Below are 50,766 nucleotides of genomic sequence, written 5' to 3'. Positions count from 1 at the left end.
CTATATATGTTAAAGGGATGGTTGCTCCCTTTGTCAATTATGAGGAAACAAGGGTATTTCGAATAGATTATTTTTGAGGAATGTCGTTTGCTTGACATTTAAAAGATTTTTGCTATATTAAAATAACATTAGAAATTTATTAGAAATTGTGCCCTAAATGAATTAGGGAAGATTTACCTTAAATAATTAAATTTAGTATTAAAGCCATGAAGGCTTTTAGTCTTCATGGCTTATTTTTTTAAAGGGAGGTAGATGATATTTGTTTATTGTAGTGGCTTTTTTGTTTTTTATGTTTTTTTATTCAGATCTGGCTGAAATTGGATTTTGCAATGACAGCTCTCAGTTTCAAGAAATTGTAGTATACGCTAACAAGGAGAAAGAGAAAAATGCTGATGTGGTGAACGTATTCAAGGTAAATCCGGCTATGAGCTTCTCTATTACTGACTATCTTAAAGATATGGCAGGAGTTGAGATCTCAGAAAAATCTCTCTTGGGGGATACTGGCGATGTGGTTAAAATCAGGGGATTTGGTAATAGTAGAATGAAGGTTTTCGAGAATGGAAGGGACATTAATGCTACAGGGGTATATGGAGGCTTTTATGTAGACTGGAGTACTATACCTCCCATAAACGTTGACTCTATAAAGGTCATAAAGAGCGGCGTGGATGCAAAGCTGGGGGTTCTAGGCGGTGCAGTGGAAATCAAGAATAGAGTCCCAACAGGCACACCTATAACAGAATTTTTTGGTTCATATGGCACAAGAGACACTCAAAACTACAGATTTTATTATGAGAACAAGATAAAAAATATCCCATTTAATATATCTATAGATCATCTCTCTTCCGATCCATTTTTAAGAAATAACGATTTTCTTTCAAACTCATTTAACCTTTCCACGGTAATTCCAAACGTATTCGAGGGCAAAATTGGGGCTTCAGTTTATTATACAAAGCTAAAAAGAGGACTCATAGTGAACAACAGAAAATCAAATGACCCTCAAAATCCAGGGTGGAACGTGCCAATAGATCCATTATATCCTACTTCGCTTGGAGAATTTATGGCTCCTGGTGGAGGACCTACACACACGCCTGTAATGGGCGCCTACTGGCAAAAGGAGAAGGCTCTTCTGGATCTGTCGTATGAGCGAGAGATATTTGGCTGGCAAGCTAAAGTAGCAGGCTTTACAAATAGAGAAGATAGATACGAGGTAAACCCCGGGCTTCTAGTAAGGGATCTAAAGCCAGACAAGACCGATGGTTTTTATATGGACTTTAGTAGGGATATTTTTAAGCATCACGTAAGATTTGGATATTATTTTAAAAATCAGGGTTCTGGCGATACCTTTATAATCTATGAAAAGACAAATCCTGTGACCGTTGACCAAAATAGTCCATCGAGTCAGAAGATAATTTACAATTCAGCGTATCTTGATGATAGATTTAAGATATCAAAGAAATCATCGCTTTATATGGGTATAAGGTATGATAGCTTTCATGCAGAGGGTGCACCTATATTGCAGGATGGAAGAGGGATCAACGTCCAGGGCATATCGCTAACTGGTGATGCAATTACGCCAAGGGTGAGCCTAGATTATGAATTGGACAAAGATACGACTGCAACTTTATCAGTTTTCAAATCTGCGAGGATGCCCACCAATCCTGAATACTACTGGTGGCTTACGGGTTATAGTGGAGCAAAGCTCGCCAACGGTAGCCCTGCTCCCGGATATAGGCCAGTAAATTATCTTTTAAAGCCAGAAAAGGAAGATGCAATTGAAGCTAATCTTAAAGGAAAAAGATTTGGTATAGATTATTCGCTTAACGCTTATTATTATTCTATTCACGACTATATTATGTTTAGAATCGATCCAAATCCTACAAATAGGGTAGCCTACAACGTGGATGAGGTAAATATGTATGGGCTTGAATCAACCTTCAAGAAGAGAATAAAGGGAATAGACACTGTACTTACATATACTTACCAAAAAAGCACAAAGGTCAATGACGCGCTTGATACTATGCACCTCTTGAACGGGCTTGATTACTTTCCAAGAAATATGGCAAATCTAACTTTTGAGAAAAAGTTTGACAACGGACTTGTTTTAAATTTTGACAATCACTACGTATCAAAGCAAAATTTGCTGTATGCACCAAATAGCAGTAAGTTAGAACTTGTTTCCATAAAGCCACATTACACGGCAGATCTGGGTGTATCGTATCTTTTGCCAAAGCACGACCTAAGAATGGATCTAATGTTTTATAACATCTTTAACAAAAAGTATCAAGAGGTATTTGGATATCCTATGCCTGGAAGAAGTGTATTTGGATCTCTTACTTTAACTTTTTAATATTTAGTAACTTAGCCCCCTGTACTTTTTAAGTTCGGGGGCTAAAAATTATGTGAATTAAAATTCTTTATATTCTACATATGGCTTTATATCCAGAATAGGAGTGCCATCTAACATATCGAGTCTTCTAACCTTTATTACATTTTCTGATTTTTCTAAGACTTCAAGAACAGAAAGCCCTATTGGGTTTGGCCTATACGGTGAACATATACTAAACACACCTTTTTCTGCATCTATATGAGGTGGTTTTTGTGTGAGTTTTTCTTGAGAAAATGGTGGTGATTTGTGAAAACAAAAGATTACGCATATCTTTTCTTTTGCTTTTATATCCTTTATTCCATCCTTATATTGCGAATCGATGACCAATTCGCCCTCGATATCTGAAACGCTCCAGTGTCTAGGTACGCTTACAGACTTATTTCTTACGTATCCAATTGGTTTAAATATAAATTCAGTTTTGTTTTCCATTTTTTTCTCCCTTATATATTTTTTTAAAATTGTACGCCTCTTTTTAAAAATAAAGATTAATCTTCTAACACGAATCTAATTGGAAGTATTGCCCTTGACTTAACAAATACTCCGTTTTCCACTGCAGCCCTAAAGGTTGATTCTCTTACAGCCTTTATCGCAGCCTGAGCAAAATTCTCATTTGTGCTACTTAAAACCCTGACGCTTATAAGATGACCATCTTCATCGATTACCAGTTCTAATACTACCTTGCCCTCAATGCCCAACCTTTTCTCGCGGGCAGGATATTCTGGTATTATCCTTTTTATAAATTTTGGACCATCTGATGAACCGAAAGATTTAGAATATATGCTATTATTGTTGATTCTTTGAACGGCTCCATCTTTGCCATTATCTTTCCTCTCACTATTTAAAGAATCATTTGTGTTAACTTGATTTGAGATATTTACAGGCGTAGCCTGAGTAAGGGATAAATTAGTTGTGCTTATTGTTTGTGTTTGAATGGGGCTACTATCAGGAGTTTGTTCTTGAATATTTTTCTCTGAAGTTTTGCTACTGTTGTCGTCATTCATCTTTTTGTCTAATTTCTGATTTTCTTGAAGGGAATTTAGGCTCATTATAAATATTGGTTCGCTCTTTATAACATTGGTCGCCCCTAAAAGAAAAACAGCGCCAAAGAGAATTGAGTGAAACACGATAGATACTAGAAAGCTTAGTGAAAACCTTCTACTCAAATCCTGTCATCCTTTAGCGTTTCTATGTTGTATCTTTCTATGCCGGCAGCTCTACACGCATCGATAGCCCTTACAACGAAGTCAAATTGGGTATTCTTATCTGCGCGAATTTTTATTATTATATTTGGGTTGTCTGATTTGAGAGTCTTAAGCGTTTCTGTAATAAGCTTCGGATCAGTTTTATTCTCATTGATAAACATTGTGCCATCACTTTTTATGGTAAGCGGGATGTCTTTTATTTCTTGTTTTATGACAGCAGTTTTGGCATTTGGCAAATCAATTGGAATAGCCCCCTGAGCAATCAACGTAGCAGTAACTAAGAATATTATAAGTATAACTAAAACTACGTCTACTAATGGAACAATGTTTATTTCTGCTATTTCGTCATCATGGTTTGGATTGTGCATCGAGGTGCTCCTCGTATATATAGTTTAAATCTCTTGCTTTTCTGACAAAGTAGTTGTATGCAATCACGCACGGGACAGCCACAAAAAGTCCAAGTGCAGTGGAGCTAAGTGCTTCTGCAATGCCGTTCATAACCACTCTTACTCCAAAATCCGAAGAAATAGCCAGATCGTGGAATGCCTTCATAATCCCGAGCACTGTGCCAAATAGACCGATAAATGGCGCATTGCTGCCAACAGTCGCAAAAAAGCCAAGTCTTTTGTTAAGAGTTGACCTTAAATCTGAAGGGGAGTAATTGAAGAGATCTTCCTCAATTTTTCTCATAAGAAAAATTTTTTCAACAATAAATGCAACAGATATTACGCTTAGCACTATTAAAAGTGCCAAAACAGGATCTCCCCCAACCATTGCAAGATTTAATATTAACTTTGCCAATTTATCCCTCCTACTAATAATTTCCTCCTAAAAAAATAAGCCATAAAAACATGTGCAATCTTTGCACAAGCCTTCATGGCTTTATCCTAAAACTCTAATTCTAGTATTCTATCAAATCAGATCTAAAAGTCAAATAATTTATAGTATGTAACACCACTGCTAGAGTAGCTTTCCCTTATAGTAAGCCAAGCACCCTGCTTGGTAGCTGTAAAAGCAAAAAAATGCACGAGCAAGATGCTCGTGTTACTATATTCCGCGAGCAAGGATGCTCGCGGTACTATAAGAGCTCAAAGAATTATAAATTATAAATTATATTGTCAAAATTAAAAATTTATTGTATATTAATAAAAAAATTAAAGAGTTGAACTCTTTTTGCAAGGCCATGAAGGCTACTATAAGCGCAACTTTCGCGTACTAAGCTTTCGTGGCCTATTTTTATTGAGGGAGGTTTAATATGCCAAAAATTTTAATTTGCGGGAGAGGTGGATGTGGAAAGAGCACTCTCACAACAATAGCTGCAAATACGCTTTCAAAAAGGGGTGAGGTTTTTGTTCTGGATGCTGATGAGTCAAACCTTTGTCTTACTAATATGCTTGGTTTAAACTCTGAAAAAACATTGATGGAATATCTTGGAGGAAAGGCTGAGATAAAAAAGGCTCTTTTATCTTTTTTAAAATCAGAGGGCAAAGAAAAGACTCCTATGTTTACATCGAACCTCACCTTTGAAGAACTGAAAGGTTTCTCTTCATGGAGGGACAACATAGGTTTTATCCGAACTGGTAAGATTGAACATGGAATGGAGGGCTGTGCGTGTCCAATGGGGGCAGTAACGAGAGAATTTTTGAAAAGATTAGAAGTTAAAGACAATCAATACGTTTTGGTGGATACAGAGGCTGGAATAGAACACTTTGGCAGAGGAGTGCACGAGGCTATAGATTTAGTATGGCTTGTGATAGAGCCATCCTTTGAGTCAGTCTCTCTTTGTGAGAAAACTATAGGCTTGATTTCAGAGGGAAAACATACCAAGCCATATAAAGTTATATTGAACAAGGTTAGTGAAGATAGCAAATTAGAACTTGAGAGGCTACTTGCTGAAAAGAAAATCAAAGTAGATGGATTCTTGCCATTTAAGAGTGAGATCTCAAAGGCAAATCTCATAGGAGAAAGGCTAACTATTGAAGATTCAAATCTTATAAATTCAATCTTGTAATGAAGTTTCTAAAGATATTTTTTTAATAACTGTGCTATCTTTTCTTTCAGGTTGTGACAGGTTAGCCCAGAAAGATAATTCTAATTTAACCGTAACTGATGCTCTTGGAAGAAAGGTTGTTTTGAAAGAAAAGCCAGTAAAAAAGGTTGTGGCAATAGGTCCTGGTGCCCTAAGACTTGTATGCTATATGGGGCTTGCAAACTCAGTTGTAGGGGTAGAGGATTCTGAAAAGGAATGGGATGTTATTTCAAGGCCATATATCCTTGCATATCCCCAGTTAAAGGATTTGCCTGGGATAGGTCAAGGTGGCCCTCGACCAAGTCCCAATCTTGAAAGCATCATAGCTCTTAAACCAGATGTAATATTTGCTGCATATCTAACTAAAGATCAAGCTGATGCAATTCAGTCAAAGACAAATATACCAGTAATATTGCTTAGCTATGGTCAATTCGCCAGTTTTGATATGAACGAGATATTTAATTCTTTAAGGGTTATAGGTGAGGTTTCAGGGAGGTCTGATAGAGCAAATCAACTAATTTCGTACATACAAGGTATAGAAGAAGACCTAAACAATAGAACTAAGGATATTTTGCCCGATAAGAAGCCGAGCGTTTATGTTGGGGCACTTGGTATGGCTGGCGTTCACGGAATTGAGAGCACTCAGGCAAAATATTTGCCCTTTACTCTAATTAACGCAAAAAACGTCGCTGATGAAATAAAGAGTTCGGGCAGCCTGATGCTGGACAAAGAATATCTAATAAAGTTAAACCCTGACATTATATTCCTTGATGAAGGGGGGTTAGCCCTAGTAAAAGAAGACTATAAAAAGAACAGGGCTTTTTACGATAAATTAAGGGCATTCAAGGACAATGAAGTTTATGGACAGTTACCTTTTAACTACTATACTACAAATATAGAGATAGCCTTAATAGATACCTACTTTGCTGGAAAGGTTATCTATCCTGAAAGATTTTCTGATATCGATATTAGTAATAAGGCAGATGAAATATTTAAAGAATTTTTGGGAAAACCGATGTTTAACGTGATTACAAAAAGTTATCCTGGATTTACAAGGGTAGTTTTTTAAATTTTATGGATAAAAGTGATATTTTAAAGAATTACAGAAGTTATTATAAGAAAAAACTCTTCATTGTAGTGTTGCTTTTTTTTATATCTTTGCTTTTTATAATATTTTCTGCAAAAATTGGCACGTTTAGCTTGAGTTTTTCAGATATAATATTATCTTTATTTAATCCAAGCTCAAGGGAAGGCACAGTATTGTTTAATGTGCGATTTCCCAGAATAGCCTCATCTTTTATAGCGGGATTTGGTCTTGCTATAGCAGGCTGCATTATGCAAAACGTTTTGAGAAATCCGCTTGCATCCCCCTTTACATTGGGCGTTTCTCAGGGGGCAGCATTTGGAGCTTGTGTGGGAATAGTACTGTTAGGGCAGGGTTCTCTTGGATCAAACATTATTATTAACAACCCGTATTTCGTTACTGCTTGTGCTTTCTTTGGGTCGCTCATATCTACATTTACAATAATTTTTCTTGCAAGGTTCAAGGGTTTTAGTCCTGAGTCTATAGTTCTTTCGGGTGTAGCTCTTGGGGCGCTCTTTTCTGCCATGATCATAATGCTTCAATACTTTTCAAATGAAGTTGCCGTTACCAGTATGGTGTTTTGGACATTTGGCGATGTTGGCCGCGCTTACTGGAATGAAATCCTGATAATGGCTATTGTAGTAGCCCTTTCTTTTGTATACTTTCTTCTCAACAGTCTAAACTATAATGCTATGCAAATAGGCGATGAGAGCGCCAGGAGTTTGGGTATAAATGTTGATAGAATAAGATTCGTGTCAATGATAGTTTCTTCTCTTATAGCCGCAGTAATAGTTTCGTTCTTGGGTATAATAGGTTTTGTTGGATTAGTAGCACCTCAAGCAATGAGGAAGATAATTGACTTTGATCACAAATTTATCTTACCAGCCAGTGCTTTGTCGGGGGCAATTTTACTAATAATAGCTGATGTTGTCAGCAGAACAATTTTTTCTCCTGTAATCTTGCCAATTGGGGCTGTAACTTCTTTTTTGGGAGCTCCCTTTTTTATCTACATTCTATATTTAAGAGGAAAAATGAAATAGTGTTTATTCAGATTAATGGCATAAGCTTTTCGTATAATAGCGTTGACGTATTAAAGGACGTAAATTTTCATATAGATAAGGGCGATCTTATAGCTATTCTTGGTAACAACGGAGTGGGTAAGTCTACTTTGTTAAAGTGTATTAATAGGATTCTTAAGCCAAAATTCGGAACAATATTGATCGAGGGGCAAGATACTAAAAAATTAGGTTCTGAAATTGCAAAAAAGGTTTCTTATGTTTCCCAGAGAAATCAAGCTACCAGGCTTACAGTTTTTGATGCGGTTTTACTTGGGAGAAAGCCATACGTTAAATGGGACATATCGAAAAGAGATCTCGAAATTACAAAATGTGTCATAGAAATGTTTTCTTTACAAGAGATTGCTATGAGATTCGTAGACGAATTAAGCGGCGGTGAGCTTCAAAAGGTGATAGTTGCAAGGGCACTGGTTCAGGAGCCCTCATTAATTCTTCTGGATGAGCCAACAAACAACCTTGACATAAAAAGTCAGATTGAAGTTATGAATATTGTCAAACAAATTGTTCAAAGTAATGAGATTTCATGTCTTATGGCTATTCATGATATAAACCTTGCACTAAGATTTATAGATAAGTTTATTTTAATGAAAGATGGGAAAATATTTTCATCAGGGGGTTTAGAAATTATAACCGAAGAAAACTTTAGTGAGACCTTTGGGGTTAATATAAAGATTAAGCAAATAGATGGCAGGCCTTTTTTAGTATTCTAAATTTATCTGGAGGGAAGATGAACATAGTAGACTTTTTCGATAGGTTATCTGATGAGTGGGATAGTATATTTTCAAGAGGAGATATAGATGTTTTAGAGGGTGGGCTAAACCTTATTAACTGGAATTCGTTTACCAGGGTGCTTGAAGTTGGATGCGCTACCGGCATAGAAACAGGTTTTATCCTCAAGAGGTTAAAACATAACGCTCAGCTATATGCAATTGATATATCTTCAAAGATGATTGAAAAAGCTATTGAGAGGATAGATGATCCGAGATTCTCAGCTAATATAATAAATTTTTTTGATGTAGATGGCGTTTTTGATCTTATTCTTATGATAAATGTTTTGCCTCATTTGGGAAACCTTGAAGATGTGTTTAAGAAGTCATCAAGTTTATTGGATAGGCAAGGTGAGCTCTTGATATTGCACAATTCTTCAAGAGAGCACATAAATAGAGTTCATTCTAAGAAGGAAGAGGTAAAAGATCACGTGCTACTCAGTGTTGAGATAGTTCAAGCTATAGCAAGCAGTAAAGGATTTTCAATACTGCACACAAAGGACGATGATAAAGGATATATTCTTCATTTACAAAAATTTACTCAAGAAATTTCCTGATAGCTGATGCCACTTCTGATGGTATTTGGTAAATGAGTGCATGACCTGCACCTTTGAATATTATTAGTTTTGAATTTGGCAAAAGTTTGTGAAGTATTACAGCATTTTCGGGTGGGACTACTAGATCTTGATCGGATGAGAGTATAAGAGTTTTAAAATCTTTGCCCTTTAACTCTTCCTGGTTAGTATTGCTAAGATACCAGGAAAATATAATTTGTTTTTCGTAATTAAAAACTCTTGGGGTAATATCTGGCGATGACCTCTGATAGATAAGCGCCATCTTGATTTTGTAATTGTCAATTTCATTTGTAGGGAAAAGCACCTTCATGATCCTTTCTCCTTGTTTTTCTAAGTCTGGTAATGGATTAAAAAGTGCATCTACTACGTAATCTTGAGGCTTTATGGCGCTTGTTCCTCCTGCATCAGTGCTAATCAATATAAGAGAATCAACCATATCAGGGTACATATTTGCAAATTGTTGAGCTACAAATCCACCCATTGAGTAACCAAGAATGTTTGCACTCTTTATTTTCTCATTCTTCAATACATTCTTTACGGCTTTTGCCAATTCGCTTATATCTGGATCCTTGTTTGAGAGAAACTTGGATTGTCCAATGCCCGGATAATCTATAAAAATTAACCTGAAATCTTTTAATAGATCCATAATAAATGAATCGTCCCAACTGTTCATGCTGCTTGAAAAAGGCTCTAACATTACAATGGTCTTTTTATTTTTTTCACCTAAAACCTTGTATGCTATCATCGAAGATTCTGTATTTGTATATCTTGTATATGTATTGTTTAACAGATCGTAAAACTCCTGGTTTGCATAGGCGCTTTTTGATATCAAAATAAATATTATTAGAAAAATTGAAACCATCAATCGCTTCATGTGTTTCCTCCTGAATCGTATAAGATTAAATAATTTACAATATTTGATTCTAGCACTTCTTATATAGCACGATCAAATTTATGCAAATCTGTTAAAATATTAGCATATAAAATTTATAAGGGGTGGATATTTATGAGAGCAAAATTCTTTATTGTAATATGTCTTGCAATAATGTTTTCTTTTTCAAAAGTAAATTCTGCTCTTGCTACTAACTGGCTTTATGTGGGGACTTTGACACTTTCGTCAGGAGAGATTAGGAAAGATTATGTGGATGCTGACAGTGTGGTTTACGACAAAAATGACCATACTATGAAATTCTGGGTACTTAGTGAAATCCACTTTGGCAAAGACATTATTAAGGGTTTGAAAAGATATTCTACTAATATAAATGATGCCTTGCGACCAACCAAGGTGTTGGAATACAAAGCGTTTTCTGATAACAACAATTTGATAATGGAAGACAAAAATCCTTCAACTATTATTGATTATCCAGAGGATGTCTCTCTCCTTGGAAGGGCTATTGACATTGCTGAAGATTATATTAAAAAATAAAGATTAATCTCACTCTTCCTTTATGTTAACGCAGATAGACAGTTCGTCGAGCTGTTTTTTATCCACCTGTGACGGTGCATCGGTAAGTAGACATGTCCCGCTCTGGGTCTTTGGGAAGGCTATTACATCTCTGAGAGACTTTGCGCCAGTAAAGAGCATTGTTATTCTGTCAAGTCCGAGAGCAATTCCTCCGTGTGGTGGGGCGCCGTATTCAAGTGCTTCTAAAAGAAAGCCAAATTTTACTTGAGCCTCTTCTGGCGAAATATTAAGAAGTTTAAATATCTTGCTCTGTAAATTAGTATTGTTTATTCTAATACTTCCGCCACCTAACTCGTTTCCATTTAGGACTATATCGTATGCAAGGGAGCGAACAGAAAGCGGATCTGTGTCTAACTTCTCTAGATCTTCTGGATGCGGAGCGGTAAATGGATGGTGAACAGAGTTGAGTCTTTTTTCTTTCTCATCGTATTCAAATAACGGGAAATCTACTATCCATACATATTTGAATTCATTTTCCTTGACTAGATTGAACTCATTTCCAAGAAATATCCTAAGCGAACCAAGGGATTGTAGGAGACCGTCCTTACCTGCCGCAAGAAGGATAGCATCTTTGTCATCGAGATCGAATACCTTTTTGAAAGAGTTTATCTCGTTTTCAGACAAGAATTTTGCTATTGGAGATTTTATCTCAGAGCCATCAAATAATATCCATGCAATGCCTGGTAATCCAAAGTCTTTTGCCATATTGTTTATCTTTTCAAGTATAGGTCTAGTTGGGTTGCACTGATTGTTCTTTAATGCAAAGCCTTTAATGTATCCTCCCTTTTCTATGACGCTTTTAAAGATCTTTAACTGAGTATTTTTTAAAATTTCAGTAAAATCCAAGATTTCAAGAGGATTTCTAAGATCTGGCCTATCGGTTCCAAATCTATTCATTGCTTCGGCATACTTCATAATTGGTATAGGATAGTCACATTCAATGTTGAATTTGGAATTTAATTTTCTAAAGAGATCTTCAGTAATGCCCATTATGTCAGATGGCTCAATAAATGACATCTCAACATCTACCTGAGTAAATTCTGGCTGCCTGTCAGCTCTTAGGTCCTCATCCCTAAAGCATCGAACTATCTGAAAATATCTATCAAATCCGCTTATCATTAAAATTTGTTTAAAAAGCTGGGGGGATTGTGGTAGTGCATAAAATGAACCCGGTTGAAGTCTTGATGGGACAAGGAAATCCCTAGCTCCCTCAGGAGTACTTTTAGTAAGGTAAGGGGTTTCTATTTCAAGAAAATCATTTTCTATAAAATGGTTTCTAATGATATTAGTTATCAAGTGTCTCTTTATAAGATTATCTTTTTTTTCTGATCTTCTTAGATCAAGATATCTGTACTTTAGCCCCAATTTTTCATCGTAATCTTTTTGTTCGTCTGAGATGGAAAATGGTGGCACTTTTGATTTATTTAATATTTTTATATCGTTTGCTACCAATTCAAATTCACCAGTTGAAATTTTCATATTTTCAGTGCCTGCCGGCCTTCTTCTGAGATTTCCTGTTATTTGTAATACATATTCGGATCTAATTTCTTCTGCTATCTTAAATGTATTAGTATTTTCTGTATCTACTATTACTTGTAGGATAGAATACCTATCTCTGATATCAAGAAATATTAGGTTGCCGTGATCGCGTCTTTTGTTTACCCAACCACATACTGTAATTGTCTTATTTTCAAGAGATCTATTTATTTCTTTTAAAGTATGTGTTCTATAAGCCAAAATTACACCTCTCATTATTTATAATATTTAAAAATTCAACTTTAGAAAAACTCTTCTGTTTACCGTTTTCAAGGTTTTTTATGCTAATTAGATTATCCCTTATCTCATCTGAACCTACCAACACTGCGTAGCTGCAATCTGATTTTACTGCGAGTTTCAAGGCTGATTTCAGATTTTTGTAATCGTATGGGAATAGTACGCTTATATATTTTCTTAACTCTGATGTAAGGTTTAAGGCATAGTCAAATTCTAAGCTTGTTATAGGAATCACCATAAATTTATGCTCTTTTTCAAAAGTTTTATTGGAATTTTCTAAAATAGTAACCAGTCTTTCTATTCCCGAAGCAAACCCTACACCTGGGAGGTTTTTTCCTCCTAGTTCTTCTGCTAGACCATCATATCTTCCACCGCCTAAAACTGCGTTTTGTGATCCGAGAGAAAAATTTAGGGCTTCAAATGCAGTTTTTGTATAATAATCAAGTCCTCTCACAAGGCGTGGATTGAAAATGAATTCAATTTTAGACTTCTTAAGATAATTTAGTAATTTTTCAAAGTGGGTTTTACAATCTTCACACAGGTAATCTGTGATCTTAGGGGCATTCGATGTAACAAGTTTACATTGCTCTTCTTTACAGTCCAAAACTCTCAATGGATTTTTGTACAATCTTGTTTGGCAGTTTTCGCATAGCTCGTCTACATGATCTTTGAGAAATAAAATTAGTACTTCTTTATATGCAGGTCTGCAAACCTTACACCCTACAGAGTTAAGGTGCAATTCGTATTCTATTTCTAATTCTTTTAAGATCTTTGTGGAAGAATCGATAATCTCAAAGTCGGAAATAGGATCCTGCGTGCCGACAATCTCTGCTCCAAATTGATGAAACTGCCTAAATCTGCCTGCCTGAGGCCTTTCATATCTGAACATCTGGCCTGTGTAAAAAAGTTTTACGGAGTTATTTTGGGCAAGGTTGTTTTCTATTATTGACCTTATTACGGGAGCCGTGCCCTCTGGTCTAAGAGCCAGTAGTCTATTTCCCTTGTCTTTAAATATATACATCTCTTTTTGTACTACATCCGATGTTTCACCAAGGCTTCTTGTGAAAAGTCCAGCATCTTCAAAAATTGGGGTTCTTATTTCTGAGAAACCATATAATTTCATAATTTTTTTGCCAATACTTTCTATTTTTTCGTAAATTTTGGCTTTTTTACCGAAAATATCAAAAGTTCCTTTAGGCGCTTTGTAGTTCAATATTCTCTCCTTCAATCTATAAAGAAAAATTAACATTCTATTTTAACATAATATAGAATTTCTATTTGGATAAATTACCGCTTAAAAGAACGTCCACGAGCAAGGATGCTCGTGTTACTATAAAGAACATTCACGAGCAGGATGCTCGTGATACTATAAAGAACGTCCACGAGCAAGGATGCTCGTGATACTATGGGATGCTCGCGGTACTATGAGATGCTTGTGTTACTATGGTTCTAATATATAATAGAATTTTCAAATATTTTGTTTTAGGGGTGTGCATTTGGATTCAAATCTAAACGAGGAGCAGAAAAAGGCTGTCTACTCTGATAGTAAAGCACTTTTGATAATAGCTGGAGCTGGGACAGGCAAAACCAGAGTACTAACGACGAGGGCTGCCAGACTTTTAAAAGAGAACCCAGAAGCAAGATATCTTCTTTTGACTTTTACTAAGAAAGCTGCGAAAGAGATGACCAGTAGAGTTAGGGAGCTGATTGAAGAAGATACTACAAATAGACTTTATTCTGGTACATTTCATTCTTTTTGTGCAAATATAATAAGGAGGATGGCATTAAGAGTTGGGCTGTCTAATAACTTCGTAATTATCGATGAAGCAGATGCTATGGATTTGATGAAGAAGGTTTTTGCCAAAATATACAGTAAAGAGGCGCTTGAAGCGCTTATATTTAAACCAAAGGACATCTTGGCTTTATACTCTTATGCCAGAAACAACAATCAAGATCTAAGTGAGATAATTCAAAAAAGGTATAAATACGTAAATTTTGAGGATATTAAAAAGATAATTAGTATGTATGAGACAAATAAAAAAGAAAGAAATTATTTAGATTTTGACGATTTACTGATGTACGGGCTGCTTGCGATTAAGACTCTTGACAAAAGCCCATTTGACGAGGTTTTGGTAGATGAATTTCAAGATACAAATCAAATTCAAGCCGAAATGCTTTATCAATTTTATAAATTAGGATCAAGAGTCAGTGCTGTGGGAGATGATGCACAAAGCATTTATTCTTTTAGAGGTGCATATTATGAAAATATGTTGAACTTTATTAAAAAACTTGATGCTGAAAAAATAATCCTTTCTTCAAATTATAGGTCTACTCAGTCAATTCTAGACATTGCAAATTCAGTTATTCAGTCTTCATATAGCTCTATAAAGAAAGAACTAGTTGCTAAAGTTAATTTGAAAAATAATGTAAAGCCTAAACTAATAATTGTTCCTGATGATTGGGAAGAGGCAAGATATGTGGCAAGAGAAATACAAAAGTTTAGTGAAGAGGGTTTGAAAGTAGCGGTGTTATATAGGACTGCATATATAGGCAGAAATCTTGAAAGCCAGCTTAACTCGATGGGAATAAACTATTCTTTTTATGGTGGGCAAAAGCTGACTGAGAGTGCACACGCAAAAGATTTTATGTCTTTTTTAAGAATTTTTGTAAATATTAAGGATGAAATAGCATTACTAAGAATCTTAAGAATGTTTCCTGGAATTGGCGAAAAAAAAGCTGAGAAGATTAAGGATGCAATAATAGCAGGAGGAAATCTAAAAGATTTATTGACAAAAGAAAAAAATTTGACTGAATTGTATCATTTTCTAAGTAAAATTTCAGGAATTACTGATTGGCACAATATCCTTGAAGTAATTTTTGATTTTTATAAAGACATTATGAAAAGACTTTATCCTGAAAATTATGAAGAGAGAGAGATAGATCTAGTCAAGTTTATTGATATGAGCTCTAATTATGATAATCTCTTGGAATATCTTGAAGCATTTACCCTTGATCCTGTGGAAAAATCCGAATCTAAAAGCAGCAATATAATTTTGAGTACAATTCATTCAGCAAAGGGACTTGAATTTGATGTTGTATTTATTTTGTCAGTTGTTGAAAATGTATATCCGCATTTTAAAGCTCAATCAAGTGATGAAATAGAAGAAGAAAGAAGGCTATTTTATGTGGCAATTACGCGAGCGAAGCAAAGACTTATATTTACCTTTCCTATGTATTCGAAGAAAAACAAAAGTTATTTTGCAAAAAATATAATTTCTCCCTTTTTACAAGAAAAAAATAACTATTTAGATGTTTCAATTGTGAAGTTAAATCCCAGAGAGTTTTAAACTCTCTGGGAAATTAAGATGTTATTTATTTATATCTTTCTCTCATAATTTTTGCTGCTTCAACCATATTTTTTAGGGAGGGTATAGTTTCTTCCCAACCTCTTGTTTTTAGACCACAATCTGGATTAACCCAGATAAGCCTTTTATCAATAACCCTGATGGATCGCTCTAATATTTCAAGTATTTCTGAAATGGATGGTATTCTTGGACTGTGAATGTCATAAGTGCCAAGTCCTATTCCGTGATCATATTTGAACTTTTCGAAGACTTCCAAGATGTCGCCCTTACTTCTGGAGGCTTCTATTGAAATTACATCAGAGTCCATAGCGTAAATTGCTTCTATCATTTCATTAAATTCGGAATAGCACATATGTGTATGGATTTGGGTATTCTTCTTTACATTGCTGTTGGTTAACCTAAAGGACTTTATAGCCCATTCAATATATTTCTCTCTGTTAGATTTCCTCAAGGGCAGACCTTCTCTAAATGCTGGTTCGTCAATTTGAATTATTTTAATGCCATTCTTTTCAAGATCCAAAATTTCTTCTGCAAGGGCAAGGGCTATCTGGTATGCTACTTCTTCTCTTGGAATATCCTCTCTAACAAAAGACCAGTTAAGTATTGTAACAGGGCCAGTAAGCATGCCCTTTACGGGTTTTGTTGTTAGTGATTGAGCGTATAGAATTTCGTCTAACGTCATTGGGGCATTCCTTTTTATGTCAGCGTATATTATAGGTGGTCTTACACACCTTGAGCCATAAGACTGAACCCAAGCGAATTTTGATGTAGCAAAGCCTTGAAGTTTTTCTCCAAAAAATTCTACCATATCTGTTCTTTCGAATTCCCCGTGAACGAAAACATCTAGACCGAGGTCCTCTTGTTTTTTAATAAGGTCCTGTATGAGACTTTTGATATATGCGGTGTACTCTTCTTTAGAAATTGCACCAGATTTAAACGCTGCTCTCTGGGCTCTTAATTCTTTGGTTTGTGGAAAACTACCAATGGTTGTTGTAGGAAATAAACCGAGTTTAAGCTCATTCATCTGTACCTTATATCTTTCTTCAAATGGTTCCTTCCTTATGAAGTCTTCGCTTTTTAGATTTTTAATTTTATCTCGTATCTCTTTGATAAAAAAGGTTTCCGGTGTTTTTTCCCATATTTTATGTGATTCTTCTATCTTTGAAGAAAATGTATTGTTGCCATTTAAAAATTCTTTCAAAATGTAGAGTTCCTTGAGCCTATCATTTGCAAATGCCAGTCTATTAATTAGGTCTTTAGGAAAGTTTTCTAAATTTTTGTCAGAAGAGGGAATAAACATTAGGGAACAACTTGTAGACAATATAATTCTATCTGCATTTATTTTAGTTTTTATTTTGTCTAAAAGTTTTAGAACTTTGGTTAAATCAGTTTTCCAGATATTTCTTCCATTTATTAAACCTGCCACCAATAATTTGTTTTTTGGGAAATCTGTATTTAGAATTTTGTTTAGGTTTTCATCTGATCTACAAAAATCAAGTCCAAAACCTGTAAATGGCAATTCGTAGAGCATTTCTAAATCTGGTACGCCTTCAAAATAGGTTTGCAAAATAGTTTTACACTTTAAATATGGCAAAATGTTGTAATAAAATTCTCTAAATATTTTTAATTCATCTGCTGTCAAGCCTAAAACCAAATATGGTTCGTCTATTTGAATATATTCTGCTCCTTCTTTTTCGAGTTGTTGAATGAGCTCTACATATAAAGGAGCTAATTTTAACAAAAGGTCTTTAAATCTTTTTGGGGAGTATGATTTTGATAATTTAAGAAATGTAAAACCGCCTAAGATTACGGGTTTTGTAATGATACCCGCTTCTTTAGCCCTCTTGAACGATTCTAAAACAAAGGGATAATTTAAATAAAAATTTTGTTCGTCATCAATTTCTGGCACGAGATAGTGATAGTTTGTATCGAACCACTTTGTCATTTCCATTGCTGGAGCATCTTTTGAGCCTCTTGCCATAGAAAAGTAAACTGACAAATCAAGTCCGCGTGCTTTACCAAATCTTTTTGGAATTATCCCAAACATATAAGCAGTATCTAAGACGTGATCGTACATTGACATATCGCCAACTGGTATTAAATCTATACCAAATTCCAATTGTAACCTGCATCTTGAAAGTTCAAGCTCGTAATAATTTGATAGGAATTCGTTTTCATCAATTTTATTTTGCCAAAAATTTTCTAAAAGAAACTTTAGTTCTCTTTTTTCACCAATTCTAGGGTAACCAATAACATTAGTTTTCAACAAACAACATCACTCCTTCCAAAACGGTTGATAAATATTAACATTTTTATAAGTAATTGTCTAAAATGTAAATTTAGTTTAATATATTATGTATATTTTAAGTAATGTTTTTAAACTTTTAAGGTTGATAATCTTTTAATTAAGGAGTGATAAATTATGAAGGAATTAAATGAATTAAACTTTAAAGATGAGATATCAAGCGGTGTTACTCTAATAGATTTTTGGGCTCCATGGTGTGGTCCATGCAGGATGATAGCACCTATATTAGAAGAACTTGATAAGGAATATGCAGGTAAGTTAAAAATATGTAAAGTTAATGTTGATAATGATAGAGTTCTTGCACAAAACCTTAGAATTGTGAGTATTCCTACATTGATTTTATATAAAAATGGGGAAGAGCAAAAGAGAATTGTTGGTGCAGTGGCAAAAGAAAAAATTGTGAGAGAGATTTCTCCATTTTTAGCATAACATTTTCTTTGTTTTGTGAAAATTGAATAAAAGGATTGTAGTAGGAATAAGTGGCGGTATAGATAGCTTCTATACCGCTTTCTTGTTTAAAAAATTGGGTTTTGATGTAATGTGTTTATATATTAACCTTTTCGATAATTATGAAGCTTACTCTAGGGCAAGGTTTTTAAGTGATTTATTGGGAGTAAAATTTGAATCCTTTAATGCTATAAAAATCTTTAAAGAAGAAGTTATTAATAGATCTCTTGAGATGATTATTTCTGGGTTTACTTCAAACCCCTGTGCTCTTTGTAATATGAAAGTGAAATTTAGAATTTTAGAAAGAGTAAGATCTAAATATAATTATGATTACTTCTCTACTGGTCACTATGTTAGGAGTTCTTTTAATGGTAAATTAAGAATTTTTAGAGGGATAGATGACAAAAAGGATCAAAGTTATTTTTTATCCTTAGTTCCATCAATATATCTTAAAAATGCTATGTTTGTATTAGGCAATTATACGAAAAAATATATAACAAAAATTATGCAAGAAAGATATTCCTTTTGGAAAGATATTCCTTCGAGCCAAGATCTGTGTTTTGTCAAAAAAGGTTATAAAAGTCTAATACAAGATAAATATGGAAAGAAAGCAGGTATATTTCTTTATGGAAATAGAGTAGTTGCAAATCATTGGGGTTCATATTTTTATACGATAGGTGAAAGTAGAGGGCTTGGTCACAAAGAACCCGTAAAGCTTTATGTTCAGGATTTAGATCACGAAAAGAATGTAGTGTATTTGAATACTAAAGAGTTTTGTTATAAAAACTCAATAATCGTTGACAAGCTTAATCTTTTTAATGAGCTTCCAGATAGGTGTTTAATACAAGTTAGATATCAAGCCAAACCTGTTGTATGCAATGTAAAGCTTAAGGATAAAAAGTTGTATGTAAATTTTCAAGAAAAGGTTTTTGCACCTACCAAAGGCCAAATTGCTTCATTTTATTCTTTGGATAATCAAGAATTATTAGGTGGTGGAATTATTATTGGGGTTGATTAAAAGAACTCTAAATAAGATTCTTGAACTTGATTATAAATATTCAATACTTCCAAACGGTGGTACTCTTGCTGTGGGGCTATCTGGTGGTAAAGACAGTTTAATAACTCTTTGGGCTTTAAATGAAGTTTTGAGACATAGGAAGCATAAATATAAACTTTGTGCTGTTTTGGTTGACCAAGGCTTTCCTGGGTTTAGCTACGATAAAATTAAAGAATATTTGTTTTTAAACGATATTCCATATATTGAAAAGAAGTCATTTATTTATAATTCATTGTCTAAAGCAGATTCTCCTTGTGCTATTTGTTCTCATCTTAGAAGAGGAGCTCTCGTGGATGGAGCTAAAATAATGGGAGCTACACATTTAGCTCTTGGCCATCATCTTGACGACCTACTAGAGGGAGTTATTATGACAATTGCTATGAATGGTAGACCAAATGTTCTCTTGCCAATCAAGTATTTGTCAAGAAGGGATATTTACCTAATCAGACCACTTTTGCTGGTTGAAGAAGAACATATAAAAACGCTATCCAAGAAGATTCAGGGGATAAATCCAATAGAGTCAGAATGTCCATATAGTATTAACAGTGAGAGGATAAAGATTAAAAAATGGCTCTATCAAGGCTACAATAATTGGCATGTAATGCATCAACACATGGCTTCTTGGGCAAGACTGCTTCTTGAAAAAGAAATGGAAAATCAAAGAAATATATAAATCATTTATTATTTAATAAGTGATTTTTATAGGAATATAATATTGTTTTATTAATAGTTGTATAAGTTTTGCTTGTTAATTCTAATAAATTTTGTTATAGTTTATGATAATAATGGTAACCCATGGGGTGAAAATTTTAAATAAAGGGGTGAGTGTCTATTGGATTGGTTCTCTTTTTTAGTTGGTAATGTTTTGTCTTATGTAGCAATCGTTGTATTTTTTGTGGGGGTTCCACTTCAGATTTATAGGTGGATGAGGGTGCCTGTGGTGTATCCTTTAACGGATTTCCCAGCGCCAAAGACCGCAGAGGGAGCTTTTATAAAGGTTCTTTTGGACACCTTTTTATTCCGTTCTATCCTTCTAAAAATTTATGATGCAACAGTCTACACTGGTAAGTGGACCGATTTGTGGCTAGGGGGATGGATATTTCATGTTTCTTTAGCTCTTATTATAATTGGTCATATTGTTGGTATTGGGACACTAGGTCATCAGTTCACAATTTTAGGTGTTAGTCCTGAAACAAGTTTGCATATGTCGGAATTTTTAGGGACTGTGTCAGGGATCTTTCTCAGTTTGAGCTTGATTTATCTCTTTTTAAGAAGATTTTTTAACCCCTTAGTAAGAGTTATGTCAGATGGTATTGATTATTTAATCGTTTTATTAATATTAGGAATTTCCTGTATGGGTAACTTCATGAGGTTTAGTTCTACTTATGGGGTTGAATACGATGTTGCTCAGAGATGGATAATTGGTCTTTTTACATTACATCCTGTAGCCCTTCCTGATAATCCAATTTTTACATGGCATTTGTTCCTTGTTGAAATATTGCTTATTTATTTTCCCTTTAGCAAACTTATGCACTCTTGTGGAATATTTTTTGCTCGTTGGATGATTACGAATTATGATCCCAAAAAGGTTATGGTTTTTGACTGGAGAAGCAAAGTTTGCGAGTGGAAGGGAGGTAAGTAGAATATGAATTTTGACAGAAACGTTGAAAAGGGAAGATTTCCTCAGAGATGGTGGGAAGATGAGAGATTAAAAACAGTTCAAACAATGGATAAAGGCGAGAAGCATCTTGTACCTTTTTTGGCTCCAAAAATTTATCCTCTTGAACCGCTGGACAAGCCTTTTGATGAAACCGAACTTGAGCAGCGCTTTGTGAGTGCTTTTGCTAGAGTTCTAGCACAACATAGGCAGTTAAAGGTATATATGGAGAGTTGTGTAAAGTGTGGGGCATGCGTGAATGCTTGTCATACATACCAGGGAACAGGTGAACTTAGAAATGTACCTGTTATGAGAGCAGATCTTTTGAGAAGATATTACAAGAAATACTTTACTACTCAGGGTGCTATATTAGGGCCTATTGTAGGCGCAGAAAGGGTTACCTTAGAGGGTCTTAAGGAGATGTACTATTATTTTTATCAGTGTTCACAGTGCAGAAGATGTTCATATTATTGTCCGATGGGTATTGACACAGCAGAGATTACAAGATATGGAAGGGAAATACTCATTCAGTGTGGCTTCGTTTCCCAGTTTCATTGGAGCGTTTTAACTTCTATGTGGAAGACAGGCAACCATATGGTTATTACAAAACCTGGTCTTATGGACACAGTTGAATTTCTCGAAGAAGAACTCAAAGAGGAAACTGGTGTAGATATAAAAATACCTGTTGATGATTGGGATGCCGAGCTGCTTTATAATCCTTCTTCAGCTGATTTTTTTGCTTACCCTGATACTATGATGGGTGTAGCAAAGGTAATGCATGCTGCTGGGATAAGATGGACGATTTCAAGCGATATAATAGAAACAGGAAATTTCGGGCTCTTTTTGCATGAAAATACGATGAGAATGTTAAACAAGCGTCTTATAGATCAGACTTTTAAGATGAAAAACTGTGCTGAAGTTGTTCTTGGTGAGTGCGCTCATGGATGGAGAACCTGGAAGATGATGACAAAAACTGTAAACGGCGAATGGGTTGACAAGAGATTTCATTATGTACACCTTGTTCACAAATTAATAGAATTAATAGATAATGGTGTTATTAAGGTAGATCCATCTAGATACGAGGGAATGAGGGTGACGCTTCACGACTCTTGTAACAATGCTAGGGCAGGAGGCCTTATAGAAGAGCCAAGATATGTGCTTTCAAAGATATTGCCTGAGGGATCATTTATAGAAATGACTCCAAATAGGGAGATGAACTGGTGCTGTGGCGGTGGAACAGGTATACTTTGGGATGACCCAGAAAGTATTAATTTAAGGGTTAAACTTTCGAGAAATAAAGCAGAACAATACAAAGCGGTTAACCCTGATATAGCTGTGGTAATATGCTCTATTGGTAAGGCGCATAACACCTTTATAGTCCATGATGGGTATAAAGATGAGCTCGATCACGTAAAGATTAAAGGTCTTGTTGATCTTGTGGGCGATGCTATTGTAGATTTTCCATTTCCTAAAAATAAGTATGCCAAATCATAAGTTGCTTTATATATTTTACTTTGAAAATAAATTTTGGAGGTGTTAAATTATGCCATTTATTGAGGTTAATGGTAAGCAGTTAGAAGTTGATGAGGATGGTTTCATCCAAGATCCAGAACAGTGGAATGAAGATGTAGCACGTTACCTTGCGAAGACTGAACAAGTTGAAGAACTAACAGAGGAGCACTGGAAGATAGTAAACTATTTACACGACTATTTTAAAAAATACCAGATTGCTCCAATGGTAAGGAAACTTTGTAAGGATAATGGTGTGGATCTCAAGAGAATTTATGAACTCTTTCCGACCGGCCCTGCAAAGGGTGCATGTAAGATTGCAGGATTGCCTAAACCAACAGGATGTGTTTAATACAGGGGAGGTGATAAGCTTACCCATTTTTTTAAAAAAACAAAATTTATTTCACCTTAAGGGGGTGTACTGATTAATGCCAGAATTAAGAAAAACACCAATGCTAGATCAGCTTCTTGATGGTCCTTTTCCAAGCTTTGTAAAAGAGATCAAAAAAGGTGCTGAGAAAAATGATGCTTGTAACGATCTACTTGGTCAGTTAGAGCTTTCGTATGAGGAAAAAATTACTCACTGGAAACACGGCGGAATAGTCGGTGTTACAGGGTATGGTGGAGGAGTAATCGGTCGTTATTCTGACGTACCTGATAAATTTCCAGGTTTGACCGAGTTTCACACTATGAGAATCAACCAGCCTGCGGGATGGTTTTACAAGACCGATAGGCTAAGAAAACTTCTCGATATATGGGAGAAGCGAGGTAGCGGCTTGACAAACTTCCACGGAGCAACGGGTGATATTATATTGCTCGGTACTCATACAGATCAACTGCAAGCTGTTACAGATGACCTTGCTCGTGAAGGTTGGGACCTTGGAGGTTCTGGATCAGACCTCAGAACGCCAAGCGCATGTGTAGGACCAGGCAGATGTGAGTGGGCATGTATTGATACTCTTGATATCGTGGATACTCTTACAAGGAGATATCAAAACGAGCTTCACAGGCCTATGTGGCCATATAAGTTTAAGATCAAAATTGCTGGCTGTGCAAATGATGGTGTTGCATCAAAGGCTAGAGCTGACTTCTCAATTATTGGTACCTGGAAAGACAATATCCAGATTAATAGAACAGAGGTAGTAAACTATGTAAATGCTGGATTTGACATCATTGGACAGGTAGTTGATAAGTGTCCAACGAAGTGCATTTCCTATAATCCTGTAACAAAGTCTCTTTCAATAGACAACAGCAATTGTGTAAGATGTCATAACTGCATAAATAAGATGCCAAAGGCTCTTAGACAGGGGAAAATAACCGGCGCTACCATATTGATTGGTGGTCATGCTCCAATCTTACAGTCGGCGTTTATGTCATGGGTTATTGTTCCATTTATGGAAATGAAACCTCCTTATGATGAAGTCTCTGAGCTCCTTGAGAAAATATGGGAGTGGTGGGATGAGAATGGAAAGATGAGGGAGAGAGTTGGAGAGCTTATTTACAGATTGGGTATGAGAAGCTTCTTACAGGCAACAGGCCTTCCTGCTGTTCCTCAGATGGTCTTGCATCCACGTACCAATCCATTCTACTTCTGGAGTAAAGAGGAGGTGAACCAATAATGGTTAAGACAGATTTTGGACCACCAAAATACTTGGACATGATGTCCGACCTTTGCAAGAGAAACTACGGCAAATGGAAATATCATGAAGTATTAGATACCGGTACGCTAGTTCATGTAGCAGAAAGTGGCGAAAAGCTTTATACAGTTAGAGCGGCAACACCAAGACTTATGCATGTAGATACTTTAAGAGCCTTTTGTGATCTTGCTGATAAATATTGCGGTGGATTTTTCAGATTTACCAGTAGGCATTCGATAGAATTTTTAGTTGAGGATGAAGCTAATATTGAACCTTTGAAAGCAGAGCTTCACGCAATGGGTTACACCCCAGGAGGAGTGGGCAATACCATTTCAAATATGCTTCACACTCAGGGTTGGATACACTGCCATACTCCTGCAATTGATGCTTCGGGTATAGTTAAGTCCGTTATGGATGAGGTTTTTGAGTATTATAAAGAAGCAAAGCTTCCAGCCAGACTTAGACTTGCTTTGGCATGCTGTTTGAATATGTGCGGTGCGGTCCATTGTTCAGATGTTGCAATTGTCGGAGTGCACAGAGTTCCACCAAAGGTGGATGATGAAAAGATTTCCAAGATGTGTGAGATACCAAACGTTGTAGCTGCATGTCCAACAAGGGCAATCAGACCCGAACCAGCCAAAAAATCAGTCGTTGTAAACGAAGAGAGATGTATGTATTGTGGTAACTGCTATACTATGTGTCCCGCAATGCCAATATTCGATCCCAAAAATGACGGAGCTGCAATATTTGTAGGCGGTAAAGTTTCTGATGCAAGGCATCCTGCTATGTTTTCTAAGTTGGCTGTCCCTTATATTCCTAATGAACCACCAAGATGGCCTACATTAGTTAAAACTGTAAGATTACTTATTGATGTTTACGCAAAGGATGCAAAAGAGGGAGAGCGTTACGGCGAGTGGATCAACAGGATTGGTTGGGAGAAATTCTTCAAAGTTACTGGTTTGCCATTTACAGATAAGCATATTGATGACTATATTTTCTCTGTTCCAACCTTCCGTTCAACAGCTACATTTAAGTGGTAATAAAATTGTTCCTTAATATAAAGGCGGTGAAAACAGATGGCTGCAGATCCATCGATCAAGGTTAAGATATGCGAATATCTTAAAACCGTTAAACAAGCAAAAAATAGGCAAATTGCAGAAAAGATAGGGGAAGATAAAAAGGCAGTAGATGCTGCTATTGCAGAGCTAGCTAACGAAGGAATTGTAGAATATATTTATGTTACAACCTCTTTTGTAGTTCTAAAGGATGAATATCATAACGATCCTAACTGGCATTATACGCCTAAGTAATTAATGTTTAACGTTCATACCTCCCCCTTATTTTTGGGGGAGGTATTTATTTGTTTATTTAAATTTGCTAAAATATTTATTACATAATATACTCGAAGGAGGTAATTTTCATGGTTTATGTGGTAAAAGTTGATCAAGATACCTGTAATGGAGATGGTGCATGCGCAGATAATTGCCCAAATCAGGTTTTTGACATGGTAAACGGTAAGTCTCAACCAACAAGGTCAGATGATTGTGTTGGTTGTATGACGTGTGTATCAGTTTGTCCAACTGGTGCAGTAACTGTAACTGAGCTTTAAAAATTACTATATGCGCGCAACTATATTTTTTGTTTTATAGTTGCGCGCTTTTTTATAATCGATTAAAGTTGTGATATAATACCAACTTAAGTTGTTTTCAAAAGTTTAATTTTTTGTTATAATTTCCATGCTAATGGAGAGATGGCCGAGAGGTCGAAGGCGCTCCCCTGCTAAGGGAGTAAGCGGATAAAACTGCTTCGAGGGTTCGAATCCCTCTCTCTCCGCCATATTTTTTGAGGAGGCATAAAGGTGTTGTACGTTCTAAACATTAAGGGTAAAGAGTTTCTAGTTTCTCCAGGCGATAAAGTAAAAGTACCATATATAAATGGTTTAAACCCAGGAGAGAAATTTGTTGTTGAAAATGCGCTTCTTTTTGATGAAGAGCCTGAAATTAAAACTAAAAATGTAGAAACTATAGTGGAAGGAATCGGTAAAGAGAGAACGGTAATTGCTTTTAAATATAGACCTAAAAAGGGTTATAGAAATAAAAAGGGTAATAGGCAAAGATACACTTTATTAAGAGTTTCTGGTTAAGAATTTTAAAATATAATTAATATCCTTGAATTTAAAAAGAGGTGATTTAATTGGCATCTAAAAAAGGCGGAGGAAGTTCAAGAAATGGAAGAGATAGTAACCCTCAATATCTTGGAATTAAGGTATATGGTGGTGAGATAGTTACTGCGGGTTCAATTATAGTAAGACAACGTGGGACAAAAATACGTCCAGGAAACAACGTGGGACTTGGGAAGGATTATACTATTTTTGCTAAGGTTGATGGAAAGGTTAACTTTATAAAGAAAGCTGGCAGAACAGTAGCTGAGGTTATTCCAAATTAGAATCTTATGTCTTTGAAATCATATATTTTTCCTGATACAGCAAGGGTTAAATTTGTGGGGGGGCATGGAGGAAGAGGGTGTGTAAGTTTTAGAAGAGAAAAATATATTCCAAAAGGGGGACCGGATGGCGGAGACGGCGGTAGGGGCGCTAACATATATCTTGTTGCCTCAAAGGAAGTAAGCGATTTGTCCTTTTTTAAAGCTAATACCAAACTAGTAGGGAAAAACGGTGAACCAGGATCCTCAAAGAAGATGCATGGAAAAGATGCTGATGATTTATACCTTTATGTTCCTATAGGTACACTAGTGAGGGATTCAAATACAAATGAAATTATTTGTGATCTTGATTATAATGGGAAAGTCTTTTTGATAGCAAAAGGTGGTAAAGGGGGATTGGGAAATGCGAATTTTGCTACACCTACAAATAGAATTCCTCATTATGCTCAAGAGGGAGAGCCAGGTGAAGAAAAAGAGGTTTTGCTTGAGCTAAAAATTATTGCAGATGCTTCTTTTATTGGACTTCCAAACGCTGGTAAATCTTCTCTCTTAAATGCTCTAACAAATGCTAAAGCAGTTGTTGGAGAATATTCATTTACTACATTGAAACCTGTTCTTGGTGTTTTATCAGATAAAGATAAATCTGTGGTTTTAGCTGATATTCCAGGTATCATTGAAGGCGCAAGCCGTGGTAGAGGCTTAGGAAATATTTTTTTAAGACATATAGAGCGTTCAAATTCCCTTATATTTGTTCTTGATATAAGTCAGGATCCAATTAACGATTATAATACGATTTTGAAAGAACTTAAGGAATATAATAGGGATTTATTGCAGAAAAAGAGAATACTCCTATTAAACAAACGTGATCTTGTTGATGTAAGCGCACAGGAAAGACTTTTATCTTACTTTAAAAACTTAAATGAAAGAGTTGTTGCTATAAGTGCAAAGAATAGCGAAGATGTTGAGGCTTTAAAATCTATTATTTTAGAATTTGTTACTGAGTCAAAAATACTTGTTTAAAAAAATAAAAAGAACTTTACTAATTCACGAGGACAAATTTTCGAGGAAGTTTAAATGAATAAGAAGATTGTTTTAAAAATTGGCACCTCTTCGCTTATTAAACAAAACTCAACTAATGAAGAGTTTTTAAACATGATTGCAGAGGGTATATCCATAAATATGAAAAAAGGTTTTAAGTTTGTTCTTGTTTCCTCAGGTGCAATAGGTCTAGGAAAGTTCTATACCAATATCAAAAATCCAAAATCGATCCCAGAGAAGCAAGCTGCAGCTTCCGTAGGCCAATTTTACTTAATTAGCGCATATAAGAAAGCCTTTGATAAGGAAAATATTCAGTGCGCCCAACTATTATTTACAGCTTCTGATTTGACTAATCGGGAAAGATTTTTAAATATTCAAAATACACTTAAGGTTTTGTTGAAGTCTAATATCGTGCCTATTATAAATGAGAACGATACAGTCGCTGTTGAAGAAATAAAGATAGGTGATAACGATACCCTTTCAGCTCTTGTTTCATTATTGGTTAGAGCTAATATTCTTACTATTTTTACTGATGTTGAAGGCCTTTATGCAAATAAAGATGATCCAAGTACTTTAATTAGAAGGGTTAAGAAAATAGATGGCTATCTTTATGATATTGCTGGGCAACCTGACTCAAGATTAGGTACTGGTGGTATGTATACAAAGCTAAAGGCTGCTCAAATAGCAACTGATGCTGGTATTTCTGTTTATGTTATTTCTAACAAAAGAGTTAAAGAATTTTTTAAAGATTTGAATAAAGATATAGAAATTGGTACACATTTTGAGCCATCATTAAAATGTTCGCAGAAGATGTCGTGGTTGAAATATAATACTAAAACAAAAGGTAAAGTTATTGTTGATCAGGGTGCAAAGGATGCTCTTTTAAAAAATAAAAGCCTTTTGCCATCAGGCATTGTAGATGTGGAAGGAAATTTTAAAAGGGCAGATGTTATTGAAATTTCTGACCAATTTGGTAATATTGTTGCGAAAGGGTTAACGAATTACTCATCTAATGAAATTTTAAGAATAAAGGGTTCTAATACTAAAGATATTTATAATATTTTGGGCTATAAATTTGGAGATGAAATAGTTCACAAGGATTATATGATAATTATCTAAAAGCTTAGGGGAGGTTATACTTATGGAGACTAATGAAATTAAAGAGTATGTTGAAGGGCTATGTAGAGAAGCAAAGGAATCAACTTATAACGTCGCATCGGTAGATACGAACACTAAGAATAATTTTTTAAATATTTTATCTAAAAAACTAATCGAAAGCGAAAAAAATATTATTGCTGCTAACGCTTCAGATATAGAAATTGCCAGACAAAAAGGGACATCTTCAAGTTTGATTGATAGAATGCTTTTGGATCATAAAAGGATTGTTCAGATGTCAGAGGGTTGTAAAAAGGTATCCTATTTACCAGATCCTATTGGGAGTATTACATTTGGCACCAAAAGGCCAAATGGGCTTGAAATCTACTGTAAAAGGGTGCCCCTGGGATGTATTGGAGTGATATATGAAGCTAGGCCAAATGTAACTATTGAAATTACAACGTTAGCTATCAAATCTGGAAATTCAGTAATTCTCAAAGGCGGAAGTGAGGTTATAAAAACAAACAGGGTGCTTGTAGATCTTATCAAAGAGTCTCTTAAAGAGGCTCAGATAGATGAAAGGGCTGTTCAATTTATAGAGACTACTGATAGAGCTGCAGTTGATATTCTTTTAAAGCAAAGGGGATTTATTGACGTTATTATCCCAAGAGGTTCTGAGGGTTTAATAAAACATGTTGTGGAAAATTCGTATGTACCTGTAATTGAAACTGGAATAGGCAACTGCCATTTATACATAGATGAATCAGCAAATATTGATATGGCATTAAAAATAGCAATTAATGCCAAAACTCAAAGACCAGCAGTTTGTAACTCTATTGAAAAGGTTCTCATACATAAAAATATTGCATCAAATATACTTATACCCTTAGTTATGGAATTTAAAAAGAGAGATGTGCAGATTAGAGGATGTCAGCAAACCTTAAAGTATATAAAGGATGCTGTTCCTGCAACTGAAGAAGACTGGTACAAGGAGTATCACGATCTGATTGTTGCCATTAAAATAGTAAAGGATTTAAGAGAGGCTATTAACCACATTAATAAATATGGATCTAAACATTCTGAGGCAATAATTTCAGAAAATTATTCAAGTATTAGAAGATTTCTTAGGGATGTTGACGCTAGTGCGGTTTACGCTAACGCGTCAACAAGGTTCACAGATGGTGGAGAGTTTGGATTTGGAGCAGAAGTAGGAATAAGCACTCAAAAACTACATGTAAGAGGACCAATGGGACTTGAAGCTCTAACTACGATGAAATATGTTATTTTAGGGAATGGTCAAATTAGAACATAGAATAGCTATTTTAGGAGGTACATTTGATCCAGTTCATATAGGTCACTTACAACTAGGGAATAATGCTCTTAATACCCTGAAGCCGGATATTTTTTTTTGGATTCCTGCGAAGAGATCTCCACTGAAAGATAAAATTTATGCGAGTGATTATCATAGATGGTGTATGCTTTATGAATGCTTAAAAAAAGAGAAGAGATATACTCTAAGTGATTTAGAATTTCTCAGAGAAAGTCCTTCTTACACATACTTTACTCTCATGGATATTAAGAAAGAATATCCTAATTCACAATTATATTTTATTATGGGTTTAGATACTGCTCTCTCATTACCAAATTGGTATAAAATTGAAAATATATTAAAGATTTGTAGATTTGCCGTTTTTAAAAGAAAGGTTGAGTTGAACAATTCACTTGAAAAATTGCCTGATAAGATTCTTTATAATATAGACTTCTTTGAAATTGACATTCCCGATATTTCGTCAAGTCTTATTAGAAAAAAGATTTTGTTGAATGAAGATGATTTATATGACTTTCTCGATCCTTCTACTATAGAATATATTAAAAGATTTAAATTATACAAATAAAAAAGTTTAAAAGTAATTAACTGAGGTTTTTATGGAATATATAAAAATTAGAGGCGCAAAAGAAAATAACTTAAAAAATGTGAACGTAGACATTCCAAGGAATAAATTGGTAGTTTTTACTGGAGTATCGGGTTCTGGTAAGTCGTCTTTAGCTTTCGATACGCTTTATGCTGAAGGGCAGAGAAGATATGTAGAGTCGCTATCGGTCTACGCTAGACAGTTTTTAGGTGAATTGAAAAAACCACAAGTTGAATCTATCGAAGGACTTTCCCCTGCAGTTTCTATAGACCAAAGAGGTATAACTCACAATCCTCGTTCAACTGTGGGCACTTTAACAGAAATATATGATTATTTTAGGTTGCTTTTTGCTAGAATTGGAGTTGCATATTGTCCAAGATGTAATATCCCAATTCAAGCTATGTCTTTAGATGAAATAGTTAATGATTTGTACAAAAAATATCCTGATGAACTAATAATGATTACTTCAGTTTTGATTGAAGGAAGAAAAGGTGAGTTTAAAGACTTAATTAACAGATATAGAAAACAAGGTTTTTTTAAAATGATAATTGATTCGAAAACTTATGATATCTCAGAAGAAGACATTGTTTTAGATAAGAATAAAAAACATACTCTGATTTTAGTTATTGACGAAATAACTCTTACTAAGGATAAAATAAAAAGATTAACTGAAGCAATTAGGTTAGCGTTAGAAGTAGGTAATGGTGTAATCAGAATTCAAAAAAAGGACGGACAATCTGATCTATATAGTGAGAGGCTTTCTTGTCCAAAATGTGGATTTAGCCTTGTGGAATTAAGTCCAAGGCTCTTTTCCTTTAACAGCCCATATGGAGCCTGTCCAGTTTGTAATGGTTTGGGGTTTATAGAGGAGTTAGATCTTGAAAAGGTTTTTGATATGAGCGTTAGTTTGAGAGAAGGCGCCGTGAAAGTTTTCAGGGGTAGATATAATCAGTATTATTTATATAATTTATTGAATTTTGCTAGACTAAAAGGGATAGATATTAATAAACCTGTGAAAATGTTGAGTTCTAAAGAGCTGGATCTTCTTTTATATGGTGATAATGAAGAATTAGACGAAGTTTCGTTTGAGGGTATAGCGAAATACATCGAAAGAAAACGTACAGAATCCTTTAATGAATTTCAGGATGAGTTTAAAGACTTTTTTATTAAAAAAACTTGTAGCTCTTGTAAAGGCACTAGATTGAAAAAGGAGGCTCTAAGCGTATATATAAAAAATACAAATATTGCTGACCTCTTATCCCTTACCCCAAAAAAGATTTTGGAGTTTATTGAAGACTATGAAAAAAATATCTTTAGATATGAGACACGTGCACGCGAAAAGGATAAAATTTCAAAACCAATTTTCAAAGAAATAAAGAGGAGATTGCAATACCTTCTTGATCTAGGTTTGGATTATCTAACTTTAGATAGGGCTACAATGACTCTATCAGGTGGAGAAGTACAAAGGTTAAAGCTTGCTAATCAAATTGGTTCTGGTTTGGTAGGCGTACTTTATGTACTTGATGAGCCAAGTGTTGGCTTACATCCAAGGGATATATCAAGGTTAGTAGATAGCTTGAAAAATCTAGCTCTTGTAGGTAATACTGTAGTGGTTGTAGAACATGATAGAGAAACTATTGAAGCAGCAGATTTTGTGGTAGATATGGGTCCTGCTGCTGGAGAAAAAGGTGGAGAGGTGGTATACGCAGGGGATATAAAAGGCTTGTACGAATCGGATACGCTAACTGGTAAATATCTTTCTGGAAAGTTAAAAATTATAGAAAATATTCAAAGAAGAAAGACAGATAGTTTCTTAAAGATATTTGGTGCAGCTCAATTTAATTTAAAAAATATAGACATAAATTTACCATTAAAGGTATTTTGTACCATAACTGGTGTTTCTGGTTCAGGTAAAAGCACACTTCTATATGAAATCTTGTATAAAGGAATAAGAAAAGAAAAGGGTTTTAAAGAATTGCCTGGATACTATAAATCAATAGAAGGAGTGGAAAAAATTGATAGAGTTCTCTTAATGGATCAATCCCCTATTGGTAGAACTCCAAGATCTAATCCCGCTACATATACTGGGGTATTAGATGATATAAGGAATTTATTTGCTCAATTACCCGAATCAAAGAGGTTGGGTTTTAAAGCAGGTCATTTTAGCTTTAACGTAAAGGGTGGCAGATGTGAAGCATGTAAAGGTGAAGGATTTAAAAAAATACAGATGCTTTTTTTGCCCGATGTATATGTTCCCTGTGATGTCTGTAATGGTACAAGATATCAAAAAGATACTTTGAAGGTAGAATTTAAGGGTAAAAATATATCTGATGTTTTGAATATGACTGTAGAAGAAGCTAAAGAGTTTTTCTTTGCTCAACCGTCTATAGCGAGGAAATTGTCTGTTTTGAGTGATATTGGTCTTGGATATATAAGATTAGGACAAAGCGCAACTACTTTATCAGGAGGGGAATCTCAGAGATTAAAGTTAGCATATGAACTTACAAAGAAATTTAGAGGTCATACATTATATTTGCTTGATGAACCAACTACCGGACTTCACTTTGATGATATTAAAAAACTTATAAATGTTTTGCACAGATTAGTAGATAGAGGTGATTCAGTAATTGTGGTTGAGCACAATCTTGATGTGGTTTATGCAAGTGATATGGTAATTGATTTAGGCCCTGAAGGTGGAGATAAAGGTGGAGAAATAGTTGCTTATGGTACTCCTGAAGAAATAATGAATGTGGGAAATTCCTTTACGGGCAAATATCTTAAAGAATGGTTTGAAAAGTCTTGACAGGATTTACCCATTTAGTAAGCGGAGTTGGTACAGTAGCTGCTATATACGTTAATCACCCTGAATGGATGAAAAACTTCAATGCAATTGGCGTTTTTTGTGGTAGTTCTTTGGGATCGTTGTTGCCAGATATTGATTCTTCTACTTCAAAAATTTCAAGTTTAGTTAGAAATCCTATTCTTGGCGTTTTTTTCTCGCATAGAGGTTTTTGGCACTCTTTGTTTGCAATAATAGTGCTAGACTTTTTACTAGCTTTTCTGTTAAGATTTCTTATGAATATAGACTTTAATTTTTTTGTAAGTTTTATTATTTTTTTTACTTTAAGTTATGCTCTTCACATATTATTTGATATGGTAGGAAATAAAGGTGTAAAGCTTCTCTCCCCCTTTTGTAATAGAAGCTTTTCACTTCCATTTACAGGTTGGTTTAAAAGCAAAACTCCTGTTGAATTTTTGATCCTTTTGATATTTTTATTAATTGTTTTTGAGGGATTGAGGTGAAATTTTGTTAGAAAAGTTTTTTAATGTTAAAAAAAAGGAAATACCAGGTGGTCTGTGGACAAAATGTCCTAATTGTAATAATGCTATATACACTCGTGAACTAAATGACAACCTTAAAGTTTGTCACCATTGTAATTTTCATTTTAGGTTGACTGTTCAGGAAAGAATAGACATAACTTTTGATAGTTTTGAAGAAATGTTTTCAGGAATTCTTCCAGTGGACAGCCTAAATTTTGTTGATACAATGCCTTATTCTGAAAGACTCAAAGAAGCTCAATATAAAACTAAGAGAGAGGAGGCGATAGTAGTAGGAGTGGGAATTATAAATGGTAAAAGTATTGCTGCAGGTATTTTAGATTTTGATTTTATCGGTGGTAGTATGGGATCTGTAGTTGGAGAGAAGATATTTAGAATTACTAATTATGCTAAAGAAAATAGATTGCCTCTTATATTATTTAGTTCATCAGGTGGAGCAAGAATGCAGGAAGGTATGTTTTCTCTTATGCAGATGGCTAAAACTGCAATGGTAATTGGCAAATTCAAGGATGATGGTGGATTGTATATTTCTGTGCTACTTCATCCAACAACAGGTGGTGTTTCTGCAAGCTTTGCAACTCTTGGAGACATAATTATTGCTGAGCCTGGCGCTTTGATAGGATTTGCAGGCCCTAGAGTTATAGAACAAACAATTAGACAAAAATTACCTCAAGGGTTTCAAAGATCAGAATATCTATTAGAACATGGGATGATAGATGCTGTGATTGAAAGGAAAGCTCTTAAAGAAACGCTAGAAAAGTTGGTGAGCTGGCATGGCTATTGATAAGAAAGAACAATATACTGATTTTGAAAAACCAATAATAGATCTCTATAATAAAATTGAAGAATTAAAAAGGGTATCGGCAGAAACTGGCGTTGATATGACAGGGGAGATAGAATCTCTACAAAAAAGAGTAGAGAGTTTGTATAAAGTTACCATGAAGGATCTTACACCGTATCAAAGGCTTCAAATAGCCAGACATCCAAAAAGACCAACTACTTTAGATCTAATTTCAGGAGTTTTTGATGATTGGTTTGAGATGAAGGGGGATAGACTATACCGTGATGATCCTTCGATAATAGGCGGAATTGCAAAGTTTTCAGGGATAAGCGTAGTTTTTATAGGGCATCAAAAAGGCAATGATACTAAGAGCAATGTTTATAGGAATTTTGGAATGCCACATCCAGAGGGTTATAGAAAAGCTATGAGGTTGATGCGCCATGCACAAAAATTTAATTTGCCATTAATTACCTTTATAGATACTCCGGGTGCATATCCTGGTATTGAGGCTGAAGAAAGAGGCCAGTCAAATGCAATTGCCGAGTCTATATGTCTAATGAGTTTGCTATCGGTTCCTTCCCTGGCAATTGTTATCGGAGAAGGAGGATCTGGCGGGGCACTTGCGATTTCTGTGGCTGATAGGATTGTAATGTTTGAAAACTCCGTATATTCTGTAATTTCTCCTGAGGGTTGTGCTTCAATACTCTTTAAAGATGCAAAATTTGCAGATAAAGCTGCTAGTGCTCTTAAGATGACGTCATATGATTTGCTTTCGTTAGGCATAATTGATGAAATAATTGAGGAACCATTAGGTGGAGCTCATAGGGATAAGGATTTAACTATAGAAAAAACTAAAGAATGCATAAAAAGAAATATTTCTAATCTTTTAAGCTTGAGCGATGAGGAAAGAAGGAGGGCTAAGTGGAATAAGTATGCAAATATGGGTAGGTATATATCGCCTAGTACGGAGTAGTTAATTCTTTATTCTTTAAAATCCAAATTATTAAGAATATCAAAAATATTAGCCAAAGAGATTCTTCAAAAAAATATTGAATAACTAGGGGTTTTTGGAGAGCTGCAGCTCTTATGCCGTTTGAACACGGTGTAATAGGGAGAAAATTTATGATACAACTTATAGGATAAGGCAGAAGGTTAGTGTTGAAAAAGGTACCCCCTAAAAAAGCCATAGGAGTAATAAAAAAAGAGTTGAGACGATTCATTGTTTCATGAGAGGTGGCAATAAGTCCTGCTATAACTCCCAAAGACGAAAATATAAGCAGGCAAAACGAAAGGTGAATTATAAACATACCGTTCCACAAAAAGGGATTCGCACCGTAAAAGAAGGAAACTAAAATAAGTGATGCGCAAGCTAATATACCTCTGATTAAACCTGTTATTATTTTGGCAATCGCAATGCTAGATGTTTTTATTGGAGCTATTAGAAGCTCTTCAAAGGTTTTTGTATATATTCTTGAAATGGTTATTGATGGGCCAGAACCATTGAATGCTGATGTCATTGCCGTGAGCGAGAGAATTCCAGGTAGAACGAAGTTTAGATAAGATCCTTCAGGTGTATGGATTTGTGAGCCCAGTCCCCAACCAAATGCTGTAAGATATAAAATTGGTCCCATAAGATTGGAACCAATAAGTACTATGAGTCTTCTTTTTAATACTATTAAATCCCTTAAAACTATGGGAAACACTTCTCCAACGAGTTGCAATATTGTTCACCTCCATTTCCTGTTATTGTAAGGAACACATCCTCTAAGTTTGTTTCTCTAATAAAAATAGAATTTAAATCATTTAAATTTGCGCTAAAGACTTTTGCTTCTCGAGTTGTGTTAAAAAATTTATAAGCCGTTTTATTATTTTCTTGATATTCAACTGTAATTTTTCCTAATTTATTTATCAATATATTTGGTGCATCTTCTATTAATTTTTTACCTTTATTAATTATCAAAACTTGATCTGAGAGCATTTGGGCTTCTTCGATATAATGAGTAGTTAAAATAATTGTTTTTCCGGAGGATCTTAGCTGTTTTATATCATTCCAAATGGCTCTTCTAGTAAGGGTATCTAGTCCAACAGTTGGCTCATCTAAAAACAATACTTTTGGGTTGTGTAAGAGCGCCCTGACGATAGTGAGTTTTCTCCTTTCTCCTCCAGAAAGTTTATTTGCAAATCTATTTTTCTTATCCAGCATATCCATCGTTTCCAAAAGCTGTGTAGCCCTTTCTTCAAATATAGATTTTTTCATTTTGTGCAGCATTGCGTGGATTAAAAGATTTTCCCACACTGAAAGTTCTGAATCGACGTTTGTGTGCTGTTGAACAACGCCAATGATATTTTTTATTTCTTGCGGCTTCTTGTCTAGATCTATATCAAAGAAATATATTTTTCCACTATCTTTTTTTAAAAGTGTATTTAATATTCGAATAGTTGTAGTTTTGCCAGCACCATTTGGCCCAAGAAGACAAAAGATTTGTCCTTCCTCGACCTCAAACGATAGATTGTCAACGGCAATAACGTCTCTTTTAGTTCCGTATGATTTTGTTAGTTCTACTACTCGTATGGCTTTCAAAATTCTTTCCTAAAGAAGTAGGTTAGTAATCTATTATATACATTATCATGGCTTGTGATGATTTTTTTGCCAATATTCATAAAGTAATTTGGAAATAGCAGTAAGTGGAACGGCCAACAGCATTCCTGGTATAGAACCAAGTGATGCTGCGATTGTTAGGATAATTATTACAAGAGAAGGAGGCACATCTATACTTTTGCTCATTATGTTTGGTGCAATTATTACTCCCTCCAACTGATGAAGTATTATATAAAATATGAGAACTGCGAACGCTTTTATGGGCGAAATTGCTATTGAAATTATAAGTGCAGGAATCGCAGCGATTATTGGTCCAAGATATGGAATAAATTCTAATATAGCTGCTAAAACTCCAAGGAGGAAAAAATACTCAATACCTAAAAAAAACAAACCAAGTCCTGTTAATATGCCAATTGTGATAGATAATATCAGCTGACCTTTTACGTAAGCCCTGATCCCGTGAGTGAGGCAGGATCCAACTTCCATTATTAGAACCTTTTTGTTTTTAGGGCACATTTTTAAAATACCATTTGTAAGAACTGGCAGATCTTTCATAAAAAATAGGGTTAAAATAGGGAATATAAGCCATGAAAGAGCTTTATTTATTAAATCAAAAGTTGATGTTCCCAAAAGATTTAGAAAATTACCAAGCCATTCTTGCAAATGTTCGTGAAGTTTTTGAGTAATTAAATTTAACCAAATGTAGTGTCCTGGGTTTATTTGCAAATTGTTTAAAAAGTTTTGAAAAAACTCATCAAAATTTTTCAGATACTCTGGAAAAGAGATCATTAATTTTTGTACTTCAAAGTTTAAAATGGGGGCAATAAGTAGATATATTATAACAATAGATAGTATTACTAAAGAAAAAACCATCACCGACCCAAAAAATCTTGGAATCCTCTTTTTTTCAAGCAGGTCTACGGGCGGAGATAGAACTATAGCAAATATAAGAGCGAGTAGCACCTGGATTATAAAATCTTTAAATACAAATAAGAATACAGTGAGGGCTATTAATATATAGATTGGTAAAAAATTTAGTAAAGATTTACCCATCATTAAGGACTTTTAAGCTCACTTTTTTCTATCATTAGTTTGTTTATCCGTTCAATTCCAGATTTTGTACCTATTACTATAAGTTTATCAGATTCATTTAAGACAAATTCTTTATCGTGTGGACATGTTATGTATTCATCTTTACTGGAAGGAATACCTGAAACGTTGTTTACGCTATCCCATAAAGTACAAAAGGAGCCTTCAAAGGATTTAGAGAGCGGTATTACTGCACATACGTTTAAAAATTTTCTTAATTCTTCCCAGGATGAAAAACGTTTGCCATCAAGGAATGAATTTGCTGTAACCACTATCTCTTCCATAAAGAGGTCAGTCTTTTCATCTCTTAATATGTCTAAGAATTCAACTATTCCTGGTCTTAAAATGAAATTAACAATTCTTTTTGCGCTGTTACTATAAACAAGAACTACTTCATCAGCTCCAGCTAATTTGATTTTTGATACCCACTCACTGGTACTTGCTCTACAAATAACTTTTAAGTTTGAATTCAACTTTTTGGCAGATAAACAAACAAATCCATTGTCTGAATCACTGGAAGTGACTGCTATTATGCACTTAGCTGATTTTACGCCGGCTTTTAGAAGTATTTCGTCATTTGTAGCATCCCCCTCAATAGTAAGAAATCCATTCTTTTTTGCAAGTTCACAAATTTGAGGATTGTTTTCTATCACTACTACATCTTTTTTATTCTTTCTTAGTTCATTTGCAATTATAGCGCCCATTCTGCCAAATCCACATACTATAATATGATTTTTTAAACTCTTTAACTTATTCTCCATCTTTATTCTTTCCCTTTCTTCAGGGTATGTTCCAAATACATAATCTATTATTCTTGAAATTGCAAACGCAAATACGCCAAAGCTTGATAGTATTAACATTATGCTAAATAACATACCGACATTGTCAAGAGGTTTAACTTCCTCGTAACCAACAGTAGTTATGGTTATTACTGTCATGAAAAGCGCTTCTATAGGATCATAGTGTTCCAAAAACATGTAGCCGAGTGTTCCAAAGAGTAAAATAAAAAGTATAAGAGAGATTTCGCGTTTTATACGTCCTAAAAATAATTTAATCATTATTGTTTAGCTCTAATCACAGCAAATTGATTTAACTGTCTAAGAGAGTCGCATTGAAAGCCTCTTGTACCTCTTTGATATATGTTATTTCAAGGCTTTTTACTACATTTTTCGGTATGTCTATGATATCCTTTCTGTTCTTTTCTGGTATCAAAACAGTTTTAATACCCGCTCTATGAGCCGCAAGAAGCTTTTCTCTAACACCTCCAATTGGGAGAACCTGACCTCTTAGAGTTATTTCTCCTGTCATAGCTACGTTTTTATTAGCTTTTCTTCCAGAAAGAGCAGATACCATAGATGTCGCAATTGCTACTCCTGCAGACGGACCGTCCTTTGGAATGGCCCCTTCAGGTACATGGATATGTATATCATTTTTGCTAAGAATTTCTTCAGGAATATTTAACAGTTTGGCATTAGATTTAATATAACTAAGTGCGGCTTGTGCTGATTCTTTCATGACATCTCCCAGCTGGCCAGTCAGAGTTAATTGTCCTTTACCCGGATAGATTAAGGTTTCTATAAACAAGATATCACCGCCATGTGGCGTCCATGCAAGACCTGTTACAACACCTATTCTATCAACTTCATCAGCCATGCCGTAGCTGTATTTTGCTACTCCTAAATATTTTTCTAGATTTTTAACAGTAAAGGTTACACTTTTTGCCTTGTTTGTAGCAATTAATTTTGCTGCTTTTCTGCATAGAGATGCTATATTTCTTTCTAAATTTCTTACGCCTGCTTCATGTGTGTATTCACGAATAATCTTTGTAATTACATCTTTGCTAATCTTAACCCTTTCTTTGGTTAGGCCGTGAAATTTCAGTTGTTTTGGTAGAAGATGTCTTATAGCAATTTCTATTTTTTCATCTTCTGTGTATCCTGGAATCTCTATGATTTCCATTCTATCTCTAAGCGGTTCTGGTATGGGATCGATTAAGTTTGCGGTAGTTATAAACATTACATTTGAGAGATCGAATGGAACTTCTAAATAATGATCGGTAAAGGAGTGATTTTGTTCTGGATCTAACACTTCAAGTAGGGCACTAGTCGGATCGCCCCTAAAATCAGTACCAACCTTGTCTATTTCGTCCATCATAAACACAGGGTTATTTGTCTGTACTTGGGATATACTTTGAATAATCCTACCAGGTAGGGCGCCTACGTAAGTCTTTCTGTGACCTCGTATTTCAGCTTCATCTCTCATTCCACCAAGAGCAATTCTAATAAATTTTCTGTTTAAAGCTGCAGCAATAGACTTACCAAGAGATGTTTTGCCGACTCCAGGAGGACCAACAAAACAAAGGATGGGTCCTTTTAAGCTCTTTGTAAGCTTTCTTACTGCTAAAAACTCAATAATTCTTTCCTTTACTTTTTTGAGTCCATAGTGTTCTCTTTCTAAAATTTTTTCTGCCTTTTTAATATCTAAGTTATCTTTTGATTTTTTTGACCATGGAAGATTTACGACCCAATCGAGATAGGTTCTGATTACAGGCACTTCTGCAGAAGTACTAGGCATCTTTTCGAGTCTTGAGATTTCTTTATAAACCTTTTTTTCTACTTCTGGAGGCATTTTTGCTTCTTTAATTTTGTTTTTAAGATCATCAAGTTCTGCTTGTTTTTCTTCAGCCTCTCCTAGCTCCTTTTGAATAGCTTTAATTTGCTCTCTTAAATAAAATTCCTTTTGGTGTTTCTCCATTTCTTGATTTATTTGATTTTTTATTCTGGATTCTACTTCTAAAATTGAAATTTCTTTCTGGACGTATTTGAGCAATTTTCTAAGCTTTTCTTTTAGGTCAGTAGTTTCAAGAATAAGTTGTTTTTCTTCTGTGCTATTTATCAAATGTGTAGCTATGTATTCGGATAATCTTGAGGGTTCACTTATGTTATATATAGCAATTACAGCCTCGCTTGGGATATTTTTACCAAGTTTTGTAGCCTCTTCAAATTTGCTTACCAGAATCCTTAGCATTGCTTCAATTTCTGGATCTTTTGATTCTTCTTCTTCCAACTTCTCAAATTCTACTAGGAAAAATGGTTCAGTTTGTTTGAATGATAAAATTTTTGCTCTGTCTGTACCCTGTACAACTATTCTTGCGTGACCGTCAGGCAATTTTAATATTTGAAGTATATTTGCTATTACACCAACTTGGTAAAGACCTTCAACTTCAGCTTCTTCATCAGGCTTTTTTTGTGAAACGACGATGATATGTTTTTCGTATTTTAACATTGCTTCCTCTAGTGCTTTGAGAGATTTGTCTCTTCCAATGAATAGAGGTACTACCATATGAGGGAAAATAACAGTATCCTTTAAGGGTATAAGCGGCAATTCCTTATAAGGTAAACTAATTGTCTCATTTTGGTTCTCTTTTATATCTTTTGTAGCCTTATCCACTCTTTTTCCTCACTTCCAAAAGTTTATTATAAATCTTTATATATTTTACTAAATTATATAACAATTTTTTAATAAAAATAATTTGATAAACATATAATCTATTGACTGGCTTAAATAGAATGAATCTGGGGACTTAATGTTCCCCAAATAATAATATCTACGAGTGATAAACATAAACTTATTAAAAAGGATTTAAAGGTTGAACAATTTGTAATGTCTCTAATACCGATTGCTTGAGTAAAAAACAAGTAAATTTTTAAAATTTCCCAACTGTATGGTATGAAAGTTAGAAATAATGGTGCGCAGGTAATAGAAATTAGTCTTAGAAACAGATCATTTGGCAAAGATATTTTTGTAAATAAATGCGTTAAAAAAAATAATACAAAAACTTTAGAAATAATTATAAAGAGCTCTGTAAGGCTTAAAAAAAACGCTATTAGTAAAAAATTAGCCTTGAAACCTAAAGAAAGTATGTATCCAATCAGGAAATTTAAGGTATACATAAAAATATATAATAGTGCTAATTTGTTGTTATTCTTGTCAAAAACGAAGTCTTTGTAGGTGTTTTTGACTAAAATAATTGCGAATAATAAGGTTTTCAAAAATTTATGTTTATTAATATATCTAAAGTAATTTAAGTATTCTTTACAGTATTTATTTGCCAAGTCTGAAATTATTAGCTGAAACTTCCATGTTGGACCTCCAACAGGAGTGGAAAGTGTAAAATCATCATTTGTAAACTTACTAAAATTGGTTTTTATTTCGTTAAAGTTATTTCTTAATAAATTCCCACAATTCCTACAAAACTTTGCATCGGCAAAGTTAACGGTATTACATTTTTTACAGATTAGCTTTTTCAAAATTTTCATCTCCTTTCTGTTAAAATATAATAATAATAATTATGCTTATATTTTGGAGGTAACTTTGAAAATTTATCACTGTATGTGTGGCTATGAATATGATCCAAATCTTGGCGATATCGAAAACGGCATTGCTCCTGGTATTTCATTCGAAGACCTGCCAGAAGATTGGAAATGCCCATGGTGTGATGCGGCAAAAGAAACCTTTATAGAAGGCAAAAAAGATGATGATTATCAGGGTAGAACTTAAATATCCAAAATCTTTTCTATAAATTTTACATCGAAAAACCAGTTTACCGTACCTGATTGGGGATTTTCTGGATCAGTTGTAATGCTTAAACATGAACACTTCTTAAACGGAACAACTGATCCTGTGAGACTTTTAACCCAATCGGTAAGGGTTGGTTGATGTCCAACGCATATTAATTTAATATTTTCGTCTATGTTTTTTAGATCATGTAGAAATTTTATAAGATCTCCTTCCCATAATGAATCCATTTCTTTTATATTTTCGCATTTTAAAGAATCCGCAATTATCTTGGAAGTTTGCCATGCTCTTTGAGCTGGACTAGTCCAGATTTCAACAGCATCACCGCTAAAAATTTTTTTTAAACCCTTTGCAGTTTTTTTTGCTTTTTTAATACCCTTATCAGTTAATTTCCTATCAAAATCTTTTTGACTAACCCCTATCGTTTCTGCATTACTATGCCTCACAAATATTATTTCCACTGTAGCCTCCAAAGTTTTAAGAGAAGAAGTTAATTAATTTTAACACCTACTAGCAGAAGTTTACACCTTCTGTAAGTAAGTCAAGTATACTGCTAGGTAGCTGTAAAGCTGTTCACGAGCAAGATGCTCGTGTTACTATGGGTGGATGCTCAGGCTAGCAGAAGTTTACACCTTCTGTAAGGTAAAGATGAATTGCTATATTTTTCTCTTGACTTTATGCTTAAAAAATATATGTTATCATCTTTGACAGTTGAATAGAACAAAAATACTTTCCCCGAGCAAGATGCTCAGGGTACTTTGGTAGTGCTTAAGAACGTCAAAAGCAAAAGACACCCCGAGCAAGATGCTCAGGGTACCATAAAGGCACTCAGGGTAACATACATCTTTACTGAATGATACCTTTTATGCTAAACTTTTACAGCCGAGTAATCGGTAAATTCGCACGCCAATTTTTTTTGTTTTGGCGGAGGTATGTTAAGGAGGTTTATGTGTCAATAATTTCAATGAAACAGCTTTTGGAAGCAGGAGTGCATTTTGGTCACCAAACACGTAGGTGGAACCCGAAGATGAAGCCCTATATTTTTACTGCTAGGAATGGAATCTACATTATAGATCTTCAAAAAACTCTTCATTGCTTTGAAGCGGCCTACGATTTTGCTAGAAAAACTGCTTCTGAGGGCGAAGAGATCCTTTTTGTTGGAACAAAGAGGCAGGCTCAGGATGCTATTAAAGAAGAGGCTATCAGGTGCGGATCTCCTTATGTAAATATGAGATGGCTTGGTGGTACTCTTACAAACTTTGTAACTATTATGAGTAGAATTCAAAGATTAAAAGAGTTAGAGGAACTTCAGTCGAGCGGAAGAATAGATTTGTATCCAATAAAAGAATCTATGAAATTAAAAAAGGAATTAGCTAAACTTCAGAGCAATTTGGGCGGAATGAAGAACATGAATAGATTGCCTGGCGCTTTGTTTGTGGCTGATATAAAGAAGGACCAGATTGCAGTTTTAGAAGCAAGAAAACTTGGTATTCCGGTTATAGGTATCGTTGATACCAACTGTGATCCAGATTTGGTTGATTATATAATTCCAGCTAATGACGATGCAATTAGAGCTATAAAGCTTATTGCTGGGAAAATTGCTGATGCGATTATAGAAGCAAAACAAGGACAAGATGCTGTTGAAGTAGCAGAAAGTAAAGATTTTCAAGAGAGTTCAGAAGAAGCTGTTTAGATTCATTTAAAATATAAAACCTAATTAAGGAGTAGATACAAAGTGGAGATAAAAAGTGAAATTGTAAAAGAGTTAAGAGAAAGAACTGGTGCAGGAATAATGGATTGTAAAAGGGCATTGCAAGAGTGTTCCTGTGATATGGAAAAGGCTATAAAGTACTTGCGTGAAAAAGGTCTTGCTAAGGCTGCTAAAAGAGCTGGTAAAGAGGCTAAGGAAGGAATAATTGAGGCCTATATCCACCAAAATAAAAGAATTGGCGTATTATTGGAACTTAATTGTGAAACTGATTTTGTTGCAAGAACTGATGAGTTTTTGAATTTGGCACATGATATTGCTCTTCAGATTGCTGCCTCAAATCCTATTTACATTTCTAAAGAACATGTTCCTGAAGAAGTCCTTAATTCTGAAAGGGAAATTCTTAGAAATCAAGCAAAACAAGAGGGCAAACCTGAAAACATGCTTGATAAAATTGTTGAAGGAAGGCTCAAGAAATTTTATGAAGAGGCCTGTCTTTTGGAGCAGCCTTTTGTAAAGGATCCCTCTTTAAAGGTTTCTGATCTTATAAATCAGACAATTGCAAAAGTTGGGGAGAATATTGTTGTGAGAAGGTTTAGTCGATTTTCTCTAGGGGAGAGCGTATAAAATTTATTAGGAGGGGGATTTATGAGTTCTAGAAGGGTTTTGTTAAAATTAAGCGGCGAAGCCCTTATGGGAAAAAAGGGTTATGGCTTAGACCCGGAGGTGTTAGCCGATTTAGCAGAACAAATTTGTAACGTTTCTAATGAAGATATTCAGATAGCTATTGTTGTGGGAGGGGGGAATATTTTTAGGGGTATTTCGGGCGTAGCTCTTGGCATGGATAGGGCTACTGCAGATCATATGGGGATGCTTGCTACTGTAATTAATGCTCTTGCATTACAAGATGCTCTTGAGAGAAGGGGAGTTCAGACAAGAGTACAAACTGCTATCGAAATTAGAGAGGTAGCGGAACCTTATATTAGACGTAGAGCTATAAGACATCTAGAAAAAGGTAGGGTTGTGATCTTTGCTGCTGGAACTGGAAGTCCTTATTTTACTACCGATACTGCTGCTGCCTTAAGGGCTGCTGAAATTGGAGCTGATATTATTTTTAAGGCTACTTCTGTTGATGGAGTTTATAATGCTGATCCAAAACTAAATCCCGGGGCTGTGAAATTTGATAAACTAAAATATATGGATGTTCTAAAGGAAGGGCTTTCTGTAATGGACACTACTGCTATATCTATGTGTATGGATAACAAAATACCGATTGTTGTATTTAGTTTGCTTGAACCAGGTAATATAGAAAAAGCTCTAAAGGGTGAGAAAGTAGGCACATTGGTTTATTAGTTAATTTTGTTATTAGCAATTAAGTAATATTTGAATTTAGTATTAATTCAAAAGAGAAGGAGGTGTATTAGTTGATTTCAAAAGAGATAGAGCATTTGAAACAAAGAATGTCTAAAGCTGTTGAAAATCTTTCTAAAGAATTATCTTCTGTAAGAACAGGAAGAGCTTCACCAGCTCTCTTAGATCATGTAAAGGTTGATTATTATGGTACTTTAGTTCCTATTAAACAACTTGCTAACGTTTCTCAACAGGATGCGAGAACCTTAATTATAAACGTTTATGATAAAAATGCTCTACAAGCTGTAGATAAGTCAATTAGATTGTCAGATCTGGGACTTACTCCCCAAGTGGATGGAATGGTTTTAAGAATTGTGATTCCTGCTCTTACTCAAGAGAGGAGAAAAGAACTAGTAAAGGTTGTAAAAAAGATGGCGGAAGAGGCGAGAGTTGCTGTTAGAAATATAAGGCGTGATGAAATTGAAATTTTAGAAAAAAGGGCAAAAAATAAGGAAATTTCAGAAGATGATTTAAAGAGGCTTAAAAACGAGTTTCAGAAAATAACAGATTCCTTTATTCAAGAGATTGACAAGCTTCTTTCCAATAAAGAAAAGGAGATAATGAACGATTGATAGGTAATATTATATCGAGTATAAAATTTGACAGTTCTGGACTGGTTCCTGCTATCGTTCAAGATTGTTATACGTTAGAAGTTTTAATGATGGCGTATATGAACGAGGAGTCTTTAAAAAAAACAATCGAAACCAATGAAACATGGTTTTATAGCAGATCTAGGCAATGTCTATGGCACAAAGGCGAGACAAGTGGACATATTCAAAAGGTAAAGGAAATAAGAGTCGATTGCGATCAGGATACACTTCTTCTCTTGGTAGAACAAGTAGGGGGAATAGCTTGCCATACAGGCAATAGAAGCTGCTTTTATAGAAAGATAGTCAACAACGAACTGGTCGAAGAGAAGTTGAGGGATGCTATATTGCCATATCTTTTTTCAACTTTCGAAAGTAGATCGAAAAATCCTACTCCAAACTCTTATGTGAGTAAACTACTTAAAAAGGGAAAGAGCAGAGTATTGCAAAAAATAGGTGAGGAGGCTGTTGAAACTATTATTGCTGGAATGAAAGAGAATAAAGATGAATTTATCTATGAAATAACGGACTTGTATTTTCATATGGCACTCTCGCTTTATACTTTTGGATTAAGTTTTGATAATATTTATGAAGAACTAAATAAGAGAAGGAAGGAAGAAAAAAATGGATAGATCAGAGAATAATAATTTGGAAGAAAAGGCAGAAAACATTATGTTCCCTTTGGACACAAGGGCTATTTCTACACTGGCTGACTATGTAGTAATAAAAGCCTTGGCCGATGGAGTAATGATATCAGGTATGACACGTGGGAAGGAGACGAAATTTCATCACTCTGAGAGAATTGATGCCGGTGAGATAGTAATTGCTCAATTTACTGACAATACTTCAGCAATGAAAGTAAGAGGTAAGGCGAAAATCCTAACAAAATATGGTATAGTTTATTCAGGCATAGTTGATAAAGATTAAGGGTTTGTGGCTTTTTTATCTGGTTTTTCTAGATATTTTTTTATAGCAACTATTGCGGCAATATAAGAGAATTCGCCTAGACCACTTATCTGGCCAAGGCAAACGGGTGCTATAACTGAAGTTTTTCTAAAGTCTTCTCTTGCGTGAATGTTTGAAAGGTGTACTTCTAAAACAGGAGTATTAATTGAGGCTATAGCATCTCTTATTGCATAAGAATAGTGAGTGAATGCGCCAGGATTTATTATAAAAGCATTATACGCATCATAGGTTCTGTGAATTTTATCGATGATATCACCCTCATGATTTGATTGAAAGAAGTCTACTTTTATATCTAATTCTTTTGCAAAGTTTAATATTAATTCTTCCAAACGGTGTAGTGTAAGATTGCCATATATAGCTGGCTCTCTGGTGCCAAGCATGTTCATATTTGGACCATTTATAACGAGTAATTTTATCATTTTTGCCCTCCTAAAAATACTAATATTCTTCATAATCAAAAGCAAAAGGATAACTTACTATATCACGCTACAATTCTTTTAAATAAATTGTTAGATGATGTATTTAAAATAATAATTATATCCATGATATTATCATTCTGATAGCTACTATTGCAAGTATAACTCCAAAGCCCTTTTTAAGCTGTTTGTTTGGAATTTTGTACATTAACCTTGCACCAATCTGAGCTCCTATGATGCCACCAATACCCAAATATATGCTATCGCCTAAGTTGCCAAACTTGTTTAAACCATAGATTGCAGCTCCAACAATCACAGCAGGTACTATGGCTCCAACAGAAGTGGCATGGGCAACCTTTTGGTCAAATTTTGTGATGGAAATTAAAAGAGGAACAAATATTAACCCCCCTCCAATACCAAGTAGTCCTGATGCCATACCACCACAGAGACCTATAAATATTAATAAAAGTTTACGTTTATCCAAAATTATATTGCCTCCCTAAAATTACTTTAATATCATTCTCAAAGCAAAATAAAGCAACACAAGAGAAAATATTATTTTTAAAGTACTTATTGGCACATATGGAATTATACTGCTTGTAATAGATGCACCTATTATTGCTCCCAATCCTACCCAAATTGCGTCTTTTTTTAATCCCCCCTTTTTAAAGTGCACCCAAGCTCCCATCAAACTTATTGGTACTATTGCAGCCAAAGATATTCCCTGTGCTGTGCTTTGCGGTATAGACATAAATAATACCATTGCTGGTATCATAATAAGTCCACCGCCAACTCCCATCATACCGCTGACAATACCAGTAAAAAGTCCTATAACAAGAAAGGTTATAATATTCATTTAAGATAATACCATCCTTATGCTCATTATAAAAAGAAATACGCCAAAGGCTTTTCTTAATATTTTATTTGAGAATTTATACATTGCTCTTGAGCCAATTTGTGCTCCGAGAATACCGCCTAAGGCTAAATAAACACTGTCTGTAAAGCTATTTAGTCCATTGAAATTGTAGATTGTGGCGCCTGCAATGCCAGCTGGGATAATGGCTCCAAGAGATGTAGCGTGAGCTTCTTTTTGTGAATATCTAGCATAGTTAACTAACAATGGCACAAATACTAAGCCTCCTCCAATACCTAATAGTCCAGAAGCTAAACCTCCTAATATACCAATCAAAATAAATTTTAATCTCTCTTTCACTTTTGCACCTCTTTTTATTTGATATTCAGTAATTGATTTTTTCTCTTAGATTTTTTAAGACTTCTCCTATTAGATAGAGGGAACCACAGACTACTATATTTTCGAAAGTACAATTTTTTATAATATACGTTATTGCTTCTTCGGTAGACATATAAGTAAAATCGTATTTACTAAATAATCTTTTGTAATCTTCTAGTAACATTGTTCTATTTGATGGCACCTGCGTGAATATAATTTTTTTTGATAATGGAATTATCTGATCTACCATGCTCTTTGCATCTTTATCTTTAAGAATTCCAATTATGAAAATTGCTTTATCATAAACTAAGATATTTTTCAACGATTTGCTTAATGCTCTGAAACCAGACGGATTGTGAGACCCATCTAAGAGCAATAATGGATGTTTGCTTATTATATGAAATCGTCCTGGCCAAAAAGTTTTTTCAATAGCATATTGAAATTTTTGGTGTTCAAACCTTTCTTTAAGAATATCTCTTAAAAAAACATACGAAGTGACCAAGGCCGTTTTCATGTTTTCTATTTGATATTCAGTTACAGTCGAAAGGGTTATATAATCTGTTTCAAATTCATTAAATATAAACTTTATCTTGTTTGAATTGACTTTTACTTCTACTTCTTCATCTGATAAAATTGGATTTGAACCTATCTGATCGAGATCTTCAAGTATGAGGTTGAGAGTTTCTATATTTTGTTTAGCAACGATAACCCTTTTATTTTTTCTAGAAATTTTTGTTTTTTCCTTTACTATTTCTTCAATTGTACTCCCAAGGTAGTCAGTATGATCTATATCTATCCTAGTTAAGACGCTTATGTCAGGTTCTATAGCATTTGTTGCATCAAGTCTTCCTCCCAAACCAACTTCTAATATACATACTTCAACTGAGAGTTTTTTAAAAAGATAAAGTGCAAGTATTGTAAGGAGTTCGAACTCGGTTAAATTTAGATTTTTTACTTTGTTTTTTATTTCATTAAGTCCTTCAATTAGGGTGGAGTACGGAAGGTCATTTAAGTTGATATTGAACCTTTCGTTATACTCAATCAAATGGGGTGAAGTAAAAAGTCCAGTCTTTATCCCATGTTGTACTAATATATTTTGTATGAACTTTACAGTAGAACCTTTACCATTTGTTCCTCCGACAAGAATAATTTTATAAGGCAAGCTATCTAAATCTAAAATTTCAAGCGCACTCTTGACTCTTTCAAGACCAAAATTCCAGTGATCTACAGTAATTGATTT

General features: G+C 34.6%; 53 protein-coding genes, 1 tRNA gene and 1 pseudogene. 36 read left to right on the top strand and 19 right to left on the bottom strand.

Annotation, left to right across the window (positions count from 1 at the left end; genetic code table 11):
* Window positions 1-259 precede the first annotated feature (259 nt).
* Complete coding sequence (locus ACWIUX_RS08040) at window positions 260-2,347, top strand: TonB-dependent receptor plug domain-containing protein (protein ID WP_448590210.1); 2,088 nt, start codon at window positions 260-262, stop codon at window positions 2,345-2,347.
* Window positions 2,348-2,404: 57 nt separating this feature from the next.
* Here the strand turns inward: ACWIUX_RS08040 and tsaA are convergent, their stop codons facing one another.
* Genes tsaA through ACWIUX_RS08020 form a run of 4 tightly spaced genes read right to left on the bottom strand, consistent with a single transcriptional unit; the run spans window position 2,405 to window position 4,389 of the window.
* Complete coding sequence (gene tsaA / locus ACWIUX_RS08035) at window positions 2,405-2,815, bottom strand: tRNA (N6-threonylcarbamoyladenosine(37)-N6)-methyltransferase TrmO (protein WP_448590209.1); 411 nt, start codon at window positions 2,813-2,815, stop codon at window positions 2,405-2,407.
* A 56-nt stretch (window positions 2,816-2,871) separates the two neighbouring features.
* On the bottom strand, window positions 2,872-3,549 hold the full coding sequence (locus ACWIUX_RS08030; RefSeq protein ID WP_448590208.1) for an energy transducer TonB: 678 nt from the start codon (window positions 3,547-3,549) through the stop codon (window positions 2,872-2,874).
* Window positions 3,546-3,956 (bottom strand): ExbD/TolR family protein, encoded by a 411-nt coding sequence (locus ACWIUX_RS08025; RefSeq protein ID WP_448590207.1) that lies wholly within the window; start codon window positions 3,954-3,956, stop codon window positions 3,546-3,548. Before ACWIUX_RS08025 ends, ACWIUX_RS08030 begins: the two co-directional genes overlap by 4 nt.
* On the bottom strand, window positions 3,937-4,389 hold the full coding sequence (locus ACWIUX_RS08020; RefSeq protein ID WP_448590206.1) for a MotA/TolQ/ExbB proton channel family protein: 453 nt from the start codon (window positions 4,387-4,389) through the stop codon (window positions 3,937-3,939). Before ACWIUX_RS08020 ends, ACWIUX_RS08025 begins: the two co-directional genes overlap by 20 nt.
* A gap of 454 nt (window positions 4,390-4,843) precedes the next feature.
* Between ACWIUX_RS08020 and ACWIUX_RS08015 the strand changes: the two genes are divergently transcribed.
* Genes ACWIUX_RS08015 through ACWIUX_RS07995 form a run of 5 tightly spaced genes read left to right on the top strand, consistent with a single transcriptional unit; the run spans window position 4,844 to window position 9,101 of the window.
* A complete protein-coding gene (locus ACWIUX_RS08015) occupies window positions 4,844-5,599 on the top strand; it encodes an ATP-binding protein (protein ID WP_448590205.1) in 756 nt (251 codons plus the stop codon).
* 31 nt (window positions 5,600-5,630) lie between these two features.
* A complete protein-coding gene (locus ACWIUX_RS08010) occupies window positions 5,631-6,686 on the top strand; it encodes an iron ABC transporter substrate-binding protein (protein ID WP_448590204.1) in 1,056 nt (351 codons plus the stop codon).
* A 5-nt stretch (window positions 6,687-6,691) separates the two neighbouring features.
* Complete coding sequence (locus tag ACWIUX_RS08005; RefSeq protein WP_448590203.1) at window positions 6,692-7,741, top strand: FecCD family ABC transporter permease; 1,050 nt, start codon at window positions 6,692-6,694, stop codon at window positions 7,739-7,741.
* Window positions 7,741-8,487, top strand: a complete 747-nt coding sequence (locus tag ACWIUX_RS08000; RefSeq protein WP_448590202.1) for an ABC transporter ATP-binding protein — start codon at window positions 7,741-7,743, stop codon at window positions 8,485-8,487. Before ACWIUX_RS08005 ends, ACWIUX_RS08000 begins: the two co-directional genes overlap by 1 nt.
* A gap of 17 nt (window positions 8,488-8,504) precedes the next feature.
* Window positions 8,505-9,101 (top strand): class I SAM-dependent DNA methyltransferase, encoded by a 597-nt coding sequence (locus ACWIUX_RS07995; RefSeq protein WP_448590201.1) that lies wholly within the window; start codon window positions 8,505-8,507, stop codon window positions 9,099-9,101.
* Here the strand turns inward: ACWIUX_RS07995 and ACWIUX_RS07990 are convergent.
* Window positions 9,082-9,993 carry an alpha/beta fold hydrolase gene (locus ACWIUX_RS07990; RefSeq protein ID WP_448590200.1) on the bottom strand — a complete coding sequence of 304 codons (912 nt, stop codon included), beginning with the start codon at window positions 9,991-9,993 and terminating at the stop codon, window positions 9,082-9,084. The two genes, ACWIUX_RS07995 and ACWIUX_RS07990, sit on opposite strands and share 20 nt — an antisense overlap.
* A 132-nt stretch (window positions 9,994-10,125) precedes the next feature.
* Here ACWIUX_RS07990 and ACWIUX_RS07985 point away from each other — a divergent pair, with 132 nt between their 5' ends.
* Window positions 10,126-10,545, top strand: coding sequence for a hypothetical protein (locus tag ACWIUX_RS07985; RefSeq protein WP_448590199.1), 420 nt, complete (start codon window positions 10,126-10,128; stop codon window positions 10,543-10,545).
* Window positions 10,546-10,554: 9 nt separating this feature from the next.
* Here the strand turns inward: ACWIUX_RS07985 and aspS are convergent, their stop codons facing one another.
* Together aspS and hisS are read right to left on the bottom strand one after the other, a co-directional pair.
* Window positions 10,555-12,336: an aspartate--tRNA ligase gene (aspS, locus tag ACWIUX_RS07980; RefSeq protein ID WP_448590198.1), complete on the bottom strand. Its 1,782-nt coding sequence runs from the start codon at window positions 12,334-12,336 to the stop codon at window positions 10,555-10,557.
* Window positions 12,311-13,570, bottom strand: a complete 1,260-nt coding sequence (gene hisS, locus ACWIUX_RS07975) for a histidine--tRNA ligase (RefSeq protein WP_448590197.1) — start codon at window positions 13,568-13,570, stop codon at window positions 12,311-12,313. Before hisS ends, aspS begins: the two co-directional genes overlap by 26 nt.
* A 283-nt stretch (window positions 13,571-13,853) precedes the next feature.
* Here hisS and ACWIUX_RS07970 point away from each other — a divergent pair, with 283 nt between their 5' ends.
* Window positions 13,854-15,704: an ATP-dependent helicase gene (locus ACWIUX_RS07970; protein ID WP_448590196.1), complete on the top strand. Its 1,851-nt coding sequence runs from the start codon at window positions 13,854-13,856 to the stop codon at window positions 15,702-15,704.
* Between the two features lie 25 nt (window positions 15,705-15,729).
* Here ACWIUX_RS07970 and metE read toward each other — a convergent pair whose 3' ends face one another.
* Window positions 15,730-17,991, bottom strand: a complete 2,262-nt coding sequence (metE, locus tag ACWIUX_RS07965) for a 5-methyltetrahydropteroyltriglutamate--homocysteine S-methyltransferase (protein ID WP_448590195.1) — start codon at window positions 17,989-17,991, stop codon at window positions 15,730-15,732.
* Between the two features lie 153 nt (window positions 17,992-18,144).
* Here metE and trxA point away from each other — a divergent pair, with 153 nt between their 5' ends.
* The 21 genes from trxA to ACWIUX_RS07860 all read left to right on the top strand — a co-directional run bounded on the left by trxA (window position 18,145) and on the right by ACWIUX_RS07860 (window position 35,915).
* On the top strand, window positions 18,145-18,456 hold the full coding sequence (gene trxA / locus ACWIUX_RS07960) for a thioredoxin (protein ID WP_448590194.1): 312 nt from the start codon (window positions 18,145-18,147) through the stop codon (window positions 18,454-18,456).
* Window positions 18,457-18,478: 22 nt separating this feature from the next.
* Window positions 18,479-19,492 (top strand): tRNA-specific 2-thiouridylase, encoded by a 1,014-nt coding sequence (locus tag ACWIUX_RS07955; RefSeq protein WP_448590193.1) that lies wholly within the window; start codon window positions 18,479-18,481, stop codon window positions 19,490-19,492.
* Entirely contained in the window at window positions 19,479-20,204 is a 726-nt protein-coding gene (locus ACWIUX_RS07950) for a tRNA lysidine(34) synthetase (protein ID WP_448590192.1), read from the top strand. Before ACWIUX_RS07955 ends, ACWIUX_RS07950 begins: the two co-directional genes overlap by 14 nt.
* A 159-nt stretch (window positions 20,205-20,363) precedes the next feature.
* Window positions 20,364-21,173: a respiratory nitrate reductase subunit gamma gene (locus tag ACWIUX_RS07945; protein ID WP_448590191.1), complete on the top strand. Its 810-nt coding sequence runs from the start codon at window positions 20,364-20,366 to the stop codon at window positions 21,171-21,173.
* 3 nt (window positions 21,174-21,176) lie between these two features.
* Complete coding sequence (locus ACWIUX_RS07940; protein WP_448590190.1) at window positions 21,177-22,682, top strand: (Fe-S)-binding protein; 1,506 nt, start codon at window positions 21,177-21,179, stop codon at window positions 22,680-22,682.
* 49 nt (window positions 22,683-22,731) lie between these two features.
* The gene (locus ACWIUX_RS07935) at window positions 22,732-23,049 is read left to right on the top strand and encodes a TusE/DsrC/DsvC family sulfur relay protein (protein ID WP_448590189.1); all 318 of its coding nucleotides are present in this window, start codon (window positions 22,732-22,734) and stop codon (window positions 23,047-23,049) included.
* 76 nt (window positions 23,050-23,125) lie between these two features.
* A complete protein-coding gene (gene dsrA, locus ACWIUX_RS07930; protein ID WP_448590188.1) occupies window positions 23,126-24,316 on the top strand; it encodes a dissimilatory-type sulfite reductase subunit alpha in 1,191 nt (396 codons plus the stop codon).
* Window positions 24,316-25,374, top strand: coding sequence for a dissimilatory-type sulfite reductase subunit beta (gene dsrB / locus ACWIUX_RS07925; RefSeq protein WP_448590187.1), 1,059 nt, complete (start codon window positions 24,316-24,318; stop codon window positions 25,372-25,374). Before dsrA ends, dsrB begins: the two co-directional genes overlap by 1 nt.
* 36 nt (window positions 25,375-25,410) lie before the next feature.
* Window positions 25,411-25,644 (top strand): hypothetical protein, encoded by a 234-nt coding sequence (locus ACWIUX_RS07920; protein ID WP_448590186.1) that lies wholly within the window; start codon window positions 25,411-25,413, stop codon window positions 25,642-25,644.
* Window positions 25,645-25,754: 110 nt separating this feature from the next.
* The gene (locus ACWIUX_RS07915; RefSeq protein WP_448590185.1) at window positions 25,755-25,943 is read left to right on the top strand and encodes an ATP-binding protein; all 189 of its coding nucleotides are present in this window, start codon (window positions 25,755-25,757) and stop codon (window positions 25,941-25,943) included.
* A 135-nt stretch (window positions 25,944-26,078) separates the two neighbouring features.
* Window positions 26,079-26,170: transfer RNA gene (locus ACWIUX_RS07910), tRNA-Ser, on the top strand.
* Between the two features lie 22 nt (window positions 26,171-26,192).
* Entirely contained in the window at window positions 26,193-26,477 is a 285-nt protein-coding gene (locus tag ACWIUX_RS07905) for a bL21 family ribosomal protein (RefSeq protein ID WP_448590184.1), read from the top strand.
* A gap of 50 nt (window positions 26,478-26,527) precedes the next feature.
* Window positions 26,528-26,779, top strand: coding sequence for a 50S ribosomal protein L27 (rpmA, locus tag ACWIUX_RS07900; RefSeq protein ID WP_448590183.1), 252 nt, complete (start codon window positions 26,528-26,530; stop codon window positions 26,777-26,779).
* Window positions 26,780-26,785: 6 nt separating this feature from the next.
* Complete coding sequence (obgE, locus tag ACWIUX_RS07895; RefSeq protein WP_448590182.1) at window positions 26,786-27,796, top strand: GTPase ObgE; 1,011 nt, start codon at window positions 26,786-26,788, stop codon at window positions 27,794-27,796.
* 54 nt (window positions 27,797-27,850) lie between these two features.
* On the top strand, window positions 27,851-28,933 hold the full coding sequence (gene proB / locus ACWIUX_RS07890; protein ID WP_448590181.1) for a glutamate 5-kinase: 1,083 nt from the start codon (window positions 27,851-27,853) through the stop codon (window positions 28,931-28,933).
* A gap of 22 nt (window positions 28,934-28,955) precedes the next feature.
* Entirely contained in the window at window positions 28,956-30,221 is a 1,266-nt protein-coding gene (locus ACWIUX_RS07885) for a glutamate-5-semialdehyde dehydrogenase (protein WP_448590180.1), read from the top strand.
* Window positions 30,202-30,804 (top strand): nicotinate (nicotinamide) nucleotide adenylyltransferase, encoded by a 603-nt coding sequence (gene nadD, locus ACWIUX_RS07880; protein WP_448590179.1) that lies wholly within the window; start codon window positions 30,202-30,204, stop codon window positions 30,802-30,804. Before ACWIUX_RS07885 ends, nadD begins: the two co-directional genes overlap by 20 nt.
* A 31-nt stretch (window positions 30,805-30,835) precedes the next feature.
* Entirely contained in the window at window positions 30,836-33,625 is a 2,790-nt protein-coding gene (gene uvrA / locus ACWIUX_RS07875) for an excinuclease ABC subunit UvrA (RefSeq protein ID WP_448590178.1), read from the top strand.
* Window positions 33,622-34,125, top strand: a complete 504-nt coding sequence (locus ACWIUX_RS07870) for a metal-dependent hydrolase (RefSeq protein WP_448590177.1) — start codon at window positions 33,622-33,624, stop codon at window positions 34,123-34,125. The genes uvrA and ACWIUX_RS07870 overlap by 4 nt, the downstream gene beginning before the upstream one ends.
* 4 nt (window positions 34,126-34,129) lie before the next feature.
* A complete protein-coding gene (gene accD / locus ACWIUX_RS07865) occupies window positions 34,130-34,945 on the top strand; it encodes an acetyl-CoA carboxylase, carboxyltransferase subunit beta (RefSeq protein WP_448590176.1) in 816 nt (271 codons plus the stop codon).
* The gene (locus ACWIUX_RS07860; protein WP_448590175.1) at window positions 34,935-35,915 is read left to right on the top strand and encodes an acetyl-CoA carboxylase carboxyltransferase subunit alpha; all 981 of its coding nucleotides are present in this window, start codon (window positions 34,935-34,937) and stop codon (window positions 35,913-35,915) included. The genes accD and ACWIUX_RS07860 overlap by 11 nt, the downstream gene beginning before the upstream one ends.
* On the opposite strand, the gene ACWIUX_RS07855 is transcribed toward ACWIUX_RS07860, so the two are convergent.
* The 6 genes from ACWIUX_RS07855 to ACWIUX_RS07830 form a co-directional block, all read right to left on the bottom strand.
* Window positions 35,902-36,663 carry an ABC transporter permease gene (locus ACWIUX_RS07855; protein WP_448590174.1) on the bottom strand — a complete coding sequence of 254 codons (762 nt, stop codon included), beginning with the start codon at window positions 36,661-36,663 and terminating at the stop codon, window positions 35,902-35,904. The genes ACWIUX_RS07860 and ACWIUX_RS07855 overlap by 14 nt on opposite strands.
* Window positions 36,633-37,523, bottom strand: a complete 891-nt coding sequence (locus tag ACWIUX_RS07850; RefSeq protein ID WP_448590173.1) for an ABC transporter ATP-binding protein — start codon at window positions 37,521-37,523, stop codon at window positions 36,633-36,635. The genes ACWIUX_RS07855 and ACWIUX_RS07850 overlap by 31 nt, the downstream gene beginning before the upstream one ends.
* Before the next feature lie 45 nt (window positions 37,524-37,568).
* On the bottom strand, window positions 37,569-38,594 hold the full coding sequence (locus ACWIUX_RS07845) for an AI-2E family transporter (RefSeq protein WP_448590213.1): 1,026 nt from the start codon (window positions 38,592-38,594) through the stop codon (window positions 37,569-37,571).
* 2 nt (window positions 38,595-38,596) lie between these two features.
* On the bottom strand, window positions 38,597-39,688 hold the full coding sequence (locus tag ACWIUX_RS07840; RefSeq protein ID WP_448590172.1) for a potassium channel family protein: 1,092 nt from the start codon (window positions 39,686-39,688) through the stop codon (window positions 38,597-38,599).
* 31 nt (window positions 39,689-39,719) lie between these two features.
* Complete coding sequence (gene lon, locus ACWIUX_RS07835; RefSeq protein WP_448590171.1) at window positions 39,720-42,080, bottom strand: endopeptidase La; 2,361 nt, start codon at window positions 42,078-42,080, stop codon at window positions 39,720-39,722.
* A 110-nt stretch (window positions 42,081-42,190) separates the two neighbouring features.
* Window positions 42,191-42,940 (bottom strand): hypothetical protein, encoded by a 750-nt coding sequence (locus tag ACWIUX_RS07830; protein WP_448590170.1) that lies wholly within the window; start codon window positions 42,938-42,940, stop codon window positions 42,191-42,193.
* Window positions 42,941-43,004: 64 nt separating this feature from the next.
* Here ACWIUX_RS07830 and ACWIUX_RS07825 point away from each other — a divergent pair, with 64 nt between their 5' ends.
* Complete coding sequence (locus tag ACWIUX_RS07825) at window positions 43,005-43,190, top strand: rubredoxin (protein WP_448590169.1); 186 nt, start codon at window positions 43,005-43,007, stop codon at window positions 43,188-43,190.
* Here ACWIUX_RS07825 and ACWIUX_RS07820 read toward each other — a convergent pair.
* Window positions 43,187-43,669: a SixA phosphatase family protein gene (locus tag ACWIUX_RS07820; protein WP_448590168.1), complete on the bottom strand. Its 483-nt coding sequence runs from the start codon at window positions 43,667-43,669 to the stop codon at window positions 43,187-43,189. The two genes, ACWIUX_RS07825 and ACWIUX_RS07820, sit on opposite strands and share 4 nt — an antisense overlap.
* 488 nt (window positions 43,670-44,157) lie before the next feature.
* Between ACWIUX_RS07820 and rpsB the strand changes: the two genes are divergently transcribed.
* From rpsB to mtrB, 6 genes are all read left to right on the top strand, one after another.
* Window positions 44,158-44,901, top strand: coding sequence for a 30S ribosomal protein S2 (rpsB, locus tag ACWIUX_RS07815; RefSeq protein ID WP_448590167.1), 744 nt, complete (start codon window positions 44,158-44,160; stop codon window positions 44,899-44,901).
* Between the two features lie 42 nt (window positions 44,902-44,943).
* The gene (tsf, locus tag ACWIUX_RS07810; RefSeq protein WP_448590166.1) at window positions 44,944-45,543 is read left to right on the top strand and encodes a translation elongation factor Ts; all 600 of its coding nucleotides are present in this window, start codon (window positions 44,944-44,946) and stop codon (window positions 45,541-45,543) included.
* Window positions 45,544-45,564: 21 nt separating this feature from the next.
* A complete protein-coding gene (gene pyrH, locus ACWIUX_RS07805) occupies window positions 45,565-46,269 on the top strand; it encodes a UMP kinase (protein ID WP_448590165.1) in 705 nt (234 codons plus the stop codon).
* Window positions 46,270-46,376: 107 nt separating this feature from the next.
* Entirely contained in the window at window positions 46,377-46,898 is a 522-nt protein-coding gene (gene frr / locus ACWIUX_RS07800; protein ID WP_448590212.1) for a ribosome recycling factor, read from the top strand.
* On the top strand, window positions 46,895-47,545 hold the full coding sequence (hisIE, locus tag ACWIUX_RS07795; protein WP_448590164.1) for a bifunctional phosphoribosyl-AMP cyclohydrolase/phosphoribosyl-ATP diphosphatase HisIE: 651 nt from the start codon (window positions 46,895-46,897) through the stop codon (window positions 47,543-47,545). The genes frr and hisIE overlap by 4 nt, the downstream gene beginning before the upstream one ends.
* Before the next feature lie 40 nt (window positions 47,546-47,585).
* Complete coding sequence (gene mtrB / locus ACWIUX_RS07790; RefSeq protein ID WP_448590211.1) at window positions 47,586-47,840, top strand: trp RNA-binding attenuation protein MtrB; 255 nt, start codon at window positions 47,586-47,588, stop codon at window positions 47,838-47,840.
* Here the strand turns inward: mtrB and aroQ are convergent.
* The 4 genes and pseudogenes from aroQ to ACWIUX_RS07770 form a co-directional block, all read right to left on the bottom strand.
* Complete coding sequence (gene aroQ / locus ACWIUX_RS07785; RefSeq protein WP_448590163.1) at window positions 47,837-48,298, bottom strand: type II 3-dehydroquinate dehydratase; 462 nt, start codon at window positions 48,296-48,298, stop codon at window positions 47,837-47,839. The genes mtrB and aroQ overlap by 4 nt on opposite strands.
* Window positions 48,299-48,413: 115 nt before the next feature.
* A pseudogene (locus ACWIUX_RS07780) lies at window positions 48,414-49,151 on the bottom strand (sulfite exporter TauE/SafE family protein).
* A complete protein-coding gene (locus ACWIUX_RS07775; RefSeq protein ID WP_448590162.1) occupies window positions 49,152-49,508 on the bottom strand; it encodes a TSUP family transporter in 357 nt (118 codons plus the stop codon).
* A gap of 25 nt (window positions 49,509-49,533) precedes the next feature.
* A partial coding sequence (locus tag ACWIUX_RS07770; protein WP_448590161.1) for a bifunctional folylpolyglutamate synthase/dihydrofolate synthase occupies window positions 49,534-50,766 on the bottom strand: 1,233 nt, incomplete at its 5' end.

This window comes from Thermodesulfobium sp. (assembly GCF_053498235.1).
This window is presented reverse-complemented; position numbering and strand designations above follow the sequence as displayed.

Excerpts from the sequence above, each read along its gene's own strand:
- ACWIUX_RS08005 (WP_448590203.1), top strand. The coding sequence starts at position 6,692 with ATGGATAAAAGTGATATTTTAAAGAATTACAGAAGTTATTATAAGAAA.
- ACWIUX_RS07995 (WP_448590201.1), top strand. The coding sequence starts at position 8,505 with ATGAACATAGTAGACTTTTTCGATAGGTTATCTGATGAGTGGGATAGT.
- aroQ (WP_448590163.1), bottom strand. The coding sequence starts at position 48,298 with ATGATAAAATTACTCGTTATAAATGGTCCAAATATGAACATGCTTGGC.
- nadD (WP_448590179.1), top strand. The coding sequence starts at position 30,202 with ATGGTCAAATTAGAACATAGAATAGCTATTTTAGGAGGTACATTTGAT.
- uvrA (WP_448590178.1), top strand. The coding sequence starts at position 30,836 with ATGGAATATATAAAAATTAGAGGCGCAAAAGAAAATAACTTAAAAAAT.
- ACWIUX_RS07840 (WP_448590172.1), bottom strand. The coding sequence starts at position 39,688 with ATGATTAAATTATTTTTAGGACGTATAAAACGCGAAATCTCTCTTATA.
- ACWIUX_RS07935 (WP_448590189.1), top strand. The coding sequence starts at position 22,732 with ATGCCATTTATTGAGGTTAATGGTAAGCAGTTAGAAGTTGATGAGGAT.
- ACWIUX_RS07940 (WP_448590190.1), top strand. The coding sequence starts at position 21,177 with ATGAATTTTGACAGAAACGTTGAAAAGGGAAGATTTCCTCAGAGATGG.
- ACWIUX_RS07990 (WP_448590200.1), bottom strand. The coding sequence starts at position 9,993 with ATGAAGCGATTGATGGTTTCAATTTTTCTAATAATATTTATTTTGATA.
- obgE (WP_448590182.1), top strand. The coding sequence starts at position 26,786 with ATGTCTTTGAAATCATATATTTTTCCTGATACAGCAAGGGTTAAATTT.
- ACWIUX_RS08025 (WP_448590207.1), bottom strand. The coding sequence starts at position 3,956 with ATGCACAATCCAAACCATGATGACGAAATAGCAGAAATAAACATTGTT.
- ACWIUX_RS07860 (WP_448590175.1), top strand. The coding sequence starts at position 34,935 with ATGGCTATTGATAAGAAAGAACAATATACTGATTTTGAAAAACCAATA.
- mtrB (WP_448590211.1), top strand. The coding sequence starts at position 47,586 with ATGTTCCCTTTGGACACAAGGGCTATTTCTACACTGGCTGACTATGTA.
- ACWIUX_RS07885 (WP_448590180.1), top strand. The coding sequence starts at position 28,956 with ATGGAGACTAATGAAATTAAAGAGTATGTTGAAGGGCTATGTAGAGAA.
- ACWIUX_RS07985 (WP_448590199.1), top strand. The coding sequence starts at position 10,126 with ATGAGAGCAAAATTCTTTATTGTAATATGTCTTGCAATAATGTTTTCT.
- dsrA (WP_448590188.1), top strand. The coding sequence starts at position 23,126 with ATGCCAGAATTAAGAAAAACACCAATGCTAGATCAGCTTCTTGATGGT.
- tsaA (WP_448590209.1), bottom strand. The coding sequence starts at position 2,815 with ATGGAAAACAAAACTGAATTTATATTTAAACCAATTGGATACGTAAGA.
- pyrH (WP_448590165.1), top strand. The coding sequence starts at position 45,565 with ATGAGTTCTAGAAGGGTTTTGTTAAAATTAAGCGGCGAAGCCCTTATG.
- ACWIUX_RS07915 (WP_448590185.1), top strand. The coding sequence starts at position 25,755 with ATGGTTTATGTGGTAAAAGTTGATCAAGATACCTGTAATGGAGATGGT.
- ACWIUX_RS07845 (WP_448590213.1), bottom strand. The coding sequence starts at position 38,594 with ATGGGTAAATCTTTACTAAATTTTTTACCAATCTATATATTAATAGCC.
- ACWIUX_RS07920 (WP_448590186.1), top strand. The coding sequence starts at position 25,411 with ATGGCTGCAGATCCATCGATCAAGGTTAAGATATGCGAATATCTTAAA.
- aspS (WP_448590198.1), bottom strand. The coding sequence starts at position 12,336 with ATGAGAGGTGTAATTTTGGCTTATAGAACACATACTTTAAAAGAAATA.
- frr (WP_448590212.1), top strand. The coding sequence starts at position 46,377 with ATGTCTAAAGCTGTTGAAAATCTTTCTAAAGAATTATCTTCTGTAAGA.
- ACWIUX_RS08015 (WP_448590205.1), top strand. The coding sequence starts at position 4,844 with ATGCCAAAAATTTTAATTTGCGGGAGAGGTGGATGTGGAAAGAGCACT.
- trxA (WP_448590194.1), top strand. The coding sequence starts at position 18,145 with ATGAAGGAATTAAATGAATTAAACTTTAAAGATGAGATATCAAGCGGT.
- proB (WP_448590181.1), top strand. The coding sequence starts at position 27,851 with ATGAATAAGAAGATTGTTTTAAAAATTGGCACCTCTTCGCTTATTAAA.
- dsrB (WP_448590187.1), top strand. The coding sequence starts at position 24,316 with ATGGTTAAGACAGATTTTGGACCACCAAAATACTTGGACATGATGTCC.